General features: G+C 67.0%; 51 protein-coding genes, 1 tRNA gene and 2 pseudogenes (2 of these 54 running past the window's edge). 31 read left to right on the forward strand and 23 right to left on the reverse strand.

The features are described 5' to 3' along the window. From AC5Y3Z_RS06260 to AC5Y3Z_RS06300, 9 genes are all read left to right on the forward strand, one after another. Positions 1–16, forward strand: partial view of a TIGR02234 family membrane protein gene (locus tag AC5Y3Z_RS06260; protein ID WP_463825210.1) — the 3' end only. The gene continues 638 nt to the left of window position 1, outside the view; 16 of the gene's 654 nt are visible here — the last part of the coding sequence; its start codon lies beyond the left edge, outside the window; its stop codon occupies positions 14–16. A 90-nt stretch (positions 17–106) separates the two neighbouring features. After that, positions 107–925: an indole-3-glycerol phosphate synthase TrpC gene (gene trpC / locus AC5Y3Z_RS06265; protein WP_463825211.1), complete on the forward strand. Its 819-nt coding sequence runs from the start codon at positions 107–109 to the stop codon at positions 923–925. 35 nt (positions 926–960) lie between these two features. Next, positions 961–2214, forward strand: a complete 1254-nt coding sequence (gene trpB / locus AC5Y3Z_RS06270; RefSeq protein WP_463825212.1) for a tryptophan synthase subunit beta — start codon at positions 961–963, stop codon at positions 2212–2214. After that, positions 2211–3023 carry a tryptophan synthase subunit alpha gene (trpA, locus tag AC5Y3Z_RS06275; protein WP_463825213.1) on the forward strand — a complete coding sequence of 271 codons (813 nt, stop codon included), beginning with the start codon at positions 2211–2213 and terminating at the stop codon, positions 3021–3023. The genes trpB and trpA overlap by 4 nt, the downstream gene beginning before the upstream one ends. 8 nt (positions 3024–3031) lie before the next feature. Further along, entirely contained in the window at positions 3032–5116 is a 2085-nt protein-coding gene (locus tag AC5Y3Z_RS06280) for a prolipoprotein diacylglyceryl transferase (RefSeq protein ID WP_500001802.1), read from the forward strand. Positions 5117–5205: 89 nt separating this feature from the next. Beyond that, the gene (locus AC5Y3Z_RS06285; protein ID WP_463825215.1) at positions 5206–5589 is read left to right on the forward strand and encodes a TM2 domain-containing protein; all 384 of its coding nucleotides are present in this window, start codon (positions 5206–5208) and stop codon (positions 5587–5589) included. Then, positions 5579–6013 (forward strand): DUF2752 domain-containing protein, encoded by a 435-nt coding sequence (locus AC5Y3Z_RS06290; protein ID WP_463825216.1) that lies wholly within the window; start codon positions 5579–5581, stop codon positions 6011–6013. Before AC5Y3Z_RS06285 ends, AC5Y3Z_RS06290 begins: the two co-directional genes overlap by 11 nt. Before the next feature lie 61 nt (positions 6014–6074). After that, complete coding sequence (gene pyk / locus AC5Y3Z_RS06295) at positions 6075–7493, forward strand: pyruvate kinase (RefSeq protein WP_463825217.1); 1419 nt, start codon at positions 6075–6077, stop codon at positions 7491–7493. 20 nt (positions 7494–7513) lie between these two features. Beyond that, positions 7514–8371, forward strand: coding sequence for an acyl-CoA thioesterase II (locus tag AC5Y3Z_RS06300; RefSeq protein ID WP_463825218.1), 858 nt, complete (start codon positions 7514–7516; stop codon positions 8369–8371). Between the two features lie 29 nt (positions 8372–8400). On the opposite strand, the gene cydC is transcribed toward AC5Y3Z_RS06300, so the two are convergent. From cydC to AC5Y3Z_RS06340, 8 genes are all read right to left on the reverse strand, one after another. After that, on the reverse strand, positions 8401–10080 hold the full coding sequence (gene cydC / locus AC5Y3Z_RS06305) for a thiol reductant ABC exporter subunit CydC (RefSeq protein ID WP_463825219.1): 1680 nt from the start codon (positions 10078–10080) through the stop codon (positions 8401–8403). Next, a complete protein-coding gene (cydD, locus tag AC5Y3Z_RS06310; protein ID WP_463825457.1) occupies positions 10067–11668 on the reverse strand; it encodes a thiol reductant ABC exporter subunit CydD in 1602 nt (533 codons plus the stop codon). Before cydD ends, cydC begins: the two co-directional genes overlap by 14 nt. A 56-nt stretch (positions 11669–11724) precedes the next feature. Further along, entirely contained in the window at positions 11725–12765 is a 1041-nt protein-coding gene (gene cydB / locus AC5Y3Z_RS06315) for a cytochrome d ubiquinol oxidase subunit II (protein ID WP_473140247.1), read from the reverse strand. A gap of 9 nt (positions 12766–12774) precedes the next feature. Further along, entirely contained in the window at positions 12775–14229 is a 1455-nt protein-coding gene (locus AC5Y3Z_RS06320; RefSeq protein WP_463825221.1) for a cytochrome ubiquinol oxidase subunit I, read from the reverse strand. 77 nt (positions 14230–14306) lie between these two features. Then, complete coding sequence (locus AC5Y3Z_RS06325) at positions 14307–14912, reverse strand: HdeD family acid-resistance protein (RefSeq protein ID WP_463825458.1); 606 nt, start codon at positions 14910–14912, stop codon at positions 14307–14309. A gap of 30 nt (positions 14913–14942) precedes the next feature. Further along, positions 14943–16268, reverse strand: a complete 1326-nt coding sequence (locus AC5Y3Z_RS06330; protein ID WP_463825222.1) for an adenylate/guanylate cyclase domain-containing protein — start codon at positions 16266–16268, stop codon at positions 14943–14945. Between the two features lie 123 nt (positions 16269–16391). After that, positions 16392–16967: a hypothetical protein gene (locus AC5Y3Z_RS06335; RefSeq protein ID WP_463825223.1), complete on the reverse strand. Its 576-nt coding sequence runs from the start codon at positions 16965–16967 to the stop codon at positions 16392–16394. Positions 16968–17068: 101 nt separating this feature from the next. Then, positions 17069–17142 (reverse strand) — tRNA-Leu (locus AC5Y3Z_RS06340). A 75-nt stretch (positions 17143–17217) separates the two neighbouring features. Here AC5Y3Z_RS06340 and AC5Y3Z_RS06345 point away from each other — a divergent pair. After that, the gene (locus AC5Y3Z_RS06345) at positions 17218–17835 is read left to right on the forward strand and encodes an ANTAR domain-containing response regulator (protein ID WP_463825224.1); all 618 of its coding nucleotides are present in this window, start codon (positions 17218–17220) and stop codon (positions 17833–17835) included. Between the two features lie 102 nt (positions 17836–17937). Here the strand turns inward: AC5Y3Z_RS06345 and AC5Y3Z_RS06350 are convergent, their stop codons facing one another. Together AC5Y3Z_RS06350 and AC5Y3Z_RS06355 are read right to left on the reverse strand one after the other, a co-directional pair. After that, entirely contained in the window at positions 17938–19140 is a 1203-nt protein-coding gene (locus tag AC5Y3Z_RS06350) for a lipid-transfer protein (RefSeq protein WP_463825225.1), read from the reverse strand. After that, positions 19137–19580 (reverse strand): Zn-ribbon domain-containing OB-fold protein, encoded by a 444-nt coding sequence (locus tag AC5Y3Z_RS06355; protein ID WP_463825226.1) that lies wholly within the window; start codon positions 19578–19580, stop codon positions 19137–19139. The genes AC5Y3Z_RS06350 and AC5Y3Z_RS06355 overlap by 4 nt, the downstream gene beginning before the upstream one ends. 51 nt (positions 19581–19631) lie before the next feature. On the opposite strand from AC5Y3Z_RS06355, the gene polA reads away from it, so the two are divergent. The 5 genes from polA to AC5Y3Z_RS06380 all read left to right on the forward strand — a co-directional run bounded on the left by polA (position 19632) and on the right by AC5Y3Z_RS06380 (position 27119). Continuing rightward, positions 19632–22370: a DNA polymerase I gene (gene polA / locus AC5Y3Z_RS06360; RefSeq protein ID WP_463825227.1), complete on the forward strand. Its 2739-nt coding sequence runs from the start codon at positions 19632–19634 to the stop codon at positions 22368–22370. Position 22371: 1 nt separating this feature from the next. Then, positions 22372–23328 (forward strand): lysophospholipid acyltransferase family protein, encoded by a 957-nt coding sequence (locus AC5Y3Z_RS06365; protein ID WP_463825228.1) that lies wholly within the window; start codon positions 22372–22374, stop codon positions 23326–23328. 142 nt (positions 23329–23470) lie between these two features. After that, positions 23471–24916 (forward strand): 30S ribosomal protein S1, encoded by a 1446-nt coding sequence (gene rpsA / locus AC5Y3Z_RS06370; protein WP_463825229.1) that lies wholly within the window; start codon positions 23471–23473, stop codon positions 24914–24916. A 12-nt stretch (positions 24917–24928) separates the two neighbouring features. Next, positions 24929–26143: a dephospho-CoA kinase gene (gene coaE / locus AC5Y3Z_RS06375; protein WP_463825230.1), complete on the forward strand. Its 1215-nt coding sequence runs from the start codon at positions 24929–24931 to the stop codon at positions 26141–26143. 7 nt (positions 26144–26150) lie between these two features. Next, positions 26151–27119 carry a DUF2889 domain-containing protein gene (locus AC5Y3Z_RS06380; RefSeq protein ID WP_463825231.1) on the forward strand — a complete coding sequence of 323 codons (969 nt, stop codon included), beginning with the start codon at positions 26151–26153 and terminating at the stop codon, positions 27117–27119. Between the two features lie 2 nt (positions 27120–27121). On the opposite strand, the gene AC5Y3Z_RS06385 is transcribed toward AC5Y3Z_RS06380, so the two are convergent. Next, positions 27122–27790, reverse strand: coding sequence for a LuxR C-terminal-related transcriptional regulator (locus tag AC5Y3Z_RS06385; RefSeq protein ID WP_463825232.1), 669 nt, complete (start codon positions 27788–27790; stop codon positions 27122–27124). A gap of 113 nt (positions 27791–27903) precedes the next feature. On the opposite strand from AC5Y3Z_RS06385, the gene AC5Y3Z_RS06390 reads away from it, so the two are divergent. The 3 genes from AC5Y3Z_RS06390 to AC5Y3Z_RS06400 all read left to right on the forward strand — a co-directional run bounded on the left by AC5Y3Z_RS06390 (position 27904) and on the right by AC5Y3Z_RS06400 (position 29295). Beyond that, entirely contained in the window at positions 27904–28059 is a 156-nt protein-coding gene (locus AC5Y3Z_RS06390; protein WP_463825233.1) for a DUF6131 family protein, read from the forward strand. 88 nt (positions 28060–28147) lie between these two features. Then, positions 28148–28708 (forward strand): hypothetical protein, encoded by a 561-nt coding sequence (locus AC5Y3Z_RS06395; protein ID WP_463825234.1) that lies wholly within the window; start codon positions 28148–28150, stop codon positions 28706–28708. After that, a complete protein-coding gene (locus AC5Y3Z_RS06400; protein WP_463825235.1) occupies positions 28705–29295 on the forward strand; it encodes a hypothetical protein in 591 nt (196 codons plus the stop codon). Before AC5Y3Z_RS06395 ends, AC5Y3Z_RS06400 begins: the two co-directional genes overlap by 4 nt. Positions 29296–29321: 26 nt before the next feature. On the opposite strand, the gene AC5Y3Z_RS06405 is transcribed toward AC5Y3Z_RS06400, so the two are convergent. Then, complete coding sequence (locus AC5Y3Z_RS06405; RefSeq protein ID WP_463825236.1) at positions 29322–29828, reverse strand: ribonuclease FAU-1 family protein; 507 nt, start codon at positions 29826–29828, stop codon at positions 29322–29324. A gap of 8 nt (positions 29829–29836) precedes the next feature. Next, positions 29837–30472, reverse strand: coding sequence for a TetR/AcrR family transcriptional regulator (locus AC5Y3Z_RS06410; protein WP_463825459.1), 636 nt, complete (start codon positions 30470–30472; stop codon positions 29837–29839). Between the two features lie 149 nt (positions 30473–30621). On the opposite strand from AC5Y3Z_RS06410, the gene AC5Y3Z_RS06415 reads away from it, so the two are divergent. Next, positions 30622–31092: an Rv1443c family protein gene (locus AC5Y3Z_RS06415; RefSeq protein ID WP_463825237.1), complete on the forward strand. Its 471-nt coding sequence runs from the start codon at positions 30622–30624 to the stop codon at positions 31090–31092. Here the strand turns inward: AC5Y3Z_RS06415 and AC5Y3Z_RS06420 are convergent. The 3 genes and pseudogenes from AC5Y3Z_RS06420 to AC5Y3Z_RS06430 all read right to left on the reverse strand — a co-directional run. After that, entirely contained in the window at positions 31082–32164 is a 1083-nt protein-coding gene (locus tag AC5Y3Z_RS06420; protein ID WP_463825460.1) for an ABC transporter permease, read from the reverse strand. The genes AC5Y3Z_RS06415 and AC5Y3Z_RS06420 overlap by 11 nt on opposite strands. A gap of 12 nt (positions 32165–32176) precedes the next feature. Next, positions 32177–32674 (reverse strand): annotated as a pseudogene (locus AC5Y3Z_RS06425) (ATP-binding cassette domain-containing protein); the annotation flags it as partial. Between the two features lie 126 nt (positions 32675–32800). Continuing rightward, positions 32801–33673 (reverse strand): annotated as a pseudogene (locus AC5Y3Z_RS06430) (FHA domain-containing protein); the annotation flags it as partial. Between the two features lie 183 nt (positions 33674–33856). Here AC5Y3Z_RS06430 and AC5Y3Z_RS06435 point away from each other — a divergent pair. Genes AC5Y3Z_RS06435 through AC5Y3Z_RS06445 form a run of 3 tightly spaced genes read left to right on the forward strand, consistent with a single transcriptional unit; the run spans position 33857 to position 39501 of the window. Further along, complete coding sequence (locus tag AC5Y3Z_RS06435; protein ID WP_463825238.1) at positions 33857–35878, forward strand: serine/threonine-protein kinase; 2022 nt, start codon at positions 33857–33859, stop codon at positions 35876–35878. A 48-nt stretch (positions 35879–35926) separates the two neighbouring features. Next, complete coding sequence (gene uvrB, locus AC5Y3Z_RS06440; protein ID WP_463825239.1) at positions 35927–38083, forward strand: excinuclease ABC subunit UvrB; 2157 nt, start codon at positions 35927–35929, stop codon at positions 38081–38083. Then, on the forward strand, positions 38080–39501 hold the full coding sequence (locus AC5Y3Z_RS06445) for an MFS transporter (protein ID WP_463825240.1): 1422 nt from the start codon (positions 38080–38082) through the stop codon (positions 39499–39501). Before uvrB ends, AC5Y3Z_RS06445 begins: the two co-directional genes overlap by 4 nt. Here AC5Y3Z_RS06445 and AC5Y3Z_RS06450 read toward each other — a convergent pair. After that, positions 39471–41042, reverse strand: coding sequence for a mannosyltransferase (locus AC5Y3Z_RS06450; RefSeq protein WP_463825241.1), 1572 nt, complete (start codon positions 41040–41042; stop codon positions 39471–39473). The two genes, AC5Y3Z_RS06445 and AC5Y3Z_RS06450, sit on opposite strands and share 31 nt — an antisense overlap. 190 nt (positions 41043–41232) lie before the next feature. On the opposite strand from AC5Y3Z_RS06450, the gene AC5Y3Z_RS06455 reads away from it, so the two are divergent. Beyond that, a complete protein-coding gene (locus tag AC5Y3Z_RS06455; protein WP_463825243.1) occupies positions 41233–41673 on the forward strand; it encodes a universal stress protein in 441 nt (146 codons plus the stop codon). Positions 41674–41679: 6 nt separating this feature from the next. Here the strand turns inward: AC5Y3Z_RS06455 and AC5Y3Z_RS06460 are convergent, their stop codons facing one another. Further along, positions 41680–42357: an MBL fold metallo-hydrolase gene (locus tag AC5Y3Z_RS06460; protein WP_463825244.1), complete on the reverse strand. Its 678-nt coding sequence runs from the start codon at positions 42355–42357 to the stop codon at positions 41680–41682. A 136-nt stretch (positions 42358–42493) separates the two neighbouring features. Between AC5Y3Z_RS06460 and uvrA the strand changes: the two genes are divergently transcribed. Then, a complete protein-coding gene (gene uvrA, locus AC5Y3Z_RS06465; RefSeq protein WP_463825245.1) occupies positions 42494–45403 on the forward strand; it encodes an excinuclease ABC subunit UvrA in 2910 nt (969 codons plus the stop codon). Positions 45404–45459: 56 nt separating this feature from the next. Here uvrA and AC5Y3Z_RS06470 read toward each other — a convergent pair whose 3' ends face one another. The 4 genes from AC5Y3Z_RS06470 to lysX all read right to left on the reverse strand — a co-directional run bounded on the left by AC5Y3Z_RS06470 (position 45460) and on the right by lysX (position 51781). Continuing rightward, positions 45460–46332, reverse strand: coding sequence for a DMT family transporter (locus tag AC5Y3Z_RS06470; RefSeq protein WP_463825246.1), 873 nt, complete (start codon positions 46330–46332; stop codon positions 45460–45462). A 71-nt stretch (positions 46333–46403) separates the two neighbouring features. Beyond that, entirely contained in the window at positions 46404–48113 is a 1710-nt protein-coding gene (locus AC5Y3Z_RS06475) for a serine/threonine-protein kinase PknH/PknJ (RefSeq protein WP_463825247.1), read from the reverse strand. After that, positions 48106–48354 (reverse strand): hypothetical protein, encoded by a 249-nt coding sequence (locus tag AC5Y3Z_RS06480; protein ID WP_463825248.1) that lies wholly within the window; start codon positions 48352–48354, stop codon positions 48106–48108. Before AC5Y3Z_RS06480 ends, AC5Y3Z_RS06475 begins: the two co-directional genes overlap by 8 nt. 46 nt (positions 48355–48400) lie before the next feature. After that, on the reverse strand, positions 48401–51781 hold the full coding sequence (lysX, locus tag AC5Y3Z_RS06485; RefSeq protein WP_463825249.1) for a bifunctional lysylphosphatidylglycerol synthetase/lysine--tRNA ligase LysX: 3381 nt from the start codon (positions 51779–51781) through the stop codon (positions 48401–48403). Positions 51782–52130: 349 nt separating this feature from the next. On the opposite strand from lysX, the gene infC reads away from it, so the two are divergent. The 4 genes from infC (at position 52131) to AC5Y3Z_RS06505 (ending at position 54253) form a co-directional block, all read left to right on the forward strand. Further along, positions 52131–52721, forward strand: coding sequence for a translation initiation factor IF-3 (infC, locus tag AC5Y3Z_RS06490; RefSeq protein WP_463825461.1), 591 nt, complete (start codon positions 52131–52133; stop codon positions 52719–52721). A 42-nt stretch (positions 52722–52763) separates the two neighbouring features. Beyond that, positions 52764–52958 carry a 50S ribosomal protein L35 gene (gene rpmI, locus AC5Y3Z_RS06495; RefSeq protein ID WP_463825250.1) on the forward strand — a complete coding sequence of 65 codons (195 nt, stop codon included), beginning with the start codon at positions 52764–52766 and terminating at the stop codon, positions 52956–52958. 79 nt (positions 52959–53037) lie between these two features. Then, positions 53038–53427 carry a 50S ribosomal protein L20 gene (rplT, locus tag AC5Y3Z_RS06500; RefSeq protein WP_463825251.1) on the forward strand — a complete coding sequence of 130 codons (390 nt, stop codon included), beginning with the start codon at positions 53038–53040 and terminating at the stop codon, positions 53425–53427. Between the two features lie 10 nt (positions 53428–53437). Then, entirely contained in the window at positions 53438–54253 is an 816-nt protein-coding gene (locus AC5Y3Z_RS06505; RefSeq protein ID WP_463825252.1) for a TrmH family RNA methyltransferase, read from the forward strand. Here the strand turns inward: AC5Y3Z_RS06505 and AC5Y3Z_RS06510 are convergent. Beyond that, complete coding sequence (locus AC5Y3Z_RS06510) at positions 54206–55261, reverse strand: oxygenase MpaB family protein (RefSeq protein ID WP_463825253.1); 1056 nt, start codon at positions 55259–55261, stop codon at positions 54206–54208. The genes AC5Y3Z_RS06505 and AC5Y3Z_RS06510 overlap by 48 nt on opposite strands. Positions 55262–55465: 204 nt before the next feature. Between AC5Y3Z_RS06510 and AC5Y3Z_RS06515 the strand changes: the two genes are divergently transcribed. From AC5Y3Z_RS06515 to pheS, 3 genes are all read left to right on the forward strand, one after another. Beyond that, positions 55466–56374: an adenylate/guanylate cyclase domain-containing protein gene (locus AC5Y3Z_RS06515; RefSeq protein ID WP_463825254.1), complete on the forward strand. Its 909-nt coding sequence runs from the start codon at positions 55466–55468 to the stop codon at positions 56372–56374. 9 nt (positions 56375–56383) lie between these two features. After that, positions 56384–57196: a rhomboid-like protein gene (locus AC5Y3Z_RS06520; RefSeq protein WP_463825255.1), complete on the forward strand. Its 813-nt coding sequence runs from the start codon at positions 56384–56386 to the stop codon at positions 57194–57196. A gap of 168 nt (positions 57197–57364) precedes the next feature. Beyond that, positions 57365–57671, forward strand: the start of a protein-coding gene (gene pheS, locus AC5Y3Z_RS06525) for a phenylalanine--tRNA ligase subunit alpha (protein WP_463825256.1). It continues 737 nt past the right edge of the window; the window shows 307 of its 1044 coding nt (coding positions 1–307); its start codon is at positions 57365–57367; its stop codon lies off the right edge, out of view.

The raw sequence follows: 57671 nt of genomic DNA on the forward strand, positions 1-57671 counted from the left end.
CACCGAGGGGCGGTGACGGACCCTGTCCCGACGGTCGCTACCCTTTGTGCACGTCGGCGAAACGTGCTGGCGAGCGTTGGGTCACGGGGAAAGGAACACGGCAGGCATGAGTCCGGCATCCGTGCTTGACTCCATCCTCGAGGGAGTCCGGGCCGACGTTGCCGCGCGCGAAGCCCGGGTGAGTCTCTCCGAGATCAAGGCCGCCGCCGCCGCCGCGCCGAAACCACTTGATGTGATGGCCGCACTTCGCGAACCGGGCATCGGAGTCATCGCCGAAGTCAAGCGCGCCAGCCCGTCGAAGGGGGCGTTGGCGCCCATCGCCGATCCGGCCAAGCTGGCCCGCGCCTACGAGGACGGCGGCGCGCGGATCATCAGCGTGCTGACCGAGGAACGACGCTTCAACGGCTCCCTCGACGACCTGGACGCGGTGCGTGCCGCGGTGTCGATTCCGGTGTTGCGCAAAGACTTTGTGGTGCAGCCCTATCAGATCCACGAGGCGCGCGCGCACGGTGCCGACATGTTGTTGCTGATCGTCGCCGCACTGGACCAGTCCGCGCTGGTGTCCATGCTCGACCGCACCGAGTCGCTCGGCATGACCGCGCTCGTCGAGGTGCACACCGAAGAAGAGGCTGACCGCGCATTGAAGGCCGGGGCCAACGTAATCGGCGTCAACGCCAGGGATCTGGCGACCTTGGAGGTCGACCGGGACTGCTTCGCGCGCATCGCCCCAGGGTTGCCCAGCAACGTGATCAGGATCGCCGAATCCGGTGTGCGTCATACCGGTGACCTGCTTGCATACGCCGGAGCGGGCGCCGACGCCGTCCTGGTCGGCGAGGGCTTGGTCAAGAGTGGTGACCCGCGCGCGGCGGTCGCCGACCTGGTGACCGCGGGTACCCATCCGTCCTGTCCGAAACCGTCTCGCTAGCCGTTGATGTGCCGCGGGCGCACTGAGTCTTTGTGATGGCAGATTTGTCCAACCCGGATATTCCGCGCACCAGTGCGGCCGTCGTCGAACGCACCCATCACGACCCTGATCAGGGTGGGCATTTCGGCGTATACGGTGGCCGCTACGTGCCCGAAGCGTTGATGGCCGTCATCGAAGAGGTCACGGTCGCTTACGAAAAGGAGCGCGTGGACCAGGATTTCCTGGACACGCTGGACAAACTGCAGGCGCACTATGCGGGTCGCCCGTCGCCGCTGTATGAGACGGCCCGACTCGGCGAGCACGCCGGGTTCGCCCGAATCTTCCTGAAGCGAGAAGACCTGAACCACACCGGTTCTCATAAGATCAACAATGTCCTGGGTCAGGCGCTGTTGGCGCGCAGGATGGGTAAGACCCGGGTGATCGCCGAGACCGGCGCCGGCCAGCATGGTGTGGCCACCGCCACCGCGTGCGCGTTGCTGGGCCTGGATTGCATCATCTACATGGGCGCGGTCGACACCGCGCGCCAGGCGCTCAACGTGGCACGGATGCGACTGCTCGGTGCGCAGGTGGTCTCGGTGGAGACCGGATCGCGAACCCTCAAGGACGCCATCAACGAAGCGTTCCGGGACTGGGTGACCAACGCCGACAACACTTATTACTGCTTCGGCACCGCCGCTGGACCGCACCCGTTCCCCACCATGGTGCGCGATTTCCAGCGCATCATCGGGTTGGAGGCGCGCGTCCAGATCCAGCAGCAGATCGGCAGGCTGCCCGATGCCGTGGTGGCCTGCGTCGGCGGGGGATCCAATGCGATCGGCATTTTCCACGCTTTCCTCGACGATCCGGGCGTGCAGCTGGTGGGATACGAAGCGGCCGGTGACGGCGTGGAGACCGGACGGCACGCGGCGACATTCACGGGCGGTTCACCCGGCGCGTTCCAGGGCTCCTACTCGTATCTGCTGCAGGACGAGGACGGCCAAACCATCGAATCGCACTCCATCTCAGCAGGATTGGACTACCCGGGCGTCGGCCCGGAACATGCATGGCTCAAGGAGATCGGCCGTGTGCGCTACGACCCGATCACCGACACCGAGGCCATGGAGGCGTTCGGCCTGTTGTGCCGCACCGAAGGCATCATCCCGGCCATCGAATCCGCGCACGCGGTAGCTGGTGCCCTCAAGCTGGGTGCCGAATTGGGAAGGGGCGCGGTCATAGTGGTCAACCTGTCCGGTCGTGGCGACAAGGACGTGGAGACCGCCGCGAAGTGGTTCGGCCTACTGGACACGTGATGACGGTGGAACAGAGCGAAGCAAGCAGACTGGGTCCGCTGTTCGAGGCGTGCCGCGCGGACGCCCGGGCGGCGCTGATCGGCTACCTGCCCACCGGCTATCCCGACGTGCCGACGTCGGTGCGGGCCATGACCGCGTTGGTCGAATCCGGTTGCGACATCATCGAAGTCGGGGTGCCCTATTCGGATCCGGGGATGGACGGGCCCACCATCCAGCGGGCTACCGAGGTGGCGCTCAGCGGGGGAGTGCGGATCAGGGACACGTTGGCCGCAGTCGAGGCGATCAGCGGAGCGGGCGGTCACGCGGTGGTGATGACCTACTGGAATCCGGTGTTGCGCTACGGCGTTGACGCGTTTGCGCGAGACCTGGCGGCAGCCGGCGGCCATGGCCTGATCACCCCGGATCTGATTCCCGACGAGGCGCAATCCTGGCTTGCGGCGTCTGACGAGCACGGACTGGACCGCATCTTTCTGGTCGCGCCGTCGTCGATGCCCGAACGGTTGGCGAACACCGTCGAGCTCTCGCGGGGGTTCGTCTACGCGGCGTCGACGATGGGCGTGACCGGCGCACGTGATGCGGTATCGAACGCCGCACCTGAACTGGTGGGGAGGGTGAAGGCGGTGTCGGACATACCGGTTGGAGTCGGTCTGGGTGTGCGCTCGGGCGAGCAGGCCGCACAGATCGGCAGCTACGCCGACGGCGTCATCGTCGGTTCAGCGCTGGTTTCTGCACTGGCCGAAGGTCTGCCGACATTGCGCGGGCTGACCGAGGAACTCGCCGCCGGCGTGCGCAGCGTGGCACGGATATGACGACTGCTATGTCCGAGAAGCTGCTGGCCTACTTCCCCAGCCCGCCGCGCGGGGTGTGGCACCTCGGCCCGTTGCCGATTCGCGCCTACGCGTTTTTCATCATCGTCGGGATCTTGGTGGCGCTGTTGATCGGGGACCGGCGCTGGGTGGCCCGCGGCGGTGAACGCGGCCTAATTTACGACATCGCTTTGTGGGTGGTGCCTTTCGGCCTGATCGGCGGACGGTTGTACCACCTTGCGACGGACTGGCGGACGTACTGGGGTCCGGGCGGCGCCGGGTTGAGTGCGGCGCTGCGTATCTGGGACGGTGGGTTGGGAATCTGGGGTGCGGTCGCACTCGGTGTGTTCGGTGCCTGGCTCGGGTGCCGGCGCAACGGAATTCCGTTGCCGGCCTTCCTCGACGCGGTCGCGCCCGGAATTGTGTTGGCGCAGGCCATCGGCAGACTCGGCAACTACTTCAACCAGGAGCTCTACGGGCGCAAGACCACGCTGCCGTGGGGTTTGGAAATTTTTTACCGCAAGGACCCCGCCGGGTTCCAGGACCCGCATTCTCTCGACGGCGTCTCCACGGGTGAGGTTTTCGCCGTCGTACAACCCACGTTCCTCTACGAATTGATCTGGAACGTCCTGGTATTCGCTGCGCTGCTCTACCTGGATCGTCGCTTCACGCTCAGCCACGGGCGGTTGTTCGCCAGCTACGTCGCGCTGTACTGCGTCGGGCGATTCGGCGTGGAGTTGTTGCGCGACGACACAGCGACGCTGATCGCCGGCATCCGGATCAACACGTTCACCTCCACTTTCGTATTCATCGGTGCGGTGGTTTACCTGATCGTGGCGCCTAAGGATCGCGAAGATCCGTCCTTGCTGCGCGGCTTCGGTGACGACGAGGAGTCGTCGACACCGGAACCGGCCGAGGAGCTTGCGGCGGTAGGTACGGGATCGGTGGTGATGGTCAAGGGCGCGGCCGGTAAGGGCGGAAGCGCTGGTGCGGAGAAGGTCGAGACTGCTGAGCCTGAGGCAACCGAGTCGGTCGATGCTGTCGGCGACGAGGCGCTGGACGAGGATCTCGAGTCTGCTATCGCTGAAGCCGATCCACTGGTCGCCGAGGGGGAGGTTGGCGACGAGACGATGGACGCCGCCGCGGATGAGTCGGTAGCCGGGGCACCCGATGGCGAGGCTGACGAATCAGCTGAGTCGGATGCGGAGTCGGTTGATGCCGTCGCGGATGAGGCGTTGGACGAGGATCTCGAGTCTGCTATCGCTGAAGCCGACCCGTTAGTCCCACAGGTTGTGTCTGATGCGGAGTCCGCCGATGCTGTCGCCGATGAGGCGTTGGACGAGGATCTCGAGTCTGCTATCGCTGAAGCCGACCCGTTAGTCCCACAGGTTGAGTCTGATGCGGAGTCCGCCGATGCTGTCGCGGAGGAGGCGGTTGCTGAGGAGCCTGCGGCTGAGGAACTGGCGCCCGAGGCTGAGGTCGCTGAATCCACTGAGTCTGATGCTGAGTCGGTTGAGGTGGGTGCTGAGGAGTTGGCGCCTGAGCTTGCGGTCGCTGAATCCACTGAGTCTGATGCTGAGTCGGTTGACGCCGCCGCGGAGGAGGCGGTTGCTGAGGAGCCTGCGGCGGAGGAACTGGCGCCCGAGGCCGAGGTCGCTGAGGCCACGGAGCCTGATGCTGGGTCGGTCGACGCCGCCGCGGATGAGGCGGTTGCTGAGGAGCCTGCGGCGGAGGAACTGCCGTCTGAGCCTGAGGTCGCTGAGTCCACCGAGCCTGATGCTGAATCAGTTGAGGCGGGTGCTGAGGAACTGGCGTCCGAGCCTGAGGTCGCTGAATCCCCTGAGCCGGACGCCGAGTCGGCGGATGACACCCACGACGAGTCGCCCTCGGAGGATGCCAAGCCCGCCCAGGCTGAACCCGAGACCGACGCAACCGACATCGAGTCCGTCAGCACGCAAAGCCCAGAGCCGTCCGACAGCGACACGGCTGAACCCACCGAAGATGACAAGCCGGCCTCAAGCGCAGCGAGCACACCGCCGGTGGCCGGCCCAGCGCGGCAGCGATGGCGAGATCGGTTCAGGAGGCGCCGGTCCTAGCGGTCACCTGACGCTCGTCGCAGGCTGCGTCTTCTCAGAGCGTCTCCGCGACCTCACCGGCAGCGCGCCGGATCTGGCATGCTGAGACCGTGACTGACCAGCCGTGGGCCGCTGACGAGCAACCGTATCCGCCGCACCAGCAACCGGGATACCCGCCGCCCTATCCACCTGCACCGCATTACGGCGGCCCCTACGACCCCTCGGCACCGTTCGGTCGCCACCCCGTCACCGGTCAACCGTATTCGGACAAGTCGAAGACGGTCGCAGGACTGCTGCAACTGCTGGGGCTGTTCGGCATCGCCGGGATCGGCCGCATCTATGCCGGACACACCGGACTCGGCGTCGCTCAACTGCTCGTCGGCTGGGTCACCTGCGGAGTCGGTGCCGTCATCTGGGGGATCATCGACGCGGTGCTGATCCTGACCGACAAGGTCACCGATCCGATGGGTCGACCACTACGCGATGGAACCTAACGGGCCGACACCAGCCACCGACGAACAGGACCGTCGGCGTCCCGGGCGTTACGCGGCCGTCGGATCGGCGGTCCTGCTCGGCGGCGCCCTGACCTACATCGGTCTGGCCGACCCCCACCAGCCGGGTTCGGTTTACCCGCAGTGCCCGTTCAAGTTGATCACCGGGTGGAACTGCCCGGCCTGCGGCGGCCTGCGGATGACCCATGACCTGCTGCACGGCGATCTGGTGGCCGGCATCAACGACAACGTCTTCTTCCTGGTCGCGCTCCCGCTGCTGGCGGTGTGGATTGTGCTGCGGCGCACGCGTCGGCAGTCCTACCTTCCGATCAGGACGACGGCCCTGTTCGTCGTCGCCATGACTGCGTGGACGGTGGTCCGCAATCTCCCGGGTTTTCCTCTGGTACCCACGGTGCTCACCGGATAGTTACGCGCCTCGCGGCTCTGGGACCCCCAGATGCCAGCAAGCGCGACTATGCTTTGGCGTCGTGACTAGACGCGGAAAGATCGTCTGCACTCTCGGACCGGCAACTCAAAAAGACGAGTTGGTCAAGGCGCTCGTCGAAGCAGGTATGGACGTCGCCAGAATGAATTTCAGCCACGGCGACTACAGCGATCACGAAGCCGCCTACAAGCGGGTTCGGGCGGCCTCAGATGCCACCGGCCGCGCCGTCGGCGTGCTCTGCGACCTGCAAGGCCCGAAGATCCGGCTGGGCCGGTTCGCCGACGGACCCACCCATTGGGAAGACGGCGAGACGGTCCGGATCACCGTCGACGACTGCGAGGGCACCCACGACAGGGTGTCGACCACCTACAAAAGGCTGGCCGAGGACGCGACCGTGGGCGACCGCGTTCTGGTCGACGACGGCAAAGTCGGACTGCAGGTCGAAAGCGTCGACGGCAACGACGTGGTCTGCAAAGTGGTCGAGGGCGGCCCAGTCAGCAACAACAAGGGCATCTCGCTGCCCGGAATGAACGTCTCCGCCCCCGCTCTGTCGGAGAAGGACATCGAGGACCTGACGTTCGCGATGGAACTCGGCGTCGACATGGTGGCGCTGTCGTTTGTCCGATCGCCGTCGGACGTCGAACTGGTCCACGAGGTCATGGATCGGGTCGGGCGACGGGTGCCGGTCATCGCCAAGCTGGAGAAGCCGGAAGCGATCGACAATCTGGAGGCCATCGTCCTGGCCTTCGATGCCGTCATGGTGGCCCGCGGTGACCTCGGGGTGGAGTTGCCGCTCGAAGAGGTGCCGTTGGTGCAGAAGCGGGCCATTCAGATGGCGCGGGAGAACGCCAAGCCGGTGATCGTGGCTACCCAGATGCTCGACTCGATGATCGAGAATTCCCGGCCTACCCGGGCCGAGGCCTCCGACGTCGCCAACGCCGTCCTCGACGGGGCCGACGCGCTGATGCTCTCCGGCGAGACCTCGGTGGGCAAGCACCCGTTGCAGGCGGTCAAGACGATGTCGCGGATCGTGTGCGCGGTCGAGGAGAACTCAACGGCCGCGCCACCGCTGACGCACGTGCCGCGCACCAAGCGCGGGGTGATCTCTTACGCGGCCCGCGACATCGGGGAGCGGCTGGACGCCAAAGCGCTGGTCGCCTTCACCCAGTCCGGCGATACCGTGCGGCGCCTGGCCCGCCTGCACACACCGCTGCCGCTGCTGGCTTTCACCGATCTGCCTGAGGTGCGCAGTCAGCTGGCCATGACGTGGGGCACCGAGACGTTCATCGTCCCGCACATGAAGTCGACGGACGGGATGATCCGCCAGGTCGACAAGTCGCTGCTCGAGCTGGGCCGCTACAAGCGCGGTGACCTGGTGGTCATCGTGGCGGGCGCGCCGCCCGGCACGGTGGGTTCCACCAACCTGATCCATGTGCACCGGATCGGTGAGGACGACGTCTAGCGGCGCCATAGGCTGACGCGGTGTCAGATTTCGACGAACTACTGGCGGTCCTGGACCTCGACCACGTCGCCGACGACAGTTTCACCGGGCGCCACCCCAGTAAGAATCCGATGCGGACCTTCGGCGGGTTGCTCATGGCGCAGTCATTCATCGCCGGCACCCGGACACTGACCCGCGACCTGCCGCCCAGCGCCCTGTCGGTGCACTTCGTCAACGGCGGCGACACCGCCAGGGACATCGAATTCCACGTGGTGCGGCTGCGCGACGAGCGCCGCTTCGCCAACCGGCGGGTGGACGCGGTGCAGGACGGAGTGTTGCTGTCCTCGGCAATGCTCTCGTACATGTCCGGTGGCGCCGGACTCGAGCATGCCGTAGATCCGCCGCAGGTCGCCGATCCGGAGTCGGTGCCACCTCTGGGTGAGCTGTTGCGCGGCTACGAAGAGACCGTTCCACTTTTCGTCAACGCGTTGCAGCCGGTGGAATGGCGTTACACCAACGACCCGTCCTGGGTGATGCGGGACAAGGGCGGGCGGCTGGACTACAACCGCGTCTGGCTCAAGGCGAAAGGCGTGCTGCCCGATGATCCGGTGCTGCACACCGCGACCATGCTGTACTCCTCGGACACCACCGTGCTGGATTCGGTGATCACCAGGCACGGATTGTCCTGGGGTTTCGACCGGATCTTCGCGGCCTCGGCCAACCACTCGGTGTGGTTTCACCGCCAGGTCGACTACAACGACTGGGTGCTGTATTCGACGTCGTCGCCGGTGGCCGCCGATTCGCGTGGGCTGGGTACCGGGCATTTCTTCGATCGCACCGGGCAGGTCGTCGCCACGGTGGTGCAGGAAGGCGTACTGAAATACTTCCCCCGCCACTAACTTTGGTGGCCGAGCAGACGCAGAATCGCCTAGCTGCTCAGCGTGTCGTGCGATTCTACGTCTGCTCGCGGGGGACCGGGGAGCGGCAGGCGGGCGCAGCGGAGATCGGCGGGCAGGTGGTGGGTGGCGACCACCACCGTCTTGCCGTCGCCGAGCACCGCGGAATCGGGATCCAACAGCTCACGCAGCACGCGGTCGGCGTCGGACCTGTCGAGGTGCTCGGTCGGCTCGTCGAGCAACAGGATCCGCGCGGGGCACAGCAACGCCCGCGCCAGCAGCAGCCGTCGACGTTGACCGGCCGAAACCGCTTGCGCACCACCGATCAGCACGGTCGACAACCCGTCGGGCAGACCGGCCACCCAGGCGCCCAGGCCGGCGGCCTGCAGCGCCGCGGTGATCTCCTCGTCGGTGCAGTCGCCGCGGACGACCAGCAGATTGTCCCGGACAGTGGTGGCGAAAAGGTGCGCATCTTCGGCGAAAAAGCAAACCGCGGAACGCAATTCGTCCTCGGCCAGGTCACCCAGGTCGATGCCGTCCAGCCGCACCTCGCCGCGCAACGGTGGCAGCAGGCCGGCCAGCGTCATCAGCAGCGTCGTTTTTCCGCAACCGCTGGGGCCGGTGACCGCCAGCCTGCTGCCCGGCGCGAGGTCGAGCACGCTGTGCTGGGATCGGCCGCCGGCATGACCGGAATACACATCCGCGGACAACCGGCCCGACGGTCGGGGCAGCGATGCCGTGCCCGCCGCAGCGGCAGTGTCGCATGGCGCCAGGTCCAGCAGGCGACGCGCCGCGATCCGTGACCGGGTCAACTGCACCGCAGCCCCGGGGAGGGCGGTGGTGGCTTCAAATGCCGACAGCGGCAACAACATCAGTACAGCCAGGGTGGTCGGCGCGACCGCCGAGGCCATGCCGATCCCGGCCACTACCGCACCGAGCACGCTGACGCCGATGGCCGCGGTGGGCAGGGCCTCGGCGACGGCGGCCGGCCGCGCGGCGGCATCCAGCGCCGTACCCCAACTGCGCTGCTGTTGCTCTGCCGCCGCGACGAACCGCGGAAGCACCCCCGCGACCCGAAGTTCGGGCGCATGTTCCAGGGTGAGCATCGCCGTCGCGTCGCGTTCCGAATGATGCTGACGGGCAATGGTTTCCTGCTCGGTAGCGGCCCGCCCGGCAAACGCCGGCGCGATGACCCCGGCCGCCACCAGACAGATCGCCAACACCGCGGCCGCCGGCAGCGAAATGAGTCCCACCACCACGACGGCGGACACCGCCAGCACCGCCGCGACTGCCATCGGGACCACGGCGCGCACCAGCACGTCGGCCAGCGCGTCGACGTCGGCACCCACCCGCGACACCAGTTCGCCGCTGGACAACCGAACTGCTTGCGCAGCAGGCCCGGACGACAGTCGGCGGTAGATCCGGGTGCGGGCCGTGTTCGCCGCCCGGAGTGCCGCATCGTGGGTAGCCAACCGCTCGCAGTAGCGCAGCACGCCACGCGAGATGGCGAACGTCCGGACCGCCACGACCGCGACGGACAGGTCCAGCACCGGGGGCATCTGCCAGGCGCGGGTGATCAGCCACGCCGACACTCCCGCCAACGCCAGCGCGCTGCCCAGCGACAGCACGCCGAGCGCGATGGCGACCAGGATGCGGGACAGTCTCGGGCGCAACAATGTTGCCGCTTGGGCGAGTGGATCAGACTCGCACACGGTGCGCCTCGCGGGATAGTTCGACGACCCGGTCGCCGATGCTCAACACACTTTCGCGATGTCCGACCAGTACCACGGTGGTGCCGACGCGTGCGCGAGCAACGATGGCCCGCAGCACCCGCGCTTCGGTGGCCACGTCCAGGTGGGCGGTGGGCTCGTCGAGCAACAGCACCGGGGCGGCAGATCCCAACGTGCGCGCCAGTCCCAACCGTTGGCGCTGCCCGAGGGACAAGCCTTCGCCGCCGCGGCCCAGCGTAGTGTCCATACCATCGGGCAGCTCACGCAGAACTTCGTCGAAACCTGCTTCCCTGCAGGCGCTTTCCAGATCGTCAAGCTCGCCGAACAACGACAGATTGTCCCGCACTGTTCCGGGGATGAGCACCGGACGTTGCGGCAGCCAGGACAGTTGGCGCCACCACGACTCGGGTGCCAGTTCGGCGAGGTCGGCGCCGGCCACCGTCACTCGACCAGACGTGGGCATCGTGAGCCCGGCGATCACCTGCAGGACGGTGCTTTTCCCGGCGCCGTTCGGACCGGTCAGCACGGTGACGGTGGCTGGTTCGATGACGGCGGTCAGGTTGTCGGGCGCATGACCGTCGCGGGACGCGACGCAGAGCTGTTCCAGCCGGATCTGCGCCCCGCGCGCGGTGACGGTCTGCTGACCCGGCGGCGACGGGTGCGGTTCGCCGATGAGCGCGAACGCCGCGTCGGCCGCGGCACGGCCATCCTGTGCGGCATGGAATTCCACCCCGATGCGGCGCAGCGGCCAGTACACGTCAGGTGCCAGTAACAGCACGGTCAACCCGGCACCCAGGCTCATCTCGCCGAAGACCAGTCGCAGGCCGATGCTCACCGCGACCAGTGCGACACCCAGCGTCGCCAGCAATTCGAGGACCAGGGCGGACAGGAACGCGATCCGCAACGTGGACATGGTGGAACGGCGGTGAGCTGCACCGAGTTCAGCGATGCGCTGCTCCGGACCCCATGCCCGGCCCAGTGCACGCAGCGTCGGGATGCCGGCGATCAGATCCAACAATCGAGCCTGCAGGGTGGTCATGGACACCAGGGCGGCCGCCGATCGTTCGGCGGTGGCCAGTCCGATCAACACCATGAAGACGGGAATGAGCGGCAGTGTGATCAGCACGATCACCATGGATTTCACGTCGTAGAGGGCGATCACCGCGACGGTGGCCGGTGTCAGGATCGCAGCCAACAACAGCGTCGGCAGGTAGTTGGCGAAGTACGGCCGCAGGCCATCCAGCCCACGGGTCACCACTGCTGCAGCCGAATTATGCTGCGCTGCAATCTCACTAGGTTGCCGGTAACTCACCGCGGTCAACACCTGACCACTCAGGTCGGCGATCACCGCGCTGGCACCCCGCTGGCTGAGGCGGGCCTGCAGCCACTGAGTCACCGCGCGAACAGTCCAGAGACCCGCCATGATCGACAGCGGAATCACCCAGTGGGAGTGTGGCGAATGGTCGGTCACTGCCCGCGCGACGACGTCCGCGAGCACAATCGCCGAACCGATTGCACACCCGGAAATCACCACACCGCAGGCGACGCTGGCGATCAGATTCCGGCGCAGCGCGGTCGATACCCGCCACAGTCGTGGGTCCAGTGGTCCCCGCGAACTCCTCGTGGTCAGGACGTTCGCCTCGTCAGGCCGATCGACGGAGGTATCCGGTCCGCCGATATCCGTTGCCGGAAAACCCAATACGTCCAGGCCTGGTAGACGATGGTCAGCGGGGTCATGATCACGGTGACCCAGGTCATGATCTTGAGGGTGTAGTCGGTGGAGGACGCGTTGTAGATAGTGAGGTCCCACTGGCTGTTCAGCGTCGAGGGCACCAGATTCGGGTACAGCGAGCCGAACAGCAGCACCACCACCGCGGCTACCACCAGCAGCGTGCTGACGAATGCCCAGCCGTCGGAGATGCGCCGCCACACCAGCAGCACCGCTGCCAACTGAGCGACGACCGCCACTGCCAGCACCGCCCACGTCCATTGCTTGCCGTGCGCCAACTGCGTCCAAACGCCAAATGCCGCAACCAGTATCGTCACCGGCAACGCCAACCACCGCCCGAATCGTAGGGCATCGTCGCGGATGTCACCGGAGGTCTTCAGCGAGACGAATACCGAACCGTAGAACATGAAGAGTCCGGCTGTGGCGAGCCCGCCCAGCAGGGTGTATGGGTTGAGCACGTCACCCACCGAGACATTGACCCGGCCGTCGGCGTTCACCGGCAGGCCGCGCACCAGGATCGCGAAGGCGGTACCCCACAAGACCGCAGGCAGCCAGGAGCCGACCGCGATGGCAAAGTCGGCCCAACCCCGCCATCTCGGGTCGTCGACCTTGCCGCGCCACTCGATGGCCACTACCCGCACGATCATGCCGAACAGAATCGCCAACAACGGCAGATAGAGGGTGGAGAAGACCGTGGCATACCAGCCCGGAAAGGCAGCGAACATCGCCGCGCCGGCGGTGATCAGCCACACCTCGTTGGCGTCCCACACCGGGCCGATGGTGTTCAGCGCCGCACGTCGGTGCGCCTCCCGATCGCCCTTGCCGACCCGTGCGAACGGGGCCATCAGCATGCCGACGCCGAAGTCGAAACCCTCGAGGATGAAGAAGCCCAGGAACAGCACCGCGATCAGGCCGAACCACACTTCTTGCAGATTCATCGTCAGCTCCTAGTAGGCGAACGACAGCGGCTTGACGTCGTCTTCCTCAACAGCGGGCGCCGCGGGTTCGGCGTCGTGTTCCAGCGGCCCTTCGACGATGTAGCGCTTCAGCAACCAGAACCAGACGACCGCGAGCACGGCGTAGATCAACGTGAATGTCGTCAACGAGGCGATGACCATGCCGGGCCCGTGGTGAGACACCCCGCTGGCCACGGTGAGGTGGACGTTCGGGTCGCCGGTGGGGTTGGGCACAACCAGCCAGGGCTGGCGACCCATCTCGGTGAAGACCCAGCCTGCGCTGTTGGCCAGGAACGGGGTAGGGATCGTCAGTAGGGCGAACCAGGCGAACCAGCGCTGACTCGGGATCCGTCCGCCGCGGGTCAACCACAACGCGAGCAGGGCGAACAGCACCGGGACCACCAACAGCCCGATCATCATGCGAAACGACCAGTAGGTGACGAACAGGTTCGGCCGGTAGTCATTGGGGCCGAACCGTTGCTGGTAGTCCTGCTGGATGTCGCGCACGCCCTGCAGCTTGACGCCCTCGAACTTGCCCTCGGCCAGGAACGGCAGCACGTAGGGCACCTCGATGACCCGGGTCAGGGCGTCGCAGTTGTTCTGTCGACCGACGGTCAGGATGGAGAAGTCCGGGTCGACCTCGGTGTCGCACAACGATTCGGCGGACGCCATCTTCATCGGCTGCTGCTGGAACATGAGCTTGCCCTGGTGGTCTCCGCTGAAGAACAGGGCGGCGGTGGCCAGCAGCACGACCCAGCACCCCAGCACGGTCGCGGGCCGGTACATGGCCCGGGTGCCCGGGTCCACCGTGCTGGTCTGCGACCGGACCAACCACCACGCGCTGACGGCGGCGACGAAGGTGCCCGCGGTGAGCAGCGCGCCGGCGACCGTGTGGCCGAACGCGACCAGCCCGGTGTTATTGGTGAGCAACGCCCCGATGTCGTTGAGCTCGGCGCGGTGCGTCGTCGGGTTGTAGTGCACACCCACCGGGTGCTGCATGAACGAGTTCGCGGTGATGATGAAGAACGCTGAGACGTTGACGCCGATCGCGACAATCCAGATGCACGCCAGATGCACCAGTCTGGGCAGCCGGGACCAGCCGAAGATCCACAACCCGATGAAGGTGGACTCGAAGAAGAAAGCGAGCAGTCCTTCCATCGCCAGCGGCGCGCCGAACACATCGCCGACAAACTTGGAATATTCGCTCCAGTTCATGCCGAACTGGAATTCCTGCACGATGCCGGTGGCCACGCCGATGGCGAAGTTGATCAGGAACAACTTGCCGAAGAACTTGGTCAGCCGGTACCAGGCGACGTTGTCGGTGACCACCCACGCCGTCTGCATGACGGCCAGCAGTGGAGCCAGTCCGATCGTCAGCGGCACGAAGATGAAGTGGTAGACGGTGGTGATACCGAACTGCCAGCGCGATATGTCGACGACATTCATCTGTCATCTCCCGGGGCTGCGGGGACAATCGAATAACTACGACAAACTGTAGTAGTTAGCGTGGGCCAACGCCAGCGTCACATCGGCTGGTGGAACCCGGTGTTGGTCTGTGAGGCCTTGCGGATGCCGAACGCCGACACCACTTCGAAAATGCCGATGACGATCAGGCAGATGCCCACGACGTACGCCAGGGTGATGATCGAGTCGAACGGCGACGCCATCACGATGAGGCCGGCGAGCAGGCTGACGATGCCGACGAAGATCGACCAGGCGCGCCCAGGGAGGCCCGGGTCGCTGATCGCCGAGACGGTGGTGGCGACCCCGCGGAAGATGAAACCGACGCCGACCCAGATGGCCAGCAGCAGCACCGCGTTGCCGAAATGGCGAAACGCCAGCACCGCAAGAATCACCGAGGCCGCGCCGCTGATGAAGAGCAGGATCCGACTGCCCGCCGTCACATGCAGGCTGAAGGCGAACACCACCTGAGCGATACCGGTGATGAGCAGGTACGCGCCGAAGAAGATCGCGGCCACCAGGACGGTTTGCCCCGGCCAGGCGGCCACGGCAGCGCCCAGCGCGAGCGACAAGATGCCCGACAGGAGCGTCGACTTCCACAGGTGCGGCAACAAACTCGGGGCAGGCAGCGGGGCGGGGTGTGTTTCCATGCAACCAGTGTGGCGTATGGGGCTGTGCGGGTACAGAGTCTTCCGGCCTCAGACGTGAGCGGCGCGCGGATCCTCGGCCGGCACGTCGGCGGCTTCATCAACCGGCTTGCGGCCGACGAGGTACCAGGTGCGCATCACGCCTTTGCCCTTGACGTCGATATAGCCGCGCTCGCGCAGGATGAAATCGTCCTTCAGTCGTTCGTAGACCTCGTCGGGAACCTGGATCTGGCCCACCGAATCGGTGGACTCCATCCGCGACGCGACATTGACCGCGTCGCCCCACACGTCGTAGAAGAACCGGCGGGAACCCACCACGCCGGCCACCACCGGACCGGTGGCCAGGCCGACCCGCAGCGGCACCGAGCGGCCGTGCGGATCCTTCAGGGCGGCGGCGACGTCGGCCATGTCCAGTGCGAAGTCGGCCAGCGCGTGCACATGGTCGGGCCGGGGTCGCGGAACGCCGCTGACCACCATGTACGAGTCCCCGCTGACTTTGATCTTCTCCAGCTCGTACTTGTCCACCAACAGGTCGAAGGCACTGTAGAGACGGTCCAGGAACCGCACCAGGTCGGCCGGCGCCGTGCTGCTGGCCCGCTCGGTGAACCCGACGATGTCGGCGAACAGCACCGACGCCTCGTCGTACTTGTCCGCGATGACCCGGCGCTCGGGCTCCTTGAGCCGTTCGGCGATGCTGGCCGGCAGCATGTTGGCCAGCAGCGCTTCGGAACGTTCGTACTGTTCCTCCATGACGGCCTCGGCCCGGGCGGTGTCGCGTAGCGCGAAGAAGACCGTCGCGACGACCATCACGCATGCCGACACCGTGGTGACGACGAATCCGGTGGACTGCGCCCACGGCGGCTGCAGGCCGGTGTTCCGCGGGATGACGAACTCGGTCAAGATGACCAGCCCCGCACCGACCGCAGCCAGGAAACTTGCCAGCACGATGTGCTCGATGCCCAGCAGCAGCACCACCAGGCAGGACCCGACGATGAAAAACAGTTGGGCGCCCGAACCGGTGCCGACATCCCAGCAACTCGCCAGAACTGTCGCGTAGGCGGTGGTGATGAACGTCAGGGGCGCCACCAATTCGCCGAAGCGATGCAACATCGGGATGGCCGCAAAGATCAGCGCGGCGACGATGTTGATCGCGATGACCTGCCACAGCCAGGAGCCGATGAACAGCTGCACGGCGATGAAACTGACGCTGACCAGGACCGCCATCCAGGAGGTGATGCTGAGCACCCTGGCTCGGCGCGCGGCGGTGTCGGCGTAATGCTGACGTATGTCGCGGGTTTGCGAGCGGGCAGCCGCGACGCAGTCCGGCCGGCGGGCGTCTTTGCCGGCTGAGAGGACACCGCACTTCTTCGCGGCCACGTAGTTAGCCTAACGGTTGAGCTCGGATGACGGGCGATCCTGCCGTCGTGAGTGTTCCTCACCACAACATGCAAGTTCGCCACAAAAATTCCGCAGGCATTGCGGTACTCGTGCCTGGTCGTTTCAGCTGTCGCCGAGGCGGGTGAGGTGCTGCGCTTCGGAGATGCAGATGTCGCGGTAGGCCTGCATGCCGTTGTCGGCGGCAATTCGTGGGACGCGAACAAGGTCCTCCCTGAGGCACTTGGCCGCATAACCCAGCACGGGTTGCGCTGACGGATCGGACGGGTAGCTGTCCATTCCGCGCTGCGCGATCAGATCTGCGATGTTGAAGAACGTCTGGGCTGCGTGAAACACGTTGGCGCCACCGGCATTCGGGTGCCCGGCTCGCACGGCATAAATAGTTGCCGTCAGCGCGTCATTCACTGCCGAGTGGTAGAAGGAGTAAGCCGGATCGTCTTCGTCGACCAGGCGACCCATCAGCTTCGACAGCGTCGCTCCGTCGTCATCGGGCGTCGCGGCCCACGCGGTGTGCAACGCGTCGAGTAGTACGTCGTGGTCTTCGGCGGTCAATGTTCCCAGTGCATTCACCGCGACGATGACGGCGCGTTGCGCGCTGCCGATCGCGAAAAGCGCCTTCTCCCGGTCGGTGGCGCGTGCGGCGAAAGCTGTGATTTCAGCACCGGGGAAAGCAGTGGTCACGGCCCACCGCGCCGCTCCGGCACCGGGCCACCGCCGGGACAGCGCCGTGTCGTAGCAACACGGACGTCGTGGCAGGGATGGCTTGACCTGGTGATTTGCGGTGCCCTCGGTGAGATTCGAACTCACACTGTACGGGTTTTGAATCCGTTTCCTCTGCCAGTTGGGATACGAGGGCTTGGCGTCCGGCCTCCTACCTTAAATGAGGCACCCCGAGTTCCTGTTCGCAGCCGCCCACGACACAATGTTCGTCATGACGGGCCCCACCACCGACGCCGCCGCCGCTCCGCCGCGTCGGGTCCTGATCGCGGAAGACGAAGCGCTCATCCGCATGGACCTGGCTGAGATGCTGCGAGAGGAGGGGTACGACATTGTCGGCGAGGCCGGTGACGGTCAGGAGGCCGTCGAGCTGGCCGAGCAGCACAAGCCTGACCTGGTGATCATGGACGTCAAGATGCCTCGCCGCGACGGGATCGACGCGGCCACGGAGATCGCCAGCAAACGCATCGCGCCGATCGTGGTGCTGACCGCTTTCAGCCAGCGTGATCTGGTCGAACGCGCACGCGACGCCGGCGCGATGGCCTACCTGGTGAAGCCATTCACCGCCAGCGACCTGATTCCGGCGATCGAGCTGGCGATGAGCCGGTACAGCGAACTCACCGCACTGGAACGTGAAGTGGCCACGCTGTCCGATCGTCTCGAGACCCGCAAGCTGATCGAGCGCGCCAAGGGTCTGCTGCAGGTCAAGCAGGGGATGACCGAGCCGGAAGCCTTCAAGTGGATTCAGCGTGCCGCCATGGACCGCCGGACGTCGATGAAACGGGTCGCCGAAGTGGTGCTGGAAACCCTGGACACCCCGAAAGACGCCTGATCCTCAGCGCGCGAGGGTCGAGCGTCCTCAGATGTGCGCTAAAAGGGCTCTGCGAGTGCGCTTTTGGGGCCGCTCGCGGCCAAAAGGCTGTGCCCGCGCGAGTTAGAGCGCGACGATCACCGACGAGCCGTGGCCGAACAGCCCCTGGTTCGCGGTGACGCCCACCCGCGCGTTCTCCACCTGGCGGCCGGTCGCCTGACCCCGCAGCTGCCAGGTGAGCTCGCAGACCTGGGCGATCGCCTGCGCGGGGATGGCCTCGCCGAAGCACGCCAGCCCGCCTGAGGGGTTCACCGGTACCCGGCCGCCTAGCGCTGTCGCCCCGGACCGCAGCAGCGCCTCGGCCTCGCCTCGACCGCACAACCCCAAGTGCTCGTACCAGTCGAGTTCCAGCGCGGTGGACAGGTCGTAGACCTCGGCCATGCTCACGTCCTCGGGCCCGATGCCGGCTTCGGCGTAGGCGGCGTCCAGGATCTGGTCCTTGAACACCCGCTCGGGTGCGGCCACCACCGCGGTGGAATCTGTTGCGATGTCGGGTAATTCGGGTAGATGCTGCGGGTACTGCGGGGTCACCGTGCTGACCGCGCGCACCGACGGGACGCCGTCCAGCGAGCCCAGATGCTTGCGGGCGAAGTCTGCACTCGCCACGATCAGCGCTGCCGCGCCGTCGGAGGTGGCACAGATGTCCAACTGCCGCAACGGATCTGACACCACCGGGCTGGCCAGCACGTCCTCCACCGACGACTCCTTGCGGTAGCGGGCGTTCGGGTTCTGCAGGCCGTGTCGGGAGTTTTTGACTTTCACCTGGGCGAAGTCCTCGGACGTCGCGCCGTAGAGGTCCATTCGGCGTCGCGCGAGCAGTGCGAAGTACACCGGGTTCATTGCGCCGATCAGGTGGAAGCGCTGCCAGTCGGGGTCGTTCTTGCGCTCACCGCCGACGGGTGCGAACGCGCCTTTGGGGGTGGTGTCGGCGCCGATCACCAGCGCGACGTCGCAGAACCCGGCCAGGATGTGGGCGCGGGCGCTCTGCAGCGCTTGGGAACCGGACGCGCAGGCCGCGTACGACGACGACACCGGCACACCGTTCCAGCCCAATTTCTGCGCGAACGTCGATCCGGCGATGAAGCCTGGGTACCCGTTGCGGATGGTGTCCGCGCCGGCGACCAGCTGGATCTGCCGCCAGTCCAGCCCCGCTTCAGCCAGCGCCGCCCTAGCGGCGACCACGCCATACTCGGTGAAGTCGCGGCCCCATTTGCCCCACGGGTGCATGCCCGCGCCGAGGATGTACAGCGGTTCCGGGGAGCTCATGGCGCAATCCTCCAGGCGTGCACGATCCGTTCGACGCCGTCGGCGTCGGTGAACAGCGTCATGGTGGCCAGCTCCATGTCCATGCCGACCTTCAGGTCGGCGGCGAGCGTGCCCTCGACGACCTTGCCCAGCACGATCAACCCCTCGTCGGCCAGTTCGACCGCGGCGATCGCGAACGGTTCGAACTCGCTCGGGGCCGGGTAGGGCGCCGGCGGCGGGTACCGGTTCTCGGTGTAGCTCCACAGTTTTCCGCGCCGAGACAGGGCGGCGGATTCCAGGGTGTCGCTATCACACGCCGGATTCGGGCAGTTGTTCTCCCGCGGCGGGAAAACATAGGTACCGCAGGCGGGACACTTGCTGCCGGTCAGGTACGGGCGGTCGGCGTCGTCGGTGGCGAACCATCCATCGATCGCCGGTTCTTGGCTGGTGACCTCGGGCACCCGCCAAGACTACCAAGCGCTTGTTTGGGAGCGCCAGGTGCGTCAGACCCGATGCCTAGAGTGAGACCCGTGCCCGTCGCGACCAAGCAAGCAGCCAAGCCGATAGAACAAGTCAAGCCGACCCTGATGCTGCTCGACGGCAACTCGCTGGCGTTCCGCGCGTTCTACGCGCTGCCGGCGGAGAACTTCAAGACCCGCGGTGGGCTGACCACCAATGCGGTCTATGGCTTCACCGCCATGCTGATCAACCTGCTGCGCGATGAAGCGCCCACGCACATTGCCGCCGCGTTTGACGTGTCGAGGCAGACCTTCCGTTCCGAGCGCTACCCGGAATACAAGGCCAACCGGTCCTCGACCCCCGACGAGTTCCACGGTCAGATCGACATCACCAAGGAGGTGTTGGGCGCACTCGGGATCACGGTGCTGGCCGAACCCGGGTTCGAAGCCGATGACATCATCGCCACGCTGGCCACCCAGGCCGAGGGTGAGGGTTACCGGGTGCTGGTGGTTACCGGCGACCGGGACTCGCTGCAACTGGTCAGTCCCGACGTGACCGTGCTCTACCCGCGCAAAGGCGTGAGCGAACTGACCCGCTTCACCCCGGACGCCGTCGTCGAGAAATACGGCCTCACTCCCACGCAGTACCCGGACTTCGCCGCCCTGCGCGGCGATCCCAGCGACAACCTGCCCGGCATACCCGGAGTGGGGGAGAAGACCGCGTCGAAATGGATCATCGAGTACGGCTCGCTGCAATCGCTGGTTGACAAGGTCGATACCGTGCGCGGCAAGGTCGGCGACGCGCTGCGGGCGCACGTCGCAAACGTCGTCCTGAACCGGGAACTCACCGAACTGGTCCGCGACGTGCCGCTCGCACAAACCCCGGACACGCTGCGACTGCAACCCTGGGACCGCGACCAGATCCACCGACTCTTCGACGACCTCGAGTTCCGCGTTCTGCGGGATCGGTTGTTCGACACGCTGGCCGCCGTCGAACCAGAGGTCGATGAGGGATTCGACGTGCGCGGCGGTGCCCTGGAACCCGGGACGGTCGGCCGCTGGCTCAGCGACCACGTCAGCGACGGTCGGCGGTCCGGTCTGACGGTCGTGGGCACCCACCTGCCGCACGGCGGTGACGCGACCGCGCTGGCGATCGCCGCCGCTGACGGCGACGGCGCCTACATCGACACCGCCACAGTCACCCCGGACGACGACACGGCGCTCTCGGCGTGGTTGGCCGATGCCGGTAAGCCCAAAGCCCTGCACGAGGCCAAGCTGGCCATTCACGACCTGGCCGGTCGCGGTTGGACGCTGGGCGGAGTCACCTCCGACACCGCGCTGGCCGCCTACCTGGTGCGGCCCGGGCAGCGCAGCTTCACCCTCGACGATCTCTCGCTGCGCTACCTGCGCCGCGAGCTGCGCGCGGAAACCACTGAGCAACAACAACTCTCGTTGCTCGACGATGTCGAGGGCACCGACGAGCAGGCCGTTCAGACCACTATTCTGCGGGCCCGAGCGGTCATCGACCTGGCCGAAGCCCTGGACACCGAGCTGGACCGCATCGACTCCGCCGCATTGTTGGGTGAGATGGAACTGCCGGTGCAGCAGGTGCTGGCCGGTATGGAGAGCGTCGGTATCGCCGTCGACCTGGGCAAGCTGACCGAATTGCAGAGCGACTTCGGCGATCAGATCCGCGACGCCGCCGAGGCCGCCTACGCGGTGATCGGCAAGCAGATCAACCTGGGCTCGCCCAAGCAGCTGCAGGTGGTGTTGTTCGACGAGCTGGGCATGCCCAAAACCAAACGCACCAAGACCGGCTACACCACGGATGCCGACGCGCTGCAGTCGTTGTTCGACAAGACCGGCCACCCGTTCCTGCAACATCTGCTGACCCATCGCGACGTCACCCGACTGAAGGTCACCGTCGACGGACTACTCAACTCGGTGGCTGCCGACGGCCGCATCCACACCACGTTCAACCAGACCATCGCCGCGACCGGCCGGCTCTCGTCCACCGAACCGAACCTGCAGAACATCCCGATCCGCACCGACGCCGGGCGGCAGATCCGCGACGCCTTCATCGTCGGGTCCGGCTACACCGAGCTGATGACCGCCGACTACAGCCAGATCGAGATGCGGATCATGGCCCACCTGTCCCGCGATGACGGCCTGATCGAAGCGTTCAACACCGGTGAGGACCTGCACTCCTTCGTCGCCTCCCGCGCCTTCGGGGTCCCGATCGACGAGGTCACCGCCGAACTGCGCCGCCGGGTCAAGGCGATGTCCTACGGCCTGGCCTACGGGCTGAGCGCCTACGGGCTGGCCGCGCAGCTCAAGATCTCCACCGAAGAAGCCAAGGAGCAGATGGACCAGTATTTCGCCCGGTTCGGCGGAATCCGGGACTACCTGTTCGCGGTCGTCGAGCAGGCCCGCAAGGACGGTTACACCTCGACTGTGCTGGGTCGGCGGCGTTACCTGCCCGAGCTGGACAGCAGCAACCGCCAGGTCCGGGAAGCCGCCGAGCGGGCGGCGCTCAACGCACCGATCCAGGGCAGCGCGGCCGACATCATCAAGGTCGCGATGATCGAAGTCGACAAAGCGATCAAAGAGGCCGAGCTGACGTCGCGCATGCTGCTGCAAGTTCACGACGAGCTGCTCATCGAGATCGCCCCCGGAGAGCGGGAGCAGGTGGAAAAATTGGTCCGGGACAAGATGGGCGGCGCCTACCCGCTGGATGTCCCGCTCGAGGTGTCGGTGGGCTACGGCCGCAGCTGGGACGCGGCGGCGCACTGACATGTCGGACAGGGATCAGCGCAAGCCGCTCGTGCGTTACCCGGTGATGGTCTTCTCCAAGCTGTTCGGGATGTTGCCCGCCCCGGTGGCGGATGCGTTCCTGGCGGTGCTGGCCCGGCTGGTGTACTGGCGCGGGCGCGCCCAACACATGAACGTGCTGCAGGACTTCCGCGACAACGTGGACCCGACCGCACAGTTCTCGTCGCGCAAGTGGCGGCCGGTGCAGGCGATGTACCGGGCAATCGTCCGCAACGCGAACGACGCCATCTGGTTCCTGGCCGCACCGCACAAGGTGGCGCTGCGGCGGTTTCACATCGCCGACCCGTCGCCGATCCACGCCGCCCTCGAGGCCGGCCGCCCGGCCGGAGTCGGCGTCATCGTGGCCTTCCCGCACCTCGGCTCCTACGCGGCGCTGCCGATCGTGCTCGCCCTGAATAACCTGCCGACCACCGTGGTCGCCAACCGGCAGCGTGCCCTCATGCAGTGGGTCATTTCGCGTGGTGCGCAGAAGGCCGGGCTGGAACTCATCGTCGTCGACCGCACCGGCGGGACCAGTATCACCGCGGCCATGGCCGACGCCCTGCGCCGTGGGCGCATCGTCGCGATCGCAGGCGACTATTTCCGGGCCCGCGAAGGCGGCGGCACCAACGGCATCGAGGTCGACCTCGCCGGTATCAAACGGTCGGTTGGTCCGGGACCGGCGCTGCTGGCGCTGCGCACGGGTGCGCTGATCGTCCCCGGCGCCGTCTTTCAGCGCCGTCACCAGCGCGAACCGGTCTTCGGACAACCGATCGCCGCCGAAGTCCCGTTGGACGGCAGCGACCAGAACATGAGGGACGCGGTGCAGGCGACCTCGCAGCAAGTGGCCGATGCGCTGGCCGAATTCATCAGACGCGAGCCGGACCAGTGGTTGATGCCCGGCGGATTGGTGTCGGACTCGATCGGCCGTCAGCGCTAGCGGTACCTACCCTGGCCCGGTTTGGCCAGCGTGCAGCCAGTCGAGTAGCCTCGACGGGTATCCGTGTGCTCGATCGCGGGTCACACCAATAACTCAAGTCCCAAGTCCCTACGATGAACCCTGTCCGGAGCAACCCAACAATATGCCGAGTCCCACCGTCACCTCGCCGCAAGTAGCCGTCAACGACATTGGCACCAGCGAGGACTTTCTCGCCGCAATAGACAAAACGATCAAGTACTTCAACGATGGCGACATCGTCGAAGGCACCATCGTCAAAGTGGACCGGGACGAGGTGCTCCTCGACATCGGCTACAAGACCGAAGGGGTCATCCCCGCCCGCGAACTCTCGATCAAGCACGACGTCGATCCCAACGAGGTCGTTTCCGTCGGCGATGAGGTCGAAGCCCTGGTTCTCACCAAAGAGGACAAAGAAGGCCGCCTCATCCTGTCCAAGAAGCGCGCCCAGTACGAGCGCGCCTGGGGCACCATCGAAGAGCTCAAGGAGAAGGACGAGGCCGTCAAGGGCACCGTCATCGAGGTCGTCAAGGGTGGCCTGATCCTGGACATCGGGCTACGCGGCTTCCTGCCCGCCTCGCTGGTCGAGATGCGCCGGGTGCGCGACCTGCAGCCGTACATCGGCAAGGAGATCGAAGCCAAGATCATCGAGCTGGACAAGAACCGCAACAACGTGGTGCTGTCCCGCCGCGCCTGGCTGGAGCAGACCCAGTCCGAGGTGCGCAGCGAATTCCTCAACCAGCTGCAGAAGGGCACCATCCGCAAGGGTGTGGTCTCCTCCATCGTCAACTTCGGCGCCTTCGTCGACCTGGGTGGGGTGGACGGTCTGGTGCACGTCTCCGAGCTGTCCTGGAAGCACATCGACCACCCGTCCGAGGTGGTCACGGTGGGCGACGAGGTCACCGTCGAGGTGCTCGACGTCGACATGGACCGCGAGCGGGTTTCGTTGTCGCTGAAGGCAACTCAGGAAGACCCGTGGCGGCACTTCGCCCGCACCCACGCCATCGGCCAGATCGTGCCGGGCAAGGTCACCAAGTTGGTGCCGTTCGGTGCGTTCGTCCGTGTCGAAGAGGGCATCGAAGGTCTGGTGCACATCTCGGAGCTGGCCGAGCGTCACGTCGAGGTGCCCGACCAGGTGGTCGCCGTCGGCGACGACGCGATGGTCAAGGTCATCGACATCGACCTGGAGCGTCGCCGGATCTCCTTGTCGCTCAAGCAGGCCAACGAGGACTACACCGACGAGTTCGACCCGGCCAAGTACGGCATGGCCGACAGCTACGACGACCAGGGCAACTACATCTTCCCCGAGGGCTTCGACGCCGAGACCAACGAGTGGATCGAAGGTTTCGACGCCCAGCGCAACGAATGGGAGGCCCGGTACGCCGAGGCCGAGCGTCGGCACAAGATGCACACCACCCAGATGGAGAAGTTCGCCGCGGCGGAGGCTGCCGACCACGGCAGCGGTGGTCAGTCGTCGTCGAGCAGCAGCTCCTCGGAGAAAGCCGCCGGCGGATCGCTGGCCAGCGACGCGCAGTTGGCGGCGCTGCGCGAAAAGCTAGCCGGCAGCGCTTAATCCGGCGCGAGGATGCTGCGCATCGGGCTGACGGGCGGCATCGGCGCCGGGAAATCAGCTCTGTCCAAGACGTTCTCGCAGTGCGGTGGCATCATCGTCGACGGTGATGTCATCGCCCGCGAGGTCGTCGAACCGGGCACCGAAGGTCTGGCGTCGCTGGTCGAAGCATTCGGCGAGGACATCCTGTTGCCCGACGGCGCACTGGACCGGCCGGCGTTGGCGGCCAAGGCTTTTGCCAACGACGAGGAGCGCAAGAAGCTCAACGGCATCGTGCACCCGTTGGTGGGCAAGCGCCGCGCCGAGATCATCGAGTCGGTGTCCAAGGATGCCGTTGTGGTGGAAGACATTCCGCTGCTGGTCGAATCGGGGATGGCCCCACTGTTCCCGCTGGTCGTCATCGTGCACGCCGACGAAGAACTGCGGCTGCGACGGCTGGTCGAACAGCGCGGCATGAGCGAGGAGGACGCCCGCGCCCGGATCAACGCGCAGGCCACCGACGAGCAGCGCCGCGAGGTCGCCGATGTCTGGCTCGACAACTCGGGCAGTCCCGACGACCTGGTGGCGCAGGCCCGAGACGTGTGGCAGCACCGGATCCTGCCGTTCGCGCACAATCTGACCGAGCGTCAGCCGGCGCGGGCCGCGGCACGGCTGGTCCCGGCGGACCCGACCTGGCCGGAACAGGGCCGGCGCATCGTCAACCGGCTGAAGACCAACTGCGGGCACCGGGCCCTGCGCGTCGACCACATCGGCTCGACGGCCGTTCCAGACCTGGACGCCAAAAACGTTATCGACATTCAGATCACCGTCGAATCACTGGACGTCGCAGACGAACTCGCCGAACCGTTACTGGCCGCCGGGTACCCGCGCCTGGAGCACATCACCCAGGATGCGGCTAAGAGCGATGCGCGCAGCACCGTGCCGGGCTTCGATCACAGCGATGATCCGGCCTTGTGGCACAAGCGAATCCACGCATCGGCCGATCCCGGCCGGCCCACCAACGTGCACATCCGGGTCGCCGGACGGCCCAATCAGCAGTTCGCGCTGCTGTTCGTCGACTGGCTGAAGGCCAATCCCGCTGTGCGCGAGGATTATCTGGCGGTCAAGCGCGAAGCGGACGCCACCGGTGGCGGCGACACGATCCGTTACGTCACCGCCAAGGAACCCTGGTTCCGGGACGCCTACCGGCGGGCCTGGGAGTGGGCCGACAGCACTGGCTGGAAGCCCTAGCCCGGCCATGCCGTTCGTCACCGACATCCTCGGACCGCGGCGGCCGGTAGCCGGCCGGTCAGTGCTACGGGCGGGCGGTCGGCGCCGAACCAGCACCATCGACACCCATCCGGCCGACGGCGGCGGCGCGGAGGTCGACCTTCGGGCGCGCGACGTGGCAGAGGCCGGGGAGGGCGGCGTTGATGTGCTGGACGAGGTCCACGTCGACGCGCTGCTGGTCGACGGCGTCATCGACCGGATCAGTGGGACGCTGCCTGTCGGGCGACTCCCTGAGCTGCACGGATGCCGGGTCGGACGGGGTTTCCGGTCGGTCATCGCCAGGCTGTTCGCCGACGAGGTGCAACGGGCCAGTCTGCTTCATCTGCTGCTCGACGACTGGGTGGGCGCGGCGCTGGTGTCGGGATACGCGACCCAGCATGCGGCGATCGTCCTGGGGGTCGAGCAGCACATGCCGCCGGGGGTGGCCGACCGGATGGCCGGCATCTGTGCCGGATTCGCGCCGGACGCGTCGTTGATCGGCTATACCCGGCAGCACGATGTCATTCCGACCGGCCGCGGGCCGGTGGCCCCGGCGCTGGACGGACTGCACGAGGTCGAGTCGCTGCGGGCGGGCGGCATGCGCAGGTTCCGTCGGCTCGACCTCTGGCCGTCGGGTGCCGATTCGTGGCAGTTCGATGCCCACTTCCGGGACTCCCACATGGACGACGAACTGGTCGAGACGATTGTGCACGAGTACACGGTGGCCGGCACGATCGACGAACCGACGCGGACCGTCACGACGGTCAGTGCCGAGGTACGGGTGCTGCCCTGGCAGGAATGTCCGGGCGCCATCGCCAGTGCAGCCCGTATCCGCGGAATGACGATTGACGAACTGCGCGACCGGGTCCGCGGTGAATTCGTGGGCACCAGCACGTGCACCCATCTCAACGACACCTTGCGGGCGATCGCCGACCTGAACGCTCTGCTGAGCTGGTAACCCTACGGTCCGCCGCGCCAGTGCTCGATGCGGTGGTGGTCGGGCGTGAAGCCGTGGTCGACACCCCACAGCACGGCTTGGGTGCGGCTGGCGACGCCGATCTTGCGATAGATCGTGCGGATGTAGGACTTGACCGTGTTGGGACTGAGGTAGGTCAGTCGCGCGACGTCGGCGTTGCTCTTGCCCTGCGTGATCAGGGCCAGGATTTCGGCCTCCCGGTCGCTGAGCCCCTCGCCGCGGCCCGGCCAGTCCAGTCCTGGTGCGCTGCGCGCGCGGGCCGCCACATCGCTGATGACGAGTTCCCCGGAGTGCACGGCCTCCAGTGCCGCCACCAGCTCGCGCGCCGGCAGGGTCTTGGACAGGTAGCCGTGGGCCCCGTGCTGGCGGGCGCTCTCCACCAGGTCCGGGTGAAAGTTCCAGGTGTACACCACAACTCGACGTGCCTGTGGATTGGCGACCAGGACCGCGATTTCGTCGTGGTCGGATTCTGGCTGGGCGAATGAGTCATAGAGGACGATGTCCACCGCGTCCGAGACGGGCATGGTGGAGTCGAGTTCCGCGATCACAATCCGGTCGCGATACGGGTCCAGCATGTTGGCGACACCCTTGACGACGACGTCGTAGTCGTCGACCAGCGCGACCGTGATCGGCGCGCGAGAAGCGGGCGGCATACCGGCACATTACCTCCCTAGGGGTGTATTGCTACCCCCCTAAAGGGTGTTCGACTGAGCAACATCGGGAACATCGACCGTTCGCTGGACCATCGCCCGAAGGAGGGCTCATCGTGATCATTCTCGGTCTCGTCCTATTGATTGTCGGATTCGTCTTCAAGATTTCCATCCTGTGGACCATCGGCATTGTGCTGCTCGTCATCGGCGCCATTCTGGCCGTCCTGGGTGGGATGGGCCGCGCAGTCGGAGGCCGCCGGCACTACTACTGAGCCCTGCCCCGTTGTGCGGCAGCTCACAAACTGACGTTTGCGTCGGTGCCGCGGCGGTTATTCGACATGAGTACGAGAGGAGCAGAAAATGGCTCTCTGGCAACAGATTTTGATTGCGGCCCTCGTCATTCTGGTGATCGCCGCGATCGTTGTTACAGCAAGTCTGGCGAGCGGTCGCAGAAAATCTCAGCGGCTCAAGCAGCACTACGGCAGTGAGTACGAGCGTCTGGTCACCGAGACCGGGGACGCGAAGGCGGCCGAGCACGAACTCACCACCCGGGAAAACAATCGTAAGAAACTCGACATCGTCGCGTTATCCCCTTCTGCACTATCGGATTTCAGCAACCGCTGGCATCAGGTGCAGACCGGCTTCGTCGACAACCCGGCCGCCGCGGTCGGCGTTGCTGATCGGCTGGTCACCGACGTGATGCGGGAACGGGGTTATCCCGTCGACGATTTCGATCAGCGAGCGGCCGACATCTCCGTCGACCATCCGCAGATCGTCGAGAATTACCGCGCTGCGCACAGCATTCACCTGGCTCAGCAACGCGGCGACGTCGATACCGAGCAACAACGGGAAGCGTTCGTGCACTACCGCGCACTGTTCGAGAAGTTGCTCGAAACCACGCCAAAGGAGGCAAGCGCATGACCACCCACGAGCAGCAAGCACGGGTCCCCGGTAGCTATGACGAGGGCCAAACCCCCACTGCGGCAACCGGTCCCGTCACTGAGCACACGGCGCCGACGCAAGCCGGTGAACCGTCTGTGCTGTCCAGCGCGCCGGCGCCGGATGCAGGCCAGGAGCAATTCCGGGACACGCCGGCGCCGGTTGCCGGGCAAGAGCAAGAGCGGTACGGCCAAGAGCAATACCGGGATGCGCCGGCGGCGCCCAGCCAGGAACAGTGGCAACCTCCGGTCGACGCGCCGGCGGCCGGTGAGTCGCACGTGTCTCACGAATCCGCCACGGCGGAAACGCTGTTCGCCGATGACGATCTCACCGAACTGCGCGGACGCTGGGCGGCCGTACAGGCGGCGTTCGTCGACGATCCGAAAGACTGCGTGCAGAAGGCCGACGTGCTGGTCTCGGACCTGGTCGATCAGCTGACGTCAGGATTCGCCCAGGCCCGCTCGCGGCTGGAAGAACAGTGGGCCCGCGGCCAGGAGGCCTCGACCGAAGACCTTCGGTTGGCCCTGATGCACTACCGCGAGTTCTTCGAGCGACTGCTGGCAGTCTGAGTTATGCGGTAACGCAACGGCTTTGACTATCTCCGCCGCCAGGTGAGTTCCACACCGGCGGCGGAGAGCCAGCGCGTCAGGTCGTAGCCATTGGCGGCCAGGCCTTCGATCGCGGCCACCGCGCGGCGCACGGCGGACTCCGCCACCGCCCGGCTCAACACGTCTTCGCCGACCGCCTCGAACAACTCGTCGACGTCGGCGAGTTCGGCTCGCTGCCCGGTGCGCACCTCGATGTCCAAATAGTGGTCTTCCGAACGCCACACCGTCGGTCCGGGCGTGTACTCACCCACGTCGAGGTAATAGTCGTGATCACGTTCATGACCGGGATTGAAGTGAAACACGGTGGCGCGCAACCCGAACGACGGCAGCAGCCACGACTCCAGGTAGTGGAACTGCGCTCGGCCGGGCGTGGGCCGGGCCAGGTACAACCCCCAGGGTCGCACCCGGTATTCGTCGACGGCGCGAACAATCCCTTTGGGGTCGGTGTTGGTGCGGGCGGTCAGATCGAACGTCTCCCGTTTGGGTGGGTGCATATGACCACCTACCGATCGACGCCGGCGTGGACATCAGGACAGAGATATCCGGCGAGCAGTGCGACGATCTCGTCCTCGACAGCCTGGAAGTCGACGGGATCCGGCGAAGTGACGAGCCGGTGCACCAGCGAATCGATGGTCGCCACCACAACCTGCGCGCGCAGTCTGCCGGTGTTGCGTACCTCGGGATGCTGTTCGAGCACCCAGGTGACCGCCTCGACGCTGAGCCGCTCCATGTCGTGCAGCCGGTCCAGGAACGCCGGCGCCCGCGGCGCCTGTTCGAACAACACCCGGTGCAGACGGGGATCGTCACGGTGGTTGTCGATGGCCGCGCGGACGAAGAGCCGCAGCGTGTCATCGAGCCGGGCCGGCAGCCCGTCGGACAACCGTTCGCTGAACAGCCGCGCACCGGCGTCGACGTGAGCGTCCATCAGGGCACGCAGGATGGCGTCCTTGTTCGGGAAGTACTGGTAGAGCGAGCCGATCGACACTCCGGCGCGTTCGGCGATGCGGTTGGTGGTCCCCGCCGCGTAGCCGTGCTCGGCGAAAATGTGAGCCGCCGCGTCCAGGACCCGCTGCCGGGTCTGGGCGGCGCGTTCCTGTTTGGGCTGCTTGCGCTGCCGGAACCGGTCGGTGGGGGCGATCGTGCATCTCCTGGTTAAAGCGAGTAGTCATCCGGTGCCGTGACCAGCAGAATTAGGTTACCCTAACAAGCTGCCGAGCAGACGCAAAAGCCCCCATTTCGGCACGAAAACAGGGGCTTTTGCGTCTGCTCGGCGAAAAGGAGTTGATGGTGCGCACCGTCCATATCGAAACACTTTTAGCCGCCGATGCCGACCGGGTGTGGCCGGCGATGTTGTCGCCGGCGACTTTCCTCTACGTCTGCAAAGGTCTGTTCGGCTTTCCCGCACTGGCCGGGCGGACCGAGGCGTTGCATCTCGGCGAGCGTGGCACCGGCTGGCTGATGGCGTTTCACCTGATACCGGCCTATCGGCACACCATCGAGGTCGTCGAGGTGGACGAGGCCACTCACACCATCCGGACCCGCGAGCACGGCGGGCCGCTCAAGGCCTGGAACCACACGCTGCACGCCGAACCCGTCGACAGGCACTCCTGCCGGTACAGCGACACCGTCGACATCGATGCCGGCGCGGCGACCGCCCTGGTGGCAACGGTGGCGGTGGGGATCTACCGCTACCGGCAGCGCCGGTGGCGCAGACTCGTCCGCCGGCAGATAGCTGCGCAGCGTCCGGCTACCGCTTGAGCCGGATCTTCCACCGCACGAAACCGCCGTAGCACACCGACAGCGCGGCCAGCATGCCCATGTCCAGCAGCCAGATCTTCGACGTGTGCTGCCAGAACCGGTCGCCCGGCACCAGCGCACCGGGCACCAGGTTGCGCACGTCCACCGTGGACGCGGCGGCGGCGTACCCCCAGCGGGCCGGCACCACGGTGGAAACCTGTTCCAGTACAAGCCGATTGGTCACCGGGACCATCCCGCCGCACAACACCAGCTGCGCCATGATCGACACCACGAACAACGGCATGATCTGCTCGTTGGAACGCACCAGCGCAGAGAGGGTCAGACCCAGCATCGCCGACGCCACGCAGGTGCCGGCCACCGTCTGGAACAACTCCACGGTGGCCGCGACGTTTCCGTGGCCGAACACCAACCCGCCCCGGGTAGGCGCGCTTTTCCCGACCATCACGATGGTGGTGGCGATCGCGGCCTGCAGCACCGCGAAGACGCAGAACACCGCAGTCTTGGCGGCCAGATAGGCCGATGTCGACAAACCCACCGCCTGCTCGCGCTGAAAGATCGGTCGTTCACCGACCAGATCGCGGATGGTCAGCGCGGTGCCCATGAAAGCCGCGGACAACAGCAGCAGGTTCAGGATCTGCGCGGCCTCGTCCGGCGTGCCGGCGTGCTCGAAGACCGCCCGGAATCCATTGGAGCCGGGAACGGTCAGCGACAATGCGCCCAGGATGAACGGCAACACCGCCAGGAACACGAAGTAGGCGCGATCGGCGACCACCAACCGGACCTGCCGCCGTGCCACCGTGGAAATCTGGCGTCGCACGCTGGTGTGCACCGGCGCGCCGAGGTCGGCGGGCTCGGCGTCCCCGACCGGCGGTGTGCGCAGGTCTTTGGCCTCGTGCTGCGCCAGAAAACGCCGGTTCGCCTCGTCCGGATCCGCACCCACCTGGCTGAAGATCTTCGCCCAGTTGGTGGTCCCCATCGCATCGCCGATCTGGTCCGGCGGGCCGCAGTAGGCCGTCTTGCCGCCCGGCGCCACCAGCAGCAACTGGTCGCAGAGATCGAGGTAGGACAACATGTGCGTCACCACGATCACCACGCGGCCGGCATCGGCCAGTTGGCGCAGCATCGTCATGACCTGATGGTCGAGGGCTGGGTCCAGGCCGGAGGTCGGCTCGTCGAGGATCAGCAGCGAGGGCCCGGTGAGCAGTTCGAGTGCCACCGAGGCCCGTTTGCGCTGCCCGCCGGACAGCTTGTCCACCCGGGTGTCGGCGTGCTTGGTCAGGTCCAGCTCCTTGAGCACCTGCGTGACCACGCGGGCGCGGTCGGCTTTGCTGGTATCGGGTGGCAGGCGCAGTTCCGCGGCGTAACCGAGTGCCTGGTTGATGGTCAGCTGGCGGTGCACCACGTCGTCCTGCGGAACGATGCCGATCCTGCTGCGCAACGACGCGTACTCGGCGTGGATGTCGTGGCCTTCGAAACTGACCGATCCGGTCGTCGGCCGCGCGTAGCCCGCGATCAGCCGGGCCAGGGTGCTCTTGCCGGCACCCGACCCGCCGATCACCGCGGTCAGGGTGCCGGGCCGGGCGGTCAGGGAGATGCCGTCCAGCAGTTGCTTGCCGCTGTCGACGGTGTAGTTGACCTTGCGTACTTCCAAACCGCGGGTGCGACGGGCAGTTTCGGTCTGCGGCGCGAGGGTGTCGTCGCCGAATACCAGGTCGACGTTGCCGATCGTGACCACGTCACCCTCGGACAGGATCGCCGAACCCACCCGGGTGCCGTTGACGAACGTCCCGTTGATGCTGCGATCCTGGATTTCGGTGCCCAGCGGAGTCTGTCGCAGGGTCGCGTGCTGACGGGAGGCCAGCACGTCGGAGACGACGATGTCGTTGTCGTTGGCGCGACCGATCGACAACGCGCCCGTCGTCTTCGGCGCTGCCGAGGGGCCGCCGGCCCGCGGCGCGAGAACTTTCACCATCCGGGTCGCCAGGCTGGCGACGTCGGCCGATTTCACGTCGACGACGGTGTTCTCCGCCGGCGCCGGCTTGATGGTGACCGAGGTGACCGGCTCCGGCGGCAGCGGCCGGCGCTCGGGACGCCTCGGACCACGCGGGGCGGGCACCTGATGCACCCGTCCCCGGGGGGCCGGCGGGCGTGGGGGACCGGTGGGCGGCCGGGTCGGCGGCGTCGCCGTCCATGCCAGGGTGGGCGGCCCGCCGTCGGGTATCGACCGCGGTTTCGCGATGGGCCCTCGGGTGGCCGGCCCATGCCGCTGCCCGATCGCGAAGGTCAGCCGCGGTCCGGCCGGGTTGCCGACATGGATGCTCTGCCCGTCGTGAATGTCGACAACAGGCATCCGGTAGCCGTTGACGTAGGTCCCGTTCAGCGAGCCGTTGTCGATGGCCACCCAGCGGCCCTGGTCGAACCGCAGGATCAGGTGTGCGCGGGAGATGCGGGGGTCCGGAATGCGCAGGTCGGCGTGCAGGTCTCTGCCGATGATCACCTCATACCCGGGGGCGAACGAGAGCTGAGCACTGTCATGCCGGATGGTCAGCGCGGGCGCAGGCGGGGCGGATCGAGTCACCACAACAGTATTGGCACGGTTCCTGAGTGTGCTCTGTGTGACGCAGCTGTGCAGCAGCTATGTGTTGATTTTAGTGCACTCATAGCTGTTACACAGCCCGCAGCGGCCCGGTGGCTGGCTAATTCGGGCATCATCTGACGGGAGGGGAACGGTGATGGTTCGTGCCGGAAAGGAGGAAATGTACAGATGGCCGAGCGAGATGGCCCCACCCGGCGGCTTCCCGGCCGGCATCTGTTGCGAAATCCGCACCTGGCGGGATTCCGTGCCGGGTTGCAGTCTCTGCCGTCGACGACCGTCGCCCATTTCCGTCGTGAGGTGCCGCCGCCGGTCGGGGCGGATCTCGTTGCGGACGAAAGCAATTCACCACACGAGTTGTCCCGCGGCGCCTCGTTCGCCGGGTACACGATTCTGCGTCGGCTGGGCGCCGGCGGAATGGCTGAGGTGTACCTGGCTCTGCATCCGCGCTTGCCGCGCCGTGACGTGATTAAAGTTCTCGCTGAAGCGATTACGGCGGACAGCGAGTTTCGCGAGCGGTTCAACCGCGAGGCGGATCTGGCCGCGACCCTGTGGCATCCGCACATCGTCGGTGTGCACGATCGCGGCGAATTCCGTGGCCGGCTGTGGATTTCGATGGACTACGTCGACGGCACCGATGCGTCCCGGCTGGTGAGAGAGACCCATCCTGACGGGATGCCGGCCGATGAAGTGTGTGAAATCCTCAGCGCCGTCGCGGGCGCGTTGGACTATGCGCACGATCGCGGACTGTTGCACCGTGACGTCAAACCGGCCAACATCCTGCTCACCCATCCCGAGCATGGCGAACGGCGAATCCTGTTGGCGGACTTCGGTGTTGCCCGTCACCTCGGTGACATCAGTGGCATCACCCAGACCAACGTCGCGGTCGGCACCGTCGCCTATGCGGCGCCCGAACAGCTGACGGGTGCCAAAATCGACGGACGGGCGGACCAATATGCCCTGGCCGCCACCGCTTTTCACCTGCTGACCGGTGTGCCTCCGTACCGGCACCCCAATGCGGTTGCGGTGATCAGTCAGCACCTGCACGACGAGCCGCCACGCCTCAGCGACTACCGTCCGGACCTGCCGCACCTGGACGAGGTGTTCGTCCGGGCACTGGCCAAAGACCCCGACGCGCGGTTCGAGCGGTGCCGGACATTCGCCGCGGCGTTTGGCTCCCAGCTCGCCGGGCCAGCCCTCGACGTCGAGACCGATCCGCCTGCCGTCCCCGAGAAGTCCGGTGCGATCAGAGCAGCCGCGCGCAGATTGTCGGCCAGAACCCGGGTCGCGGCCGCGCTGGTGGGTGCGGTGCTGATCGCGGTGGCCGCAACCTGGTCCCTGCTGTACTCGTTCCAGCCCGACAGCTCCCCGCCGCCCATCCCGGCGCTGGCGGCCCGGCCCGGCGTGCCCGACGCGGCACCCGCCCCGGTGACCGCCGCGGGCGCTCGCGTCCTGGACGGCACCTACCGGCTGGACTACAACCGCTCCAAGAAAACGTCCAACGGCCTCGGTATCCGCCACGACGGCGCGACCACCGACTGGTGGGCTTTTCATTCGACGTGTACGGCCAACGGTTGCGCGGCCACCGGCATCCAACTGGACAAGACCAATCACGAGGTGGCCGGCACCGCCGACGCCGCGCAGACCGATGTGCTGCGTTTCGTCGCCGGCTACTGGCAGGGCGCACCCCAGCAGGAGCAGGTCGCGTGCCGGCAGCAGAACGGCGTGGCCGGCACCCAGCAGGAGACCGTCGCGTGGTCGTTGGCGCCGCAATCGGACGGGACGCTGCGCGGCGTGGAGACGGAGACGGTCCTGACCAACGAGTGCGGCGCCCAGGGCGCGGTGCTGCGGGTACCCGTGGTGGCGATCCGGGACGGTGCCGTGCCTGCGGGTTTGACGTGGGCCGATCCCGCGCAGGTGCTCAGCGCTCCGACCCGGGCAGGCCGGCCGTCGCCGCCGGTACTGGGCGGGGCGTGCGCCGACGTCGACCGGCTGGGCTACGACCAGACCAGCAACGAACAGGTGGTATGCGAGGGCGGGAGTTGGAGCAAGGCGCCCATCACCACCGGTGTCCATGCCGCCGGCAGCTCATGCGACCGGCCGGACATTCCGGTGTTCGCGATGTCGGCCTCCAATGACGGCTATCTGATCGAATGCAACCCGGTGACCCGGATCTGGGCCCGGCACAGCTGACCTCGCGAGCCGGACGACTTGTCGGAGTCTCCGACTACCCTGGCGGCCATGGCTTTCGCCACCGAACACCCAGTAGTCGCCCACTCGGAATACCGCGCCGTCGACGAGGTCGTCCGTACCGGTGCCCGCTTCGAAGTGGTCAGCCCGCACCAGCCGGCGGGTGACCAGCCGGCGGCCATCGAGGAGCTGGAACGCCGGATCAGAGCGGGGGAGCACGACGTGGTGCTGCTCGGCGCCACCGGCACCGGCAAATCGGCCACCACCGCGTGGCTGATCGAGCGGCTGCAGCGACCCACCCTGGTGATGGCGCCGAACAAGACGCTGGCCGCCCAGCTGGCCAACGAACTGCGAGAGATGTTGCCGCACAACGCCGTCGAGTACTTCGTCTCGTACTACGACTACTACCAGCCGGAGGCGTACATCGCGCAGACCGACACCTACATCGAGAAGGACAGCTCCATCAACGACGACGTGGAGCGGTTGCGGCACTCCGCCACGTCGTCGCTGCTGTCCCGGCGGGACGTGGTGGTGGTCGCCTCGGTGTCCTGCATCTACGGCCTGGGCACACCGCAGTCTTACCTGGACCGCTCGGTGGAACTGCAGGTCGGCAACGAGGTGCCGCGGGACGGGTTGCTGCGCCTGCTGGTCGACGTGCAGTACACCCGCAACGACCTGTCGTTCACCCGCGGCTCCTTCCGGGTCCGGGGTGACACCGTCGAAATCATCCCGTCCTACGAGGAGCTGGCGGTCCGCATCGAGTTCTTCGGCGACGAGATCGAGGCGCTGTACTACCTGCATCCGCTGACCGGGGATGTGGTGCGCCAGGTCGACTCGCTGCGCATCTTCCCGGCCACCCACTATGTGGCCGGTCCGGAGCGGATGGCGGTCGCGATCTCCACCATCGAACAGGAGTTGGCCGCGCGACTGTCCGAGCTGGAAGGCCAGGGCAAGCTGCTGGAGGCGCAGCGATTGCGGATGCGCACCAACTACGACATCGAGATGATGCGTCAGGTCGGATTCTGCTCGGGCATCGAGAACTATTCGCGTCACATCGACGGCCGGCCCGCGGGTTCCGCCCCGGCGACCCTGCTGGATTACTTCCCGGAGGATTTCCTGCTGGTCATCGACGAGTCGCACGTCACCGTGCCGCAGATCGGCGGCATGTACGAAGGGGACATGTCCCGCAAGCGCAATCTGGTCGAATATGGCTTCCGGCTGCCGTCCGCGGTCGACAACCGCCCCTTGACCTGGGAGGAGTTCGCCGACCGGATCGGGCAGACGGTCTACCTGTCGGCCACCCCGGGCCCCTACGAACTCAGCCAGACCGGTGGCGAGTTCGTCGAACAGGTGATCCGCCCGACCGGGCTGGTCGACCCGAAGGTTGTGGTCAAACCCACCAAGGGGCAGATCGACGACCTGATCGGAGAGATCCGCAAACGCACCGACGCCGACGAACGGGTGCTGGTGACGACCCTGACGAAGAAGATGGCCGAGGACCTCACCGACTACCTGCTGGAGATGGGCATCCGGGTGCGCTATCTGCATTCCGAGGTCGACACCCTGCGCCGCGTCGAGTTGCTGCGGCAACTGCGGCTGGGTGAGTACGACGTGCTGGTCGGTATCAACCTGTTGCGGGAGGGCCTGGACCTGCCGGAAGTGTCGCTGGTGGCGATCCTGGACGCCGACAAGGAGGGCTTCCTGCGCTCGACCCGCAGCCTGATCCAGACCATCGGGCGTGCCGCCCGCAACGTGTCCGGCGAAGTGCACATGTACGCCGACAAGATCACCGACTCGATGAAAGAGGCCATCGACGAGACCGAACGGCGCCGGGCCAAGCAGGTCGCCTACAACGAGGCCCACGGCATCGACCCGCAACCGTTGCGCAAGAAGATCGCCGACATCCTCGACCAGGTGTACCGCGAAGCCGACGACACCGACGTCGGGATCGGCGGCTCCGGTCGCAACGCGTCCCGGGGCCGACGCGCGCCGGGTGAGCCGGGCCGTGCGGTCAGCGCAGGGGTGTTCGAGGGGCGGGACACCTCGTCGATGCCGCGAGCCGAGCTCGCCGACCTGATCAAGGACCTCACCGCGCAGATGATGGCAGCCGCGCGCGATCTGCAGTTCGAGCTGGCGGCCCGGTTCCGCGACGAGATCGCCGACCTCAAGAAAGAACTGCGCGGGATGGACGCCGCCGGCCTGAAGTGACCGAGCCGACGAGCGGGACGGGGACCTGGCGCGAGCTGCTCACCCGGCACCTGGGCACCTCCACGGTGTTGGCGGGCGGCGTCGCGATGTACGCCACCAACGAGTTCCTGACCGTGAGCCTGCTGCCGAGCGCTATCGCCGAGATCGGCGGCGCCCGGTTGTACGCCTGGGTGGTCACGTTGTACCTGGTCGGATCCGTGGTGGCTGCGACCACCGTCAATGCGTTACTGCGGCGCTTCGGTGCGCGGCTGTCGTTTCTGGCGGGTCTGGCGGTGTTCGGGGTGGCCAGTGTGGTGTGCGCCGCCGCCCCGAGCATGCAGGTGCTGATCGCGGGTCGCACCCTGCAGGGTGTCGCCGGTGGCACGCTGGCGGGACTGGGCTACGCCCTGATCAACGCCACGCTGCCGCGCACGCTGTGGACGCGTGGTTCTGCGCTGGTGTCGGCGATGTGGGGGGTGGCGACGATCATCGGGCCGGCGATGGGCGGATTGTTCGCGCAATTCGGGTTGTGGCGGTGGGCCTTCGGAGCGATGGCGATACTGACGGCGTTGATGGCCGCGCTGGTACCGGTAGCGCTGTCGGGCCGCAGCGGCACCGACGGCGAGAACGCCAAGCTCGAGGTGCCGGTGTGGTCGCTGCTGGTGATCGGGACCGCCGCGCTGGCGGTGAGCCTCGCCCAGCTCCCGCGCGACGGCGTTGCAATCGCCGGCCTGCTGGCGCTCGGGATATTGCTGGTCGTGGTGTTCGTGGCCGTCGATCGGCGTAGCCGTGCAGCGGTGCTGCCGCCCAGCGTGTTCGGCGGTGGGCCGTTGCGGTGGGTCTACCTGACCATGGGCGTGCTGATGATGGCGGTGCTGATCGACACCTACGTGCCGTTGTTCGGTCAGCGATTGGGGCACCTGAGTCCGGTGCTGGCCGGCTTCCTGGGTGCTTCGTTGGCGGTCGGCTGGACGGTGAGTGAGATCGTCAGCGCGTCGCTGCGCAGTCCCCGACTCATCGGGCGGGTCGTGCTGGTCGCGCCACTGCTGATGGGCGCCGGACTGGCGATCGGCGCCGTCACTCAGCGGGCCGATGCGTCGCGCGGGCTGGTGGGGTGGTGGGCGCTCGGGCTGCTGATCGCCGGCACCGGCATCGGGATGGCCTGGCCGCATCTGTCGGTGCGCGCCATGGATTCCGTCGACGACCCAGCCGAAAGCGGCGCGGCCGCGGCCGCGATCAACACCGTGCAGTTGATCGCCGGGGCTTTCGGTGCCGGACTGGCCGGCGTCGTCGTCAATACCGCCCCGGGCGGTGACGCGTTGCAGGCCCGCTGGCTGTACGCGGTTTTCACCGTGCTGGCCGCAGCGGGCTTCATCGCCTCCTACCAGGCGACCCGCCCCGACCGACGTCAGCGGGTCGACTTGACCACCTGCGAGTAGTGGAACTGCCAACGTTCGACGATGCGGAAACCCAGATAGCCCGGAAACTGGTAGACCGGAGCCCGGCCGAACGCCTTACCCGGTGAAAGCGACTGTCCCACTTCATGATCGGGGAACGAACTGTCGTGATTGGTGATCGTCCACAGGGTGGTGCACTTATTGATCTTGGCGGTGGTCAGCCAGACGGCGACGTGACCGTCCCACAGCGAGCCGACCTTGGGCCCGTACACGCCGCGCTCGACGTCGATCAGCGACCGGTAGGCGGCCGGCCGGGTGGCCAGTAGCGCCCGGATCGGTCCGGGGCGCCACGGCACGGTGTTGTCGACCAGCAGACAGTCGCCCGGTGCCGCGTGCGTGCTGATGACATCGGCGACCTGGCTGTAGTCCCAGCCCTCTTTGGCGTACGGCCCGCGCTGGGTGAACAGATAATTCGGGACGGCCGCGGCGGCCATCACCAGCACCAGGGCGACCACCTGCCACGGCTTACGGGCGATCGCCACGATGCATACCGCGAGAACGACGGCGGCGGCGGGCGCGGTGAAGATCAGGTAGCGCGGGAAGTAGACCGGCTCACCCACGGCCGAATAGATCAGCACCGCGGCGGTCGGAATCACCACCCACAGCACGCTGATCAGCAGTAACCGGCCGGTGCCGGTGTCGGCCCGCGCCTTCCCGAGGAGTCGCAGGACACCTGCGATCAGCACCAGGGTGCCGGCCAGGATGGCGAACGGGACGCTGTAGTCGAAGTACTGCCGGTGCACCACGTCCAGGAACAGGTTCCGGTGCAGGCCACCGATCCAGCCGATCTGAAACATCTGCTTGTGGGCGAACAAGATGAACGGCGTCATCGCCCCGAGCGCGGCGACCGACGCCACCGCCAGCCAGAGGGCGGGCCACTTGCGTTGCGTGCGCGGCGCGATCAGCGGCAGCATCGCGGCGTAGACCAGCACCATCAGCCCGGTGTTGATGCTGAACAGGATCGCCACCATCAGCAGCAGTGCGTAACCGACCCACAGGCGCGCCCGGTTGCGTCGCACCGCGGCGACCAGCAGCACGGTCAGCCAGGCGGCCACCGCCACCACCAGCGCTGAGGACCGGGCCTCGATGCCGGCCCAGGTCACCCGCGGCAGGATGGCGAATACGGTGCCCGCACACAGCGCCGTCGTCCGTCCGGAGAACATCTTGGCGAACACCACCACGCCGGCGGCGGCGGCGCCCACCGCCAGCGCGCTGGGCAGTCGCGACCAGAACTCCGTCGGCGGGAAGAGGGTGAACCAGCCGTGCATCAACAGGTAGTACAGACCGTGGACGGCGTCGATGTGGCCCAGCAACTTCCACAACTCGGGCAGGGTGCGACTCGCCGCAGCCGAGATGGTCGCCCCCTCGTCGAACCACAGTGACGGCCGGGCGGCCCCGGCGGCGCTGATGGCGGCCGCGACCGCAGCCATCGCCCACGGGTCGAGGCGCCCGCCCCGCACGCGGACGGACGGCGCCGGTTCGGCGTCGTCAGCCAGCGGATTCTCGACGATGGTCGCAGACATGGTGATGTTCAACTTTATGTGCCCAGCCGCGCACCGGCTCGCATGCCCGACTGTTGCGGATCTGCCGATAGTGACCGGCGCGGCTTCCGGGGCCCCACCGTGAGGGCTGCCACGCCGCGAATCTCTCCCAACTATGTCCAGCAACGCGATACTGTCTTGGGTTGGCGGAAACCGACACCTGGGAGGGTAAATGAGCGCCTATCAAACCGTGGTCGTAGGGACCGACGGCTCGGATTCGTCGCTGCGCGCGGTAGAAAGGGCGGCCCGGATCGCCGGAGAGGACGCCAAGCTGATCATCGCCTCGGCCTATCTGCCCCAGAACGACGACGCGCGCGCGGTCGACGCGCTCAAGGGCGAGAGCTACAAAGTGACCGGTACCGCCCCGATCTACGAGATCCTGCACACCGCCAAGGAGCGGGCGCACATCGCGGGCGCGAAGAACGTCGACGAGCGCGCGATCGAGGGCGCCCCGGTCGACGCCCTCGTGCAACTCGCCGAGTCGGAGAAGGCAGATCTGCTGGTGGTCGGCAACGTCGGCCTGAGCACTATTGCGGGGCGGTTGCTGGGGTCGGTGCCGGCCAACGTCTCCCGCAAGGCCAAGGTCGACGTCCTGATCGTGCACACCACGTAGCGTTGGCTACCAGCCGCGTTCGCGCCATTCGGCCAGGTGCGGGCGCTCGGCACCCAGCACCGTGTCGTCGCCGTGGCCGGGGTAGATGACGGTGTCATCGGCGTAGACGTCGAACACCCGGGTGGAGACGTCGTCGAGCAACCGCTCGAAGTCGCCTTCCTGCCAGGTCTTGCCGACGCCGCCCGGGAACAGGCAGTCTCCGGTGAACAGCTGGGTGACCCCGCCCGTCGCGGGCCCGCCGAGCGCCAGCGCCACCGATCCCGGTGTGTGCCCGCGCAAGTGGATGACATCGAACGTCAATTCGCCGATCTGCACGGTGTCGCCGTTGGCCAGCAAACGATCGGGCTTGATCGGTAGCGGCTCGGCGTCGATCTCGTGTGCGGCGGTCGGGGCGCCGGTGGCTTCGGCGACCGCTTCCAGCGCCTGCCAGTGGTCGAAGTGCTGGTGGCTGGTGACGATCAGCGACACCGTGGGCGCGTAGCGTCGGATCAGGTCGATGAGTACGTCGGCGTCGTTGGCGGCGTCGATCAACAATGTTTCTCCGGTTGCGGAACAGGTCACCAGGTAGGCGTTGTTGTCCATAGGGCCAACCGAGGCCTTCAGGATCGTCGCGCCGGGCAGCGAGCGCCGGGCCGCGGTGCCCGGTTCCACGTGTCCGGTGTAGTCGTCGTTCGGGGCTGTCATACCCGGTCACGCTACTTGGCGAAAGCAGGGGCGTTACCTGGCAGGGGCTTGTCGGGGGCGACACCTAGCATGGAATACGGCCTGCGCCATGGCCAGCCCGTCATGGCCGGGCAGCACAGAATTTGAAAGGGGCAGCGTGGCCGACCGCCTCATTGTCAAGGGCGCGCGTGAGCACAACCTGCGCAGCGTCGACCTCGACCTACCCCGGGACGCGCTGATCGTCTTCACCGGGTTGTCCGGGTCGGGGAAGTCCTCTCTGGCGTTCGACACGATCTTCGCCGAAGGGCAGCGCCGCTACGTCGAGTCGCTGTCGGCCTATGCCCGCCAGTTCCTGGGTCAGATGGACAAACCGGACGTCGACTTCATCGAGGGCTTGTCGCCGGCGGTGTCCATCGACCAGAAATCGACGAACCGCAACCCGCGGTCCACCGTCGGCACCATCACCGAGGTGTACGACTACCTGCGACTGCTGTACGCCCGCGCGGGCACGCCGCATTGCCCGATCTGCGGCGAGCGCATCGCACGCCAGACGCCGCAGCAGATCGTCGACCAGGTGCTGGCCATGGAGGAGGGCATCCGCTTCCTGGTGCTGGCCCCCGTGGTCCGCACCCGCAAAGGCGAGTTCGCGGACCTGTTCGACAAGCTCAACGCGCAGGGCTACAGCCGCGTGCGGGTGGACGGGGTGGTGCACCCGCTGACCGAGCCGCCCAAGCTGAAGAAGCAGGAAAAACACGACATCGAGGTCGTGGTGGACCGGCTGACCGTCAAGGCCGCCGCCAAGCAGCGACTGACCGACTCGGTGGAGACCGCGCTGGGCCTGGCCGACGGAATCGTCGTACTGGAATTCCCCGACGACCGCGACGAGCACGACCGGCCGCGCGAGCAGCGGTTTTCGGAGAAGCTCGCCTGCCCCAACGCGCACGCCCTGGCTGTGGACGACCTCGAACCCCGCTCGTTCTCGTTCAACTCGCCCTACGGCGCCTGTCCGGAATGCGTCGGTCTGGGCATCCGCAAAGAGGTCGACCCCGACCTCGTGGTGCCGGACCCGGAACTCACCCTGGCGCAGGGCGCGGTGGCGCCGTGGTCGACCGGGCACACCGCGGAGTACTTCGTCCGGATGATGGCGGGCCTGGGTGACGCGCTGGGCTTCGACGTCAACACCCCGTGGCGCAAGCTGCCGGCCAAGGCGCGCAAGGCGATCCTGGACGGTGCCGATGAGCAGGTGCACGTGCGCTACCGCAACCGCTACGGCCGCACCCGGTCCTACTACGCGGAGTTCGAGGGCGTGCTGGCGTTCCTGCAGCGCAAGATGGCCCAGACCGAGTCCGAACAGATGAAGGAACGCTACGAGGGCTTCATGCGGGACATCCCGTGCCCGGTCTGTGAGGGCACCCGGCTCAAGCCGGAGATCCTGGCAGTGTCCCTGACGGCGGGAAATCTCGGCCCGAAGTCCATCGCCGAGGTGTGCGAGCTGTCCATCGCCGACTGCTCGGACTTCCTCAACGCCCTCACCCTGGGCACCCGGGAACAGGCGATCGCCGGTCAGGTGCTCAAGGAGATCCAGTCGCGGCTGGGCTTCCTCCTCGACGTCGGGCTGGAATACCTGTCACTGTCGCGGGCGGCGGCCACCCTGTCCGGCGGTGAGGCGCAACGCATCCGGCTGGCCACCCAGATCGGCTCCGGGCTGGTGGGTGTGCTGTATGTGCTGGACGAGCCGTCCATCGGGTTGCACCAGCGAGACAACCGGCGGCTCATCGAAACCCTCACCCGGCTGCGGGATCTGGGCAACACCCTGATCGTCGTCGAGCACGACGAGGACACCATCGAACACGCCGACTGGATCGTCGACATCGGCCCCGGCGCCGGCGAGCACGGCGGGCACATCGTGCACAGCGGGCCGTATGACGAGTTGCTGCGCAACACACGATCGATCACCGGCGCCTACCTGTCCGGCCGGGAGAGCATCCAGATGCCCGCGCTGCGGCGGCCTGTCGACCCCAAGCGCCGCCTCACCGTCGTCGGCGCCCGCGAGCACAATCTGCGCGGCATCGACGTCTCGTTCCCGCTGGGCGTCCTGACGTCGGTGACGGGAGTGTCGGGCTCGGGCAAGTCCACGCTGGTCAACGACATCCTGGCCGCGGTGCTCGCCAACCGGCTCAACGGCGCCCGCCAGGTGCCGGGCCGGCACACCCGGGTCACCGGTCTGGATCACCTGGACAAACTGGTGCGGGTCGACCAGTCGCCGATCGGGCGCACCCCGCGCTCCAACCCGGCCACCTACACCGGAGTGTTCGACAAGATCCGCACCCTGTTCGCCGCCACCACCGAGGCCAAGGTGCGCGGCTATCAGCCGGGCCGGTTCTCGTTCAACGTCAAGGGCGGCCGGTGTGAGGCGTGCACGGGGGACGGCACCATCAAGATCGAGATGAACTTCCTGCCCGACGTGTACGTGCCGTGCGAGGTCTGCCAGGGCGCCCGCTACAACCGGGAGACCCTCGAGGTGCACTACAAGGGCAAGACCATCTCCGAGGTGCTGGACATGTCGATCGAGGAGGCGGCGGAGTTCTTCGAGCCGATCTCCGGCATCCACCGCTACCTGCGCACCCTGGTCGACGTCGGGCTGGGCTACGTGCGGCTCGGTCAGCCCGCGCCCACCCTGTCCGGTGGCGAGGCGCAGCGCGTGAAGCTGGCCTCCGAACTGCAGAAGCGTTCCACCGGGCGCACCATCTACGTGCTCGACGAGCCGACCACCGGCCTGCACTTCGACGACATCCGCAAGCTGCTCACCGTGATCAGCGGCCTGGTCGACAAGGGCAACACGGTGATCGTCATCGAACACAACCTGGACGTGATCAAGACCTCGGACTGGATCGTCGACATGGGCCCGGAAGGTGGCGCCGGCGGCGGAACCGTTGTCGCGCAAGGCACTCCGGAGGACATCGCAGCCGTGCCGGAAAGCTATACCGGCAAGTTCCTCGCCGAGTTACTCGGCGCGGCGCCCGTGGCCAGCCGGCGCAGCACCAAGCGCCGCAAGGTCAGCGCGTAGGCGGCACCAGCGCCGCCAGGTGCCTGCTGCCGCACGCACCGACAGTGGGCCGGATCTCACCGAACCAGCGGTTGCCGAGCCGCTTCCTCGGTCTGAGCGCCCTCGCCGCGGCCCAGCGCGACGGTGGCCGCCAACATCGCCGCCACCGCGGCCGGCAGCGCGACGACGCCGACGCCGTGCACGGTCAGCACTTCGCCCAGCACGATCACGCCGAGCAGCACCGCGACCACGGGTTCACCGACCAGCATGATCGGTACCGAGGCCTGCAGCGCGCCGGCCTTGAAGGCCCACTGCTGCAACACGGTCACCAGGATCGCCAGCGCCACAAGCAGATACGGCGCCGGGACGGTGAGCAGGGCATGCCAGCCGCCCGCCCCGAACCGATGGGTGCAGGTCTTGGTCAACACCGCGATCATGCCGAGGCCGACCGCCACCGCGACGCCCAGCGCCGCTGCACGGGTCCGGCCGGTGGTGCGGCGGGCCACAAGCACGCAGACCACGACGGCCGGTACCGCGACAGCGAGCGCCATCGTCCACGCCGGCACCGGCGGCCGGTAGTGCCCTTCCCGCGGTTGACCCACCAGCACGAAGACCGCCAGGGCGGCCGTCAGCAGTGTCGCCCACGCCCACTCGGCCCCGGTCACCCGGTCGCCGGACCGACGGGCGCTCAGCGGCAGCACGAACAGCAGCGACGACACCAGCAGCGGCTGCACCAGCAGCAGGGAGCCGTGCGCCAGTGCCATGGCCTGAAATGCGTAACCGGCACCGGCGGCGGCTGTCCCGGCCCACCACAACCGGTCGCGGAGCACGGCCGCCGCGCTCGCGTGATCCTCCCCGGGTCGTTGCAGGGCAGCTTGTCGCACCACGATGCCCACCGCCGCGACCAACGACGCCAGTAGCGCCGAGCCGATCGCAGCAGCGTGCGACATCAGCCAATCCATGTCCGGGACATACCCCTTACGTCAATAGGTGACTCAGCCCGGTCAGCGAGAGCTCAGGATCACTGGGGTAGTTTGGCGGCCATTTGATTGGCGATCAGCCTGGCCTGGTTGACGGTTGCGGGTGCGCAGACGTTGACATCGAAGACCACATTGGACGCCGCGCTCAGCACGTGCTGGCAGATCACCGAACTGCCGGCCAGCGTGCGCTGCATCGCGATAGACGGTGGAGTGCCGCTGACGTCCCGGAACGTCCACTGCGAGGTCTTACCCTGGTTGACCTGAGTCACGGTCTTGCCGGCGCAGTAGCGCCACGACTCCGCCTGACCAGCGACGAATGCGAGCGCCTGGTCGGCCGAGGCGAAGATGACCCCGCCCTGCACCACCACGTAGCCCGGATCGGAATTCGGCTTCTTCAAGAGTTGCGCAAGCATCCCGGTGTAACCACTGCTCTTGTAGGTCCGCGTCTGATAACCGATGAGCGGCCCGAGGCATCGTTCATCGGACAACGAGTTCTCCGGTCCCGGGTCCTTCATCTCCGTCACGTTGTGGTCGACGACGATGCCCGTCGTGAATACCAGCGCGTCGATCTCCGTTGGGCTGAGCAGCAACGAATCTAGTTGTGCAGCAGTAACTGTCGGTGCCGCCGAGGTTGTGGTGGCAATTGTGGCGGTGCTGGTGGCGGTGGTGGTCTCACGGCTTACCGGTGGCCCGCCGCTATTGTCGTTGCGGTTCACGGCGACCCAGCTGCCGGCACCGATCAGGGTCAGCACGACCACCAGCGCGGCGGCGGGTATGAGCCAGCGTCGGCGCTGCGGGGCCGGTTGCCATGGTGGAGGCGGTGGCGCCGGCCAGTGCCGGGGCACCGGACCGCTGGGCGGCGGAGCGTAGTGCTGGCTGTGGGCGATCATGGTGGCTGCGCGGTCCTGGTCCGGCGCGCTGAGCGCGTGGTTGGCGGCGCGGGCGAGGTCTCCGGCGGTCGGGTAGCGGGCCTCGGGTTCCTTGGCCATGCCGCGCGCGATCACGTCGTCGAAAGCCCTCGGCACGCCGCGGCCCACCCGGCTCGGCTGCGGGATCGGTTGCATCAAATGCGCGGCCATCAGGGCGCTGAGGTTCTGCGTCTGGTACGGCGGCACACCGGTGAGGCACTCGTAGAGCACGCAGGCCAGGCCGTAGATGTCGGAGCGGTAGGTGGTCTCGTCGTCGGAGAACCGTTCGGGTGCCATATAACGCCAGCTGCCGACCGCGGTCCCTGTCCTGGTGAGCTGCTGATCCGTTGCGGCGGCGGCGATTCCGAAGTCGACCAGGTAGGCGAAGTCGTCGCCGGTGATCAGGATGTTCTCCGGTTTGATGTCGCGGTGGATGACCGCGGCGCGGTGCGCAGCGTCCAGCGCGGCCGCCACCTGGGTGATGATCGCCACTGCGCGCGGCGGCGGCAGTGCGCCGGTGCGCTTCAGCAGCGATCCGAGGTCCTCGCCCTCGATGACGCGCATGTCGATGAACAGCTGGCCGTCGATTTCGCCGTAGTCGTGGATCGGCACGATATGTGGTTCCTGCAGACGCCCCGCGGTATGGGCTTCGCGTTGCATGCGCCTGCGGAATACTGCATCGGAGTTCAACTCCCGGGACATCAATTTGAGCGCGACAGTGCGGTCTTTGACCGTGTCATGGGCCTCGTAGACCTCGCCCATGCCACCGCGTCCCAATAGTCGTCCGAGTCGGTAGGGTCCGAACTGCAGACCCGCGCGCGAGGTCGGGACGGTGTCACTCATCGGTGCGCATCGACTCCCGGATCTGCGCCAGGCGCTGGGCGGCGGCCCGCTGGCGCTGCTCGTACTCGTCTGCGACGGAGCGGCCCTCGGCCGTCTCGGCTGCGAGTTCCTCGGCGCCCAGGGCGGCGCCGTAGCGGTTTTCGATCTTCTCGCGCACCGAGTCGAAGGTCGGCACGCCGGACTTGTCGTAGCCGACGTCGGGCGGTGGCTCGGCGTCGGGAGCAGACGGTTGCTCGGGCATGCCCGATAGGTTACTTGCCCCGGTTATCGGCGATCCGGATCACGAGCTAATGCGGCTTGGCCAGCGGGAAGGGCAGCGTCTCGCGGATGCTGCGCCCGGTGATCAGCATCACCACCCGGTCCACGCCCATGCCCAGCCCGCCGGTGGGCGGCATCGCGTATTCCATCGCCTGCAGGAAGTCCTCGTCGAGCTCCATCGCCTCGGGGTCGCCGCCGGCGGCGAGCAGGGACTGCTCCTCGAGGCGTCGCCGTTGTTCCACCGGATCGGTGAGTTCGCTGTAGGCCGTGCCGAGCTCGACCCCCCACGCCACCAGGTCCCAGCGTTCGGCGACACCGCGTTTGCTCCGATGCGGTCTGGTCAGCGGGGACACCGAGGTGGGGAAGTCGGTGTAGAACGTGGGTTTCTCGGTGCGGTCCTCAACCAGGTGCTCGTAGAGCTCCAGCACCACCGCGCCGGCGTCCCAGTACCCCCGATACGGGATGCGGGCGGCGTCGGACAGCTTGCGCAGCTTGGCCAGACTGGTGTCGGCGTCGATGTGCTCGCCGAGGGCTTCGGAAACCGCGTCGTGCACCGTCTTGACCGGCCAGACTCCGGAGATGTCGACCGGCTCGAGCCCGCCCGAGCTGACCGAGTCATCCTGGCTTCGGGGCCGCATCGCGGTCTGGGCGCCGTTGGCGGCCTCGGCGGCGTTCTGGATCAGTTCACGGCACCCGTCGACCCAGACCATGTAGTCGGCGTGCGCCTGATACGCCTCCAGCAGGGTGAATTCCGGGTTGTGGCTGAAGTCGACGCCTTCGTTGCGGAACGCCCGGCCGAGTTCGAAGACCCGTTCCACGCCGCCCACGCAGAGCCGTTTGAGGTAGAGCTCCGGGGCGATGCGCAGAAACAGGTCCATCGTGTAGGCGTTGATGTGGGTGACGAACGGGCGGGCGGTGGCTCCACCGTGCACCTGCTGCAGGATCGGTGTCTCGACCTCGATGAATCCCTTGGCGAACAGCGTCTCGCGGATCGAACGCAGCACGGCGCTGCGCGAGGTGATCAGGTCGCGCGATTCGATATTGACGGCCAGGTCCACATAGCGGGTCCGCACGCGGGCCTCGGGGTCGGTCAGTCCCTTCCACTTATCCGGCAGCGGTCGCAGGCATTTCCCGATCAGACGCCAACTGGTCACGATTAGGGACCGGGTGCCCTTGTCGCTGAAACCCATGTGGCCGGACATCTCCAGCAGGTCACCGAGATCGATCGCGGCGTTGAAATCAGCCGCACGACCCTGTTGCAGACGGGAATTGTCCAGCAGCACTTGAATTTCACCGGTCCAGTCGCGCAGCTGCGCAAACAGCACGCCACCGTAATTGCGCACTCGCAAGATCCGGCCCGACACCGAAATACTGGTCTCGTCGTCGGCATCGAGCGCCGCGACGACGGTGTGGGTCGGCGGCTCACCCACGGGGTAGGCGTCAATGCCGTTGTCGCGCAGTTTCTTCAGCTTCGCCAGGCGTACCCGCACCTGCTCGGGCTGGCGCCGCCGGCCGTCCTCGGTCTCGGGTAGGTCGTCGACTTGCAGGCCGCTGATGTCCGGCGCGGTGCCATCGGGGTGCAACAGCCCGGACTCCGCCAGTCGCTGCGGCACGGCGGGATGGTGGCCGGTGTGCACCTTGTCGCGTCGGGTGAACGGCAGCGAGAGGAAACCCTCGGCCAGCGCTGAAGCGACACCGACCTTCGGCATCAACCGGGCATCGTCATAGCAGGCGTAACGGGGCACCCAGTCGGGCTGGTACTTCATGTTGGAGCGGTAGAGCGTCTCGAGTTGCCACCACCGCGAGAAGAAGACCAACAGCCCGCGCCACAACCGGGCGACCGGTCCGGCGCCGAGTTGCGCGCCCTGTTCGAACGCCGCCCGGAACATGGCGAAATTCAGCGAAATGCGGTTGATGCCAAGGGTTTCGGCACGCAGAGCCAACTCGCTGACCATCAGCTCGATGGTGCCGTTGGGGGACTGGCGAGAACGCCGCATCAAGTCCAGGGAGACGCCGGTGCTGCCCCACGGCACCATCGACAGCATTGCCACCACCTGGTGGTTGGGGTCGATGGCCTCCACCAGCAGGCAGTCGGCGTCGGCCGGATCACCGAGCCGGCCCAGTGCCATGGAGAAACCGCGCTCGGTTTCGGTGTCGCGCCAGGCATCTGCCCGGGCGATCGTCTGCGCCATCTCTTCTTCGGAGATGTCGCGGTGGCGCCGGATGCGAACGCTGAGCCCGGCCCGGCGCGCCCGCGTCACCGCCTGACGCACCCCCCGCATGTCGGGTCCGGACAACTTGAAATCAGCGGGGCGAAGAATCGCCTCGTCGCCCAGCTCGAGCGCGTTGAGTCCCGCCTCACGGTAGATCTGCGCCCCCGCCGAGCTGGCACCCATGACGCCCGGGGACCAGCCGTAGGTCTGGCACAACTGCAGCCAGGCCTCGACGGCCTGCGGCCACGCCCGCGGGTCGCCCACCGGGTCGCCGCTGGCAAGGCAGACACCGATCTCGACCCGATAAGTGATGGCGGCGCGCCCGCTGGGGGCGAAAACCACTGATTTGTCGCGGCGGGTGGCGAAGTACGCCAGGGAGTCGTTCTTGCCCCACAACTCGACCAGCCCGCGGATCGCCGACTCGTCCTCGCCGGTCAGGGCATTGTCGGCGCGCTGGGACATGAACAGCACGATCGTCGCCGCAATCAACGCGAAGGCGCCGAAGAGCCCGAAGATCGCGTTGAGGAAGACGTGCGGGCGCCCGGTGAACAGTTCGGGATCGGCCACGCCGAAGCCGATCACGCGGTTGACGACATAAGGGAGCCGGTCGCCGGGCGCGAGGCTGCCGGGGAACATCTCGACCAGGCCCCACGACGCGAGGATGCCGATCGCACCACCGGTCACCAGCACCGCGGCCGCCCGCAGCAGCGCGCCGCGGCGCACTTTGGCCCAGAACTCCCGGTAGCCCAAGACCAGCAGGACGATCGTCACCACGTGGAAGGCAAAGCCGAGGTTCTCGCCGAACGCCTCAGCCGGGGTGTTTCCACCGGCGGCGATGTCGGCGGCGTTCAGCACGGCGTGGACCGCCATGTTGCCGAGCAGCACCAGCCAGGCGATGCGCTTGCGTGCGGCCAGCGCCGCGGCCAGCAGGGCCAGCACGAACGACCAGGCGAAGCTGGTGTCGGGGAAGTTGAACAGGTAGCTGTTGATGAACACCCGCGGCGCGTGGATCAGGTAGCGGATCAGCGGCGAGACGCTGGCCAGCAGCGATACGGTCGCGATCACGCCGACCGTCCAGCCGGCTGCGGCGGGCAGCCAGTGGTACCGGGAACGCGCCCGGCGCGCCGAATGAGCCTTAGTGAGTGTCACAGACGGCGAGGATATTCGTTGAGACCGGGAAAATCCTGAGCATGCCATCCCCTCGCTAAGTGGCGCGTTGCCGAGCCCACGCATTACTGCTGTTAGACTGACTGCTGCGACCATCCCGGCCACGGCCAGGGAACGTTAAGTGGAGTCCCACTCCCACCGGTGACCACGAGCAGGCGTCTGAGCCAGTTTGCAGGTTATCCGGTCCGGTCACAGGCATTTTCCGAGATGTCTGTTCTGCGTTTCGGCGCTGGCGGTTTGAGTGATTTCAGGCCGTGACCGGTCGGCATTGGGCCCTGCTGCTGCAGGGCTTTTTTGCTGATGGTTGGTGTCCCCTCCGCTGTTCCCGGCCCGGTACCGGCCTGGGCCGCGTGGAATAGCAGCCAACGAGGGAGGCCCCATCAGCACTGAGACCCGCGTCAACGAGCGCATTCGCGTGCCTGAAGTTCGATTGATCGGCCCTGGCGGAGAGCAGGTAGGCATCGTGCGTATCGAAGACGCACTTCGCGTCGCCGCGGACGCCGATCTCGACCTTGTCGAAGTTGCTCCGAACGCCAGACCACCGGTCTGCAAGATCATGGACTACGGCAAGTACAAGTACGAGGCGGCGCAGAAGGCGCGCGAATCGCGCAGGAACCAGCAGCAGACCGTCGTCAAGGAACAGAAGCTGCGACCCAAGATCGACGACCACGACTACGAGACGAAGAAGGGCCACGTGGTCCGCTTCCTCGAAGCCGGCTCGAAGGTCAAGGTGACCATCATGTTCCGCGGACGCGAGCAGTCCAGGCCCGAGTTGGGTTACCGACTGCTGCAGCGTCTGGGAGCCGACGTCGCCGAATACGGATTCGTCGAAACGTCGGCCAAGCAGGACGGCCGCAACATGACGATGGTGCTGGCACCGCACCGCGGCGCGAAGACCCGCGCCAAGGCGCGCCACGACGGCGAGCCGGGCGCCGTGCCCGCCGACGACGACACGCCGTCGGCCAACTAACTGCCAGTACAACCTCGAAGAACCAGAAGGAACCGAAGAATCATGCCCAAGGCCAAGACCCACAGCGGGGCCTCGAAGCGGTTCCGGCGCACCGGCACCGGGAAGATCGTCCGCCAGAAAGCCAACCGCCGGCACCTGCTCGAGCACAAGGCGAGCAAGCGCACCCGGCGACTGGACGGTCGCACCGTCGTGTCGCCCAACGACGCCAAGCGGATCAACTCGCTGCTCAACGGCTGACCGCGCGTCGTCCCATCCACCGACCTCGGGCTGGCGTCAGCCCCCGACCGATCACGTTTGAACGAGAGTAGGAACCCCCATGGCACGCGTAAAGCGGGCGGTCAACGCCCACAAGAAGCGGCGCAGCGTCCTGAAGGCATCGAAGGGCTATCGCGGTCAGCGATCCCGGCTCTACCGCAAGGCCAAAGAGCAGCAGCTGCATTCGCTGAACTACGCCTACCGTGACCGCCGCGCCCGCAAGGGCGAGTTCCGCAAGTTGTGGATCTCGCGGATCAACGCCGCAGCACGTGCCAACGACATCACCTACAACCGGCTGATTCAGGGTCTGAAGGCAGCGGGTGTCGAGGTGGACCGCAAGAACCTCGCCGATATCGCGATCACCGATCCGGCCGCGTTCACCGCGCTCGTCGAGGTGGCCCGCGCCGCGCTGCCCGGGGACGTCAACGCCCCGTCGGGAGAAGCTGCCTAACCTGCCGGCCGTGCTCACGGAACGCTCGGCGCGGGTGGTCGCCGCGGTGAAGTTGCACCGCCAGGTCGGCCGCCGCCGGGCGGGACTTTTCCTGGCCGAAGGCCCGAACCTGGTCGAGGCGGCGCTCGCGCGCCGTCTGATCCGGGAGATCTTCGTCACCGAAGACGCCGCACGGCGCCACGAAGGCTTGCTCAACGGGCCGCAGGTGCCGGTGCACCTGGTGACCGAGCGGGCCGCCAAGGCGTTGTCCGAGACCGTCACCCCGTCCGGGTTGGTCGCGGTCTGCCGGATCCCGGACACCGGGCTGGACGAGGTGTTGGGCACGTCCGCTCGGCTGGTGGCGGTCGCCGTGGACCTCGGCGAACCCGGCAACGCGGGCACGCTCATCCGGATCGCTGACGCGATGGGCGCGGCTGCGGTGATTTTCACCGGCCACAGCGTCGACCCCTATAACGGCAAGTGCTTGCGCGCCTCCACCGGCAGCATCTTCGCGGTCCCCGTCGTCGTCGACCCGGACGCGGCCGGGGTACTGACCCGATTGCGGGCGGCCGGTCTGCAGGCGTTGGCGACGACGATCGACGGCGAGACCTCGCTCGACGACGCCGGTGCACTGTTGGGCGAGCCGACGGCGTGGTTGTTCGGCCCGGAATCCCACGGCTTGCCGACCGACATTGCCCGACGGGCCGACCACCGGGTGCATATCCCGATGTCCGGGGGAGCGGAGAGCCTCAACGTCGCAGCTTCGGCAGCGATCTGCCTGTATCAGAGCTCGCGTGCGTTACGCGGCGCGGGTGCGTCCCCGGGAGGGCCGCAAGCCCGCGATTGACAGCGTGCTGTGCATCAGCGATCCCGCGCGTTCCATCAGCGCGCGGGCCGGGTCCAGCGGCGAGGGGAGCCGGGTGCTGGGCCGCGGCGGGAAGTAATGCATCGGTAGGCCGCGCCGGTCGCGCGGCGGCGCCACAAACCGGGGTGCCTCGACCAGCGGCGCGTCGCTGCGGATCTGTCCTGCCGAGCGACGGTAGGCGGCCAGCGCGCGCGGGTGCAGCCGGATCTCGTCGGGCACGGCCAGAAACGCCAACTCGACGACCTTGCCGAACACCCGCAGCAGAATTTCGTCGCCGGGCGTCCAATGCATGCCCGCCTTCTCCCGGACGGCTGGCTCGAACAGGCCCGCGGCGATCCAGCGCTGACCCGCCACCAGCGGTCGGAAGATCTGGTCCCATACGGGTGTGGGCATGAGCACGAACTTCGGTTTCGGAATCCGGATGTTGAAGATGTCCAAGGTGGCCTGGTTGATTTCCAGCTCCTCGCGGCCAACCCGCTCCCAGTACTCCTGGAACTCCTCCCATGACTTGGGCACTGGACGCATGCTCATCCCGTACAGCTGATACCACTGCACGTGCTCATCGAACAGCTGACGCTTCTCGGCCTCGGTCAGCCCGCCGCAGAAGTACTCGGCGACCTTGACCACCAGCATGAAGAACGTGGCGTGCGCCCAGTAGAACGTTTCCGGATTGAGCGCGTGATAGCGCCGGCCCGCGTTGTCGACGCCTTTGATGGTCGCGTGGTAGCCCCTGATCTGGCTGCCGGTCTGCGACGCCCGGTCGCCGTCATAGACCACTCCCATGATCGGATAGACCGACCGAGCCACCCGTTGCAGCGGTTCGCGCAACAGGATCGAATGCTCCTCGACCCCCGCACCCAGCCCCGGGTACATGTTCTGGATCGCTCCGATCCAGACGCCCATCATTCCGGTGCGTAGGTCTCCGAAGTATTTCCAGGTCAGCGAGTCGGGCCCGAGAGGGTCAGCCGCTGTCGTCGATGTGGCAGTCATCACGGCCTCCAAAGCGCCAATGTGGCCTCACGATAAGCGTTGACAACACGCGTTGTCCACGATTTGAACATATGTGTCGCATCTGTGTTATGGACTCTCCATAGCCCCGCCGCAACCGCGTGATCAGCGCATTTGCCTCATTCTTCAACACGTGTGGCACGGACCTCGTTGCCGGCGTGAGCCGCGAGCACCTAACCTGGCCGAGTGGAGGACGGGCCAGACGAACCGCAGTCCGGCGGTTCCGGCGACACCGCGACAGCGGTCAAAGACGCCCCCCGGCGACGGTCCCCGGCGAAATGGCTGAGCAGCACCAACCGCAGCCCCGGTGTGGTCGGGTTCGTCAAGCGCGCCCGGCGGTTGCTGCCCGGCGACCCCGAGTTCGGCGATCCGCTGTCCACCGCCGGCGAGGGCGGGCCCAGTGCCGCCGCGCGGGCCGCCGACCGGCTGCTGGGGGACCGCGACGCGGCGTCCCGCGAAGTCAGTCTGGGCGTGCTGCAGGTCTGGCAGGCGATGACCGAGGCCGTCTCGCGACGTCCGGCAAACCCCGAAGTGACGCTGGTGTTCACCGACCTGGTCGGATACTCCACCTGGTCGCTGGAAGCCGGGGACGACGCGGCCCTCACGTTGCTGCGGCAGGTGGCCCGCGCGGTGGAATCCCCGCTGCTCGACGCGGGCGGCCACATCGTCAAGCGGATGGGCGACGGCATCATGGCCGTGTTCCGGCGTCCCGGCACCGCGGTCAGGGCGGTGATGGCCGCTCAGGAGGCCATCAAAGACGTTGAGGTTCAAGGTTATTCGCCACGTATGCGGGTCGGGATCCACACCGGCAGGCCGCAGCGGCTGGGCTCGGACTGGCTGGGCGTCGACGTCAACATCGCCGCGCGGGTGATGGAACGCGCGACCAAGGGCGGCGTCATGATCTCCAGCCCGACTCTGGATCTGATCCCGCAAAGCGAGCTCGACGAACTCGGTGTCACCGCGCGGCGAGCGCGCCGACCGATGTTTTCCAGCAAACTCACCGGTATCCCGCCGGACTTGGCGATCTATCGCCTCAAGACTGGCAGGGACTTGTCAGCCGGTGATAACACGGATGAGACAAACGCCCGGGCATAGTGGGAGCTGATGTTTGCCCAAATCTTCGCCCGACTGTCCCGCGTACGTATCAGCGCGGGCTATGTGGCGATCCTGTTCGCGGTGAGCACCACAATGCTGGTCATCAGCCCGCAGGCGCACGACCGGATCATCCGTCACGCCAGCACCAACCTGCACAACCTCGCGCACGGGCGGTTGGGAACCCTGCTGGGCAGCGCGTTCGTCGTGGAGGCCGGTCCACTGTATTTCTGGCTGCCGTTCCTGACCTGTTTGCTTGTCCTGGCCGAATTGCAGCTGCACTCCCTCCGGCTGGTAACCACCTTCCTGATCGGCCACATCGGTGCGACGCTGCTGGTCGCCGCAGCGCTGGCGGCGGCGGTCAAAGAGGGTTGGATGCCATGGTCGATCACCCGAGCCAGCGACGTCGGCATGAGTTACGGCGCGCTGGCGGTGCTCGGCGGGTTGACCGCGACAATCCCGCGTTACTGGCGGCCGGCGTGGATCGTCTGGTGGCTGGCGGTCGGCCTGTCCGCGGCCGTCGTGGGCGGGGAGTTCACCAACGCGGGCCACGCCATCGCCCTGATCCTGGGCATGTCGATCGGCCTGCGATTCCGGGTGCCCGCCCGCTGGACGCCGGTGCGTTGCCTGATGCTGCTCAATTCTGCGGGCTTCGGCTTCCTGGTCCTGGCGCACAGCATGGTCGGGATGGCCATCAGCGCAGTGCTGGGAGTGATCGGTGCAGTGGCGGCCCACCTCCTGGCTCGTCGGTTCAGCCCCGGGACACCGCCGCAGCCCGTGGCCGCGGGCGCCCTGGACCAGCCACTGCCGGGGGTCAGCGCCTGACGATCGGCGCGCGCTGTGGTGATCTCTGACACAACATCGCATGACTTATGATCGGCAGTTGCGTCATACCCGTGTCGCAAACCTCATCGCCGCTGATGCGGGCCGCGTTTGGGCCCACCGCACGGGGTAGTGGCCAACCAGCCCCGTCAGCAAGGAGAGTGCCGTCGCGTGGGTGACCAACCCGTCGATCTGTCGCCGGATGCGTTGACGCGGGCGCTTGAGGCCGCGCGATCAGCCATCGCCGCCGCCGCCAGCCTGGATGCGCTCGCGCACGCCAAGACCGAACACCTCGGCGATCGGTCACCGCTCGCGCTCGCCCGGCAAGCGCTGGGCGCACTGCCCAAGGATGAACGCGCTGACGCCGGCAAACGCGTCAACATCGCGCGCGGGGAGGCGCAGCGCGCCTACGACGAGCGCCTGGTTGCTTTGCGCGCCGAGCGGGACGCGGCCGTGCTGGTCGCCGAGCGTATCGACG

The organism is Mycobacterium sp. NGS61, assembly GCF_059812325.1.

Coding starts and splice junctions, on each gene's coding strand:
- trpC (WP_463825211.1), top strand. CDS start 107: ATGAGTCCGGCATCCGTGCTTGACTCCATCCTCGAGGGAGTCCGGGCC.
- trpB (WP_463825212.1), top strand. CDS start 961: ATGGCAGATTTGTCCAACCCGGATATTCCGCGCACCAGTGCGGCCGTC.
- AC5Y3Z_RS06280 (WP_500001802.1), top strand. CDS start 3,032: ATGTCCGAGAAGCTGCTGGCCTACTTCCCCAGCCCGCCGCGCGGGGTG.
- AC5Y3Z_RS06290 (WP_463825216.1), top strand. CDS start 5,579: ATGGAACCTAACGGGCCGACACCAGCCACCGACGAACAGGACCGTCGG.
- cydB (WP_473140247.1), bottom strand. CDS start 12,765: ATGAATCTGCAAGAAGTGTGGTTCGGCCTGATCGCGGTGCTGTTCCTG.
- AC5Y3Z_RS06320 (WP_463825221.1), bottom strand. CDS start 14,229: ATGAATGTCGTCGACATATCGCGCTGGCAGTTCGGTATCACCACCGTC.
- AC5Y3Z_RS06345 (WP_463825224.1), top strand. CDS start 17,218: ATGACGGGCCCCACCACCGACGCCGCCGCCGCTCCGCCGCGTCGGGTC.
- AC5Y3Z_RS06350 (WP_463825225.1), bottom strand. CDS start 19,140: ATGAGCTCCCCGGAACCGCTGTACATCCTCGGCGCGGGCATGCACCCG.
- polA (WP_463825227.1), top strand. CDS start 19,632: ATGCCTAGAGTGAGACCCGTGCCCGTCGCGACCAAGCAAGCAGCCAAG.
- AC5Y3Z_RS06365 (WP_463825228.1), top strand. CDS start 22,372: ATGTCGGACAGGGATCAGCGCAAGCCGCTCGTGCGTTACCCGGTGATG.
- rpsA (WP_463825229.1), top strand. CDS start 23,471: ATGCCGAGTCCCACCGTCACCTCGCCGCAAGTAGCCGTCAACGACATT.
- coaE (WP_463825230.1), top strand. CDS start 24,929: ATGCTGCGCATCGGGCTGACGGGCGGCATCGGCGCCGGGAAATCAGCT.
- AC5Y3Z_RS06380 (WP_463825231.1), top strand. CDS start 26,151: ATGCCGTTCGTCACCGACATCCTCGGACCGCGGCGGCCGGTAGCCGGC.
- AC5Y3Z_RS06385 (WP_463825232.1), bottom strand. CDS start 27,790: ATGCCGCCCGCTTCTCGCGCGCCGATCACGGTCGCGCTGGTCGACGAC.
- AC5Y3Z_RS06395 (WP_463825234.1), top strand. CDS start 28,148: ATGGCTCTCTGGCAACAGATTTTGATTGCGGCCCTCGTCATTCTGGTG.
- AC5Y3Z_RS06400 (WP_463825235.1), top strand. CDS start 28,705: ATGACCACCCACGAGCAGCAAGCACGGGTCCCCGGTAGCTATGACGAG.
- AC5Y3Z_RS06405 (WP_463825236.1), bottom strand. CDS start 29,828: ATGCACCCACCCAAACGGGAGACGTTCGATCTGACCGCCCGCACCAAC.
- AC5Y3Z_RS06420 (WP_463825460.1), bottom strand. CDS start 32,164: ATGTTGTCCTACCTCGATCTCTGCGACCAGTTGCTGCTGGTGGCGCCG.
- AC5Y3Z_RS06435 (WP_463825238.1), top strand. CDS start 33,857: ATGGCCGAGCGAGATGGCCCCACCCGGCGGCTTCCCGGCCGGCATCTG.
- uvrB (WP_463825239.1), top strand. CDS start 35,927: ATGGCTTTCGCCACCGAACACCCAGTAGTCGCCCACTCGGAATACCGC.
- AC5Y3Z_RS06450 (WP_463825241.1), bottom strand. CDS start 41,042: ATGTCTGCGACCATCGTCGAGAATCCGCTGGCTGACGACGCCGAACCG.
- AC5Y3Z_RS06455 (WP_463825243.1), top strand. CDS start 41,233: ATGAGCGCCTATCAAACCGTGGTCGTAGGGACCGACGGCTCGGATTCG.
- AC5Y3Z_RS06460 (WP_463825244.1), bottom strand. CDS start 42,357: ATGACAGCCCCGAACGACGACTACACCGGACACGTGGAACCGGGCACC.
- AC5Y3Z_RS06470 (WP_463825246.1), bottom strand. CDS start 46,332: ATGTCGCACGCTGCTGCGATCGGCTCGGCGCTACTGGCGTCGTTGGTC.
- AC5Y3Z_RS06475 (WP_463825247.1), bottom strand. CDS start 48,113: ATGAGTGACACCGTCCCGACCTCGCGCGCGGGTCTGCAGTTCGGACCC.
- AC5Y3Z_RS06480 (WP_463825248.1), bottom strand. CDS start 48,354: ATGCCCGAGCAACCGTCTGCTCCCGACGCCGAGCCACCGCCCGACGTC.
- lysX (WP_463825249.1), bottom strand. CDS start 51,781: ATGGCATGCTCAGGATTTTCCCGGTCTCAACGAATATCCTCGCCGTCT.
- rpmI (WP_463825250.1), top strand. CDS start 52,764: ATGCCCAAGGCCAAGACCCACAGCGGGGCCTCGAAGCGGTTCCGGCGC.
- rplT (WP_463825251.1), top strand. CDS start 53,038: ATGGCACGCGTAAAGCGGGCGGTCAACGCCCACAAGAAGCGGCGCAGC.
- AC5Y3Z_RS06510 (WP_463825253.1), bottom strand. CDS start 55,261: ATGACTGCCACATCGACGACAGCGGCTGACCCTCTCGGGCCCGACTCG.
- AC5Y3Z_RS06520 (WP_463825255.1), top strand. CDS start 56,384: ATGTTTGCCCAAATCTTCGCCCGACTGTCCCGCGTACGTATCAGCGCG.